38 protein-coding genes and 2 pseudogenes are annotated in these 57,427 nt (G+C 42.9%); 32 read left to right on the forward strand and 8 right to left on the reverse strand.

What is annotated here, in order from left to right; translation table 11 throughout:
- The 14 genes and pseudogenes from DXD04_RS12495 to DXD04_RS12555 form a co-directional block, all read left to right on the forward strand.
- Window positions 1-476: pseudogene (locus tag DXD04_RS12495) on the forward strand (hypothetical protein); the annotation flags it as partial.
- Between the two features lie 124 nt (window positions 477-600).
- Window positions 601-2,073 (forward strand): DUF4832 domain-containing protein, encoded by a 1,473-nt coding sequence (locus DXD04_RS12500; RefSeq protein WP_259299555.1) that lies wholly within the window; start codon window positions 601-603, stop codon window positions 2,071-2,073.
- A 7-nt stretch (window positions 2,074-2,080) separates the two neighbouring features.
- On the forward strand, window positions 2,081-3,715 hold the full coding sequence (locus DXD04_RS12505) for a DUF4832 domain-containing protein (RefSeq protein WP_117673638.1): 1,635 nt from the start codon (window positions 2,081-2,083) through the stop codon (window positions 3,713-3,715).
- Between the two features lies 1 nt (window position 3,716).
- The gene (locus DXD04_RS12510; protein WP_117673611.1) at window positions 3,717-5,585 is read left to right on the forward strand and encodes an FAD-dependent oxidoreductase; all 1,869 of its coding nucleotides are present in this window, start codon (window positions 3,717-3,719) and stop codon (window positions 5,583-5,585) included.
- A 62-nt stretch (window positions 5,586-5,647) separates the two neighbouring features.
- On the forward strand, window positions 5,648-7,729 hold the full coding sequence (locus DXD04_RS12515) for an alpha-galactosidase (protein ID WP_117673612.1): 2,082 nt from the start codon (window positions 5,648-5,650) through the stop codon (window positions 7,727-7,729).
- Window position 7,730: 1 nt separating this feature from the next.
- The gene (locus DXD04_RS12520) at window positions 7,731-9,029 is read left to right on the forward strand and encodes an acetylxylan esterase (RefSeq protein WP_117673613.1); all 1,299 of its coding nucleotides are present in this window, start codon (window positions 7,731-7,733) and stop codon (window positions 9,027-9,029) included.
- Between the two features lies 1 nt (window position 9,030).
- The gene (locus DXD04_RS12525; protein ID WP_117673614.1) at window positions 9,031-10,821 is read left to right on the forward strand and encodes a glycoside hydrolase family 2 protein; all 1,791 of its coding nucleotides are present in this window, start codon (window positions 9,031-9,033) and stop codon (window positions 10,819-10,821) included.
- Window positions 10,821-11,636: pseudogene (locus DXD04_RS16955) on the forward strand (DUF4886 domain-containing protein); the annotation flags it as partial. The gene DXD04_RS12525 and the pseudogene DXD04_RS16955, both read left to right, overlap by 1 nt.
- A gap of 30 nt (window positions 11,637-11,666) precedes the next feature.
- Window positions 11,667-13,826, forward strand: a complete 2,160-nt coding sequence (locus DXD04_RS12530) for a glycoside hydrolase family 3 N-terminal domain-containing protein (protein WP_259299556.1) — start codon at window positions 11,667-11,669, stop codon at window positions 13,824-13,826.
- Window positions 13,827-13,835: 9 nt separating this feature from the next.
- Window positions 13,836-16,271 (forward strand): glycoside hydrolase family 2 TIM barrel-domain containing protein, encoded by a 2,436-nt coding sequence (locus tag DXD04_RS12535; RefSeq protein WP_117673616.1) that lies wholly within the window; start codon window positions 13,836-13,838, stop codon window positions 16,269-16,271.
- Between the two features lie 243 nt (window positions 16,272-16,514).
- The gene (locus DXD04_RS12540; protein WP_117673617.1) at window positions 16,515-17,714 is read left to right on the forward strand and encodes a THUMP-like domain-containing protein; all 1,200 of its coding nucleotides are present in this window, start codon (window positions 16,515-16,517) and stop codon (window positions 17,712-17,714) included.
- Window positions 17,715-18,124: 410 nt separating this feature from the next.
- The gene (locus DXD04_RS12545; protein ID WP_007564268.1) at window positions 18,125-18,802 is read left to right on the forward strand and encodes an ABC transporter ATP-binding protein; all 678 of its coding nucleotides are present in this window, start codon (window positions 18,125-18,127) and stop codon (window positions 18,800-18,802) included.
- A 12-nt stretch (window positions 18,803-18,814) separates the two neighbouring features.
- Entirely contained in the window at window positions 18,815-21,190 is a 2,376-nt protein-coding gene (locus DXD04_RS12550) for an ABC transporter permease (RefSeq protein WP_117673618.1), read from the forward strand.
- A gap of 50 nt (window positions 21,191-21,240) precedes the next feature.
- Window positions 21,241-22,131 (forward strand): GIN domain-containing protein, encoded by an 891-nt coding sequence (locus tag DXD04_RS12555; RefSeq protein WP_181977484.1) that lies wholly within the window; start codon window positions 21,241-21,243, stop codon window positions 22,129-22,131.
- 88 nt (window positions 22,132-22,219) lie between these two features.
- On the opposite strand, the gene DXD04_RS12560 is transcribed toward DXD04_RS12555, so the two are convergent.
- The 3 genes from DXD04_RS12560 to DXD04_RS12570 are packed head-to-tail and all read right to left on the reverse strand — an operon-like array spanning window position 22,220 to window position 25,087.
- Window positions 22,220-23,137 carry a hypothetical protein gene (locus DXD04_RS12560; RefSeq protein ID WP_117747308.1) on the reverse strand — a complete coding sequence of 306 codons (918 nt, stop codon included), beginning with the start codon at window positions 23,135-23,137 and terminating at the stop codon, window positions 22,220-22,222.
- Between the two features lie 24 nt (window positions 23,138-23,161).
- The gene (locus DXD04_RS12565) at window positions 23,162-24,121 is read right to left on the reverse strand and encodes a calcium/sodium antiporter (protein ID WP_178270273.1); all 960 of its coding nucleotides are present in this window, start codon (window positions 24,119-24,121) and stop codon (window positions 23,162-23,164) included.
- 18 nt (window positions 24,122-24,139) lie between these two features.
- Window positions 24,140-25,087: a lipocalin family protein gene (locus DXD04_RS12570; RefSeq protein WP_259295960.1), complete on the reverse strand. Its 948-nt coding sequence runs from the start codon at window positions 25,085-25,087 to the stop codon at window positions 24,140-24,142.
- Between the two features lie 229 nt (window positions 25,088-25,316).
- On the opposite strand from DXD04_RS12570, the gene DXD04_RS12575 reads away from it, so the two are divergent.
- The 13 genes from DXD04_RS12575 to gpmI all read left to right on the forward strand — a co-directional run bounded on the left by DXD04_RS12575 (window position 25,317) and on the right by gpmI (window position 43,699).
- Complete coding sequence (locus DXD04_RS12575; protein ID WP_117673623.1) at window positions 25,317-27,239, forward strand: glycoside hydrolase family 43 protein; 1,923 nt, start codon at window positions 25,317-25,319, stop codon at window positions 27,237-27,239.
- A gap of 26 nt (window positions 27,240-27,265) precedes the next feature.
- Window positions 27,266-29,776: an alpha-L-arabinofuranosidase C-terminal domain-containing protein gene (locus DXD04_RS12580; RefSeq protein ID WP_117673624.1), complete on the forward strand. Its 2,511-nt coding sequence runs from the start codon at window positions 27,266-27,268 to the stop codon at window positions 29,774-29,776.
- Window positions 29,777-29,922: 146 nt separating this feature from the next.
- Window positions 29,923-32,217 (forward strand): beta-galactosidase, encoded by a 2,295-nt coding sequence (locus DXD04_RS12585; protein WP_259295968.1) that lies wholly within the window; start codon window positions 29,923-29,925, stop codon window positions 32,215-32,217.
- Between the two features lie 194 nt (window positions 32,218-32,411).
- Window positions 32,412-33,725, forward strand: coding sequence for an NAD(P)-dependent oxidoreductase (locus tag DXD04_RS12590; RefSeq protein WP_117673639.1), 1,314 nt, complete (start codon window positions 32,412-32,414; stop codon window positions 33,723-33,725).
- Window positions 33,726-33,848: 123 nt separating this feature from the next.
- Window positions 33,849-35,195: an adenylosuccinate lyase gene (gene purB, locus DXD04_RS12595; protein WP_117673640.1), complete on the forward strand. Its 1,347-nt coding sequence runs from the start codon at window positions 33,849-33,851 to the stop codon at window positions 35,193-35,195.
- A 65-nt stretch (window positions 35,196-35,260) separates the two neighbouring features.
- Window positions 35,261-36,568 (forward strand): pseudouridine synthase, encoded by a 1,308-nt coding sequence (locus DXD04_RS12600; RefSeq protein WP_117673626.1) that lies wholly within the window; start codon window positions 35,261-35,263, stop codon window positions 36,566-36,568.
- Between the two features lie 83 nt (window positions 36,569-36,651).
- On the forward strand, window positions 36,652-38,055 hold the full coding sequence (gene asnS, locus DXD04_RS12605; RefSeq protein WP_117673627.1) for an asparagine--tRNA ligase: 1,404 nt from the start codon (window positions 36,652-36,654) through the stop codon (window positions 38,053-38,055).
- A gap of 147 nt (window positions 38,056-38,202) precedes the next feature.
- Window positions 38,203-38,694, forward strand: coding sequence for a DUF4488 domain-containing protein (locus DXD04_RS12610; RefSeq protein WP_117673628.1), 492 nt, complete (start codon window positions 38,203-38,205; stop codon window positions 38,692-38,694).
- 284 nt (window positions 38,695-38,978) lie between these two features.
- Complete coding sequence (gene rplM / locus DXD04_RS12615; RefSeq protein WP_117673629.1) at window positions 38,979-39,440, forward strand: 50S ribosomal protein L13; 462 nt, start codon at window positions 38,979-38,981, stop codon at window positions 39,438-39,440.
- Window positions 39,441-39,446: 6 nt separating this feature from the next.
- Window positions 39,447-39,833, forward strand: a complete 387-nt coding sequence (rpsI, locus tag DXD04_RS12620; RefSeq protein ID WP_007564303.1) for a 30S ribosomal protein S9 — start codon at window positions 39,447-39,449, stop codon at window positions 39,831-39,833.
- A 209-nt stretch (window positions 39,834-40,042) separates the two neighbouring features.
- Window positions 40,043-40,882 carry a 30S ribosomal protein S2 gene (gene rpsB / locus DXD04_RS12625; protein WP_007564305.1) on the forward strand — a complete coding sequence of 280 codons (840 nt, stop codon included), beginning with the start codon at window positions 40,043-40,045 and terminating at the stop codon, window positions 40,880-40,882.
- A gap of 121 nt (window positions 40,883-41,003) precedes the next feature.
- Window positions 41,004-41,996: a translation elongation factor Ts gene (gene tsf / locus DXD04_RS12630; RefSeq protein ID WP_007564307.1), complete on the forward strand. Its 993-nt coding sequence runs from the start codon at window positions 41,004-41,006 to the stop codon at window positions 41,994-41,996.
- A 188-nt stretch (window positions 41,997-42,184) separates the two neighbouring features.
- Window positions 42,185-43,699, forward strand: a complete 1,515-nt coding sequence (gpmI, locus tag DXD04_RS12635) for a 2,3-bisphosphoglycerate-independent phosphoglycerate mutase (protein WP_117673630.1) — start codon at window positions 42,185-42,187, stop codon at window positions 43,697-43,699.
- Between the two features lie 195 nt (window positions 43,700-43,894).
- On the opposite strand, the gene rpmH is transcribed toward gpmI, so the two are convergent.
- A complete protein-coding gene (gene rpmH, locus DXD04_RS12640) occupies window positions 43,895-44,056 on the reverse strand; it encodes a 50S ribosomal protein L34 (RefSeq protein WP_007564314.1) in 162 nt (53 codons plus the stop codon).
- Between the two features lie 190 nt (window positions 44,057-44,246).
- Here rpmH and efp point away from each other — a divergent pair, with 190 nt between their 5' ends.
- Complete coding sequence (gene efp, locus DXD04_RS12645; protein WP_007564316.1) at window positions 44,247-44,813, forward strand: elongation factor P; 567 nt, start codon at window positions 44,247-44,249, stop codon at window positions 44,811-44,813.
- A gap of 76 nt (window positions 44,814-44,889) precedes the next feature.
- Here efp and DXD04_RS12650 read toward each other — a convergent pair whose 3' ends face one another.
- The 3 genes from DXD04_RS12650 to DXD04_RS12665 form a co-directional block, all read right to left on the reverse strand.
- Complete coding sequence (locus tag DXD04_RS12650; RefSeq protein ID WP_117673631.1) at window positions 44,890-46,491, reverse strand: glycoside hydrolase family 43 protein; 1,602 nt, start codon at window positions 46,489-46,491, stop codon at window positions 44,890-44,892.
- Window positions 46,488-48,917 carry a glycosyl hydrolase family 95 catalytic domain-containing protein gene (locus tag DXD04_RS12655; protein WP_117673632.1) on the reverse strand — a complete coding sequence of 810 codons (2,430 nt, stop codon included), beginning with the start codon at window positions 48,915-48,917 and terminating at the stop codon, window positions 46,488-46,490. Before DXD04_RS12655 ends, DXD04_RS12650 begins: the two co-directional genes overlap by 4 nt.
- 324 nt (window positions 48,918-49,241) lie before the next feature.
- Window positions 49,242-49,496: a type B 50S ribosomal protein L31 gene (locus DXD04_RS12665; RefSeq protein WP_007564320.1), complete on the reverse strand. Its 255-nt coding sequence runs from the start codon at window positions 49,494-49,496 to the stop codon at window positions 49,242-49,244.
- A 346-nt stretch (window positions 49,497-49,842) separates the two neighbouring features.
- Between DXD04_RS12665 and DXD04_RS12670 the strand changes: the two genes are divergently transcribed.
- Entirely contained in the window at window positions 49,843-50,850 is a 1,008-nt protein-coding gene (locus DXD04_RS12670) for a class II fructose-bisphosphate aldolase (RefSeq protein ID WP_117673634.1), read from the forward strand.
- A 79-nt stretch (window positions 50,851-50,929) separates the two neighbouring features.
- Here DXD04_RS12670 and DXD04_RS12675 read toward each other — a convergent pair whose 3' ends face one another.
- On the reverse strand, window positions 50,930-51,106 hold the full coding sequence (locus DXD04_RS12675) for a DUF4250 domain-containing protein (protein WP_007564324.1): 177 nt from the start codon (window positions 51,104-51,106) through the stop codon (window positions 50,930-50,932).
- A gap of 109 nt (window positions 51,107-51,215) precedes the next feature.
- Between DXD04_RS12675 and DXD04_RS12680 the strand changes: the two genes are divergently transcribed.
- From DXD04_RS12680 to DXD04_RS12690, 3 genes are all read left to right on the forward strand, one after another.
- Window positions 51,216-51,923, forward strand: coding sequence for a M48 family metallopeptidase (locus tag DXD04_RS12680; RefSeq protein WP_117673635.1), 708 nt, complete (start codon window positions 51,216-51,218; stop codon window positions 51,921-51,923).
- A gap of 88 nt (window positions 51,924-52,011) precedes the next feature.
- Entirely contained in the window at window positions 52,012-53,184 is a 1,173-nt protein-coding gene (gene araJ, locus DXD04_RS12685) for an MFS transporter AraJ (protein ID WP_117673636.1), read from the forward strand.
- 12 nt (window positions 53,185-53,196) lie between these two features.
- The gene (locus tag DXD04_RS12690) at window positions 53,197-57,348 is read left to right on the forward strand and encodes a hybrid sensor histidine kinase/response regulator transcription factor (protein ID WP_117673637.1); all 4,152 of its coding nucleotides are present in this window, start codon (window positions 53,197-53,199) and stop codon (window positions 57,346-57,348) included.
- Window positions 57,349-57,427 lie beyond the last annotated feature (79 nt).

Consider the following 57,427-nt stretch of genomic DNA (forward strand, 5'->3'; position numbering starts at 1 on the left):
AACCTAATCTATTGCTAAATAGATATTTATTACACCGCCTTATGGGCGCACTTTGGGGACCATATGATGGTTGGAAAACTGAAAATCCAAAACCAAGTACCCCTTGGGATACAGGTTTTAATTTAGCACATTCTATGACACCAAGTTTGGCTAATCCTTATTTATTTATTTACAAAGGTGAAAAACTTCCTCGTCAGAATTCTGTAAAGGATAAAGATGGAAATTCTCATCCTGGAGGATTAGTGTTTAAAATAGGAGTACAAAGTGCAGGATGTTATACATTTGGTTCAACAGCAGAAGCTTTAAGAGGCTCATATGATGGTTGTCTTGATCTTACCGAGGCTGATTTAGGAAAACAGCAAACTGTTGTTCAAGGACAAGAAAATAATAGGTATGCGTTCTTTAGTATTCCTACATCAGTAAATTATGTGGAACTTGATATTGAAAATTTGACGGTAATTTTTGATGCAAAATAATTAAATTAGCAATATACAAAAGCCGTATCAAACTTGTCTTTTGAGATTTAAGTTTAGATATGGCTTTTGTTTTAAAAATAAAAGTATGAATGTAAAGATAATAGTATGGTTAATATTGTTGGCCATGTGTAGCATGAGTCAAATTTATGCAAAAATAAAAAACGATACTACGGTGGTCGTTCAGCCTGATGTCAATCGTATCTTGCGCAATCCTTTATCAGGATGGGTTATTTATGCTTCAATGAGCAAGGATGCATCAGAATTTTGGAACGAATATGATCATATGTATGTACCTGATTTAAAAAAAGAAGTAAAACTTTCAGATTATGCCCATACATTATATATTCGTGCCAGTTGGACTGATTTTAATCCTAATGATGGTGAATATGGATGGATTACTAATTCTAATTTGAAAGCTTATATAGATGGGGCTTATAAAAGAAATATGCGTTTAGCTTTCCGCATTGTAGTAGATAGTCGTGATAAAGCTTCTGAGTTTACGCCTCAGTTTGTGAGAAATGCAGGAGCTAAAGGATTTATTGGTAGAGGTAAATGGTCTCCATATCCGGATGATCCTATTTTCCAGAAATACTATACAAAGTTTGTAAAAGCTTTGGGAAAAGAATTTAATGACCCTAAAAAAATGGAATTTATAGATGGTTTCGGATTAGGTAAATGGGGGGAATATCATACATTGTTATATTCTACAGGTGATGAAAATCCAAAGAAAGCAGTTTTCGATTGGGTAACTAATTTATATTCAAATACATTTGATAAAGTGCCAGTTATTATTAATTATCATCGTTGGATTGGTACTGGAAAAGATTGGGTTGATGATGAACATTATGATATTGATAGTGAATCAATGTTGGAAGAAGCAATTGCAAAAGGTTACTCTTTACGTCATGACGCATTTGGAATGACAACATATTATGGAAGTTGGGAGCGTAAATTTGCAGAAAAATATCGTTATGTCCGTCCTATAATAATGGAAGGAGGGTGGATTGTGAAAGCTCATCATAGCTTTTGGAAAGATCCTCGCGGTTATAAAAATCCTAGAGATGTGCGTCAAGGAGAATATGATGACAGTAAGGAAGCTCATGTTAATATGATGGATTTACGTTTTGGTGGAGAGACATCTTCCTGGATTAATGATGCGTTTGATTTAGTTCAGCAATTTTTAAAAGAAGGTGGGTATCGTTTATATCCAAGTTCGGTTTCATTACCACTAATAGTGAATTCTGATAGATATGTGAAAATTGAACATGTTTGGCAAAATGTTGGGTGGGGATACTGCCCTACAAACATTCCTCAATGGAATCAAAAATATAAAGTAGCTTTTGCTTTATTAGATTTGAAGGATAATGTAAAATATTCTTTTGTAGACAATAGTACTGATTTATCCAAGTGGATAAAAGAACTGCCTGTAAAATATGAATTTACTCCTGATTTGTCAAAAGTAAAGAAAGGTAATTATGTTTGGGCTGTAGGATTAATAGATAAGACAAATGATAATAAAATAGGTTTGGAACTCTCTGTTGATGAAGGGGTTCTTGTTAATGGATGGTTGAAATTGAACAATGTTGAATTTAAATAATAATATTATGAAATCTGATGTACAATTTTTTAGAATAGTAGCTAGTTCGTTTGTAGGTGGCGTATTTTTGACTCTATGTTTGGTTGGATGTGGAAAAAGTGATGTGGTATCATCATCAGAAGATGAACCAAATATAGATATAGAAGGCAATGAATTGGTTGAAATTGAACCTGATAGATCTTTAATATTACATAATCCTTTTACAGAGTGGGTCACTTATGCAAGTATTGGAGATGGAGCTTCAACAACATACTGGAGTGATTATGATAATATGCACACATCAGAAGGTAGTGTTGTAAAGGTATCAGACTATTCAAATACTTTATATTTACGTGGTGCCTGGGCTGATTTTAATCCTGAAGATGGGGTTTATGCTTGGGAGGATGAATGTACAACTCAAGCTTCAAAACGTTTAAAGGGGTTTATGGAAGAGGCTGAAAAAAGAGGTATGAAGTTGGCTTTTACGTTTGTTGTAGATAGTAGGGATAAACATGATAATTTTACGCCAGCGTTTGTTAAAGATGCGGGTGCAAAAGGATATGAAACTGTTACAGGGTCAGCTACAGTGTGGTCACCTTATCCAGATGATCCTATATTCCAAAAATATTATGAAAAATTTATCTATGCTTTAGGAGAAAGGTTTGATGATCCAGATAAAGTTCAATTTATCAGTGGTACTGGTTTAGGTAAATGGGGTGAATATCATACTGTATGGTATTATGGAACAAAAGTTGAAGGTAAAGAAGAATTGCCAATTCGTGAGTCTGTTTTTGATTGGGCTACATCTTTATATGCTGATGCATTTAAAAGAGTTCCATTATTAATTAATTTTCATCGCTGGATTGGTACTGGTAGAGATTGGGTAAATGAAAGTACATACGATGAAGATACTGAACGTCTGATAGGAAAAGCTGTAGAAAAGGGATATTCTTTAAGACATGATGCTTTTGGCATGCATCCTTATTACGGAAATTGGGAACGTGAATTTGCACAAAAATGGTTTTATAAACGCCCAATAATTATGGAAGGAGGATGGGTCGTTGGAACTCATAGGTATTGGACTGATTCTGAAGGAAAATACAGAGAAGGACATCCTGAAGATGTTCGTAATGGTGAGTTCAAAGATGCACAGGAAGCTCATGTTAATATGATGGATTTTCGTATAGGGAACGAGACAGAAACATGGTTTGGTAAGAGCTTTGATTTAGTAAAACGTTTCGTACAAGAAGGAGGCTATCGTTTATATCCAAGTAAAGTGTCTTTACCAACGACAATGGAAAATAATACTTCTGTTACTTTAGTACATTATTGGAAGAATATTGGATGGGGGTATTGTCCAACAAATATGCCACAGTGGAAGAATAAATATAAAGTAGCTTTTGCTTTATTAGATACAAAAACGGAGAATGTTAAATTTATGTTTGTTGATGATAAACCAGAAGCGTGTGATTGGATTTTAGGTAACGAAAAGGAATATATATTTAATACAAAAATAGAAAATATACCTACTGGAAATTATACATGGGCAATTGGTATTATTGATATGGAGAAAGAAGATCCTACAATTGGTATTAAACTTTCTGTATCTAAGAATGTGACATCTAAAGGATGGTTAAAATTAAGGGATGTTATAGTTAAATAGTATGTTACGGTATATTCTTTGTTTTTGGGTTGGATTTTATTTTCAATTAGCTTATTCAAATCCAATTTTACTTGAAGCTGAAAGTTTCAGCGAAAAAGGAGGATGGAAAGTTGATCAGCAGTTTATGGATCAGATGGGGTCTCCATATTTGCTGGCACATGGAATGGGAGTGCCCGTTGAGGATGCTAAGACAAAATTAAATTTCCGGGAAAAGGGAACTTATCATGTATATGTACGTACGTATAACTGGACATCTCCGTGGTATAAAGGAAAGGGACCGGGATGCTTTAAGATACAGGTAGCCGGTAAAACATTGCCTACAGTGTTGGGATGTGAAGGCGAAAAATGGACATGGCAGTATGCCGGAAAAGTTAATGTAAAAAGTGGTGAAGCAACTGTGGTACTGAAAGACATGACAGGTTTTGACGGACGTATTGATGCCGTTTTCTTTACTACACAGAAAGATCTTGTTCCACCTATGGAAGGAAATGAATTGGCAGATTTTAGAAAAAAAATGCTTGGTTTGCCTGCGTTTCCTAAAGAAACTTCTTCGTATGATCTGGTAGTTGTAGGTGGAGGAATTGCCGGAATGTGTGCGGTTGTTACAGCTGCACGTATGGGGTGCAAAGTCGCTTTGGTTAATGATCGTCCGGTTTTAGGCGGGAACAACAGTGCTGAGGTTCGTGTACATCTTGGTGGGTATGCAGAGATTGGACCTAATGAAGGATTGGGCAGAATGTTACGTGAGTTTGGTCATTCTAAAAGAGGAAATGCACAGCCGGCAGAGTATTATGAAGATGATAAAAAGAAGAATTTTATAGAAGCTGAGAAGAACGTTACGTTATATGCCAACTATAGGGCTGTGTCTGTACAGATGAATGGTACTGGGATTTCTTCTGTTGTAATCAAACATATAGAGACAGGGGAAGAAATTTGTTTAAAGGCCGCTTTGTTTTCAGACTGTACTGGAGACGGTACTATCGGTTATTTAGCTGGAGCTGATTTCCGCATGGGCAGGGAATCAAGAAGTGAATTCGGAGAATCATTGGCTCCTGAAAAGGCTGACAGTCTGACTATGGGTGCTTCAATACAGTGGTATTCAAAGGATAATGGTAAAAAAACGGTTTTCCCTAAATTCAAATACGGAATGGAGTTTAACGAGAATAATTGTGAGAAAGTAAAGATGGGTGAGTGGACTTGGGAAACAGGTATGAATAAAAACCAGATAGATGAAGCTGAACTTATAAGGGATTATGGCTTGTTGGTAGTTTATTCAAACTGGAGTTTCTTGAAGAATGAATGGAAAGAAAAGGAAAAATATCGCAATTTGTCTCTTGATTGGGTAGCTTATATAGCCGGAAAACGTGAATCACGCCGTCTTATGGGTGATTATATCTTGAAACAGGATGATATAGACAAGGGAGTGTTCCATGAGGATGCTTCATTTACAACTACCTGGAGTATAGACTTGCATTTCCCTGACCCTAAGAACTCGGAACTTTTCCCGGAACAGGAGTTCAAGGCTGCTACGAAGCATCTGTTTATTCATCCTTATGCAGTACCTTATCGCTGTCTGTATTCGCGTAATGTGAACAATTTATTTATGGCCGGACGTAATATCAGTACTACTCATGTAGGTTTGGGAACAGTTCGTGTAATGCGTACAACAGGTATGATGGGTGAAGTTGTAGGTATGGCGGCTGCATTGTGTCGTCAATATGGCGTTTTACCACGCGAAATCTATCAGCATCACTTACAGGAGTTGAAGAAAATGATGAAGGAAGGGGCAGGAGTTAAATCGGAACTGCCAGATAATCAACGTTTCAATTTACCAAACAAATTATTGGAAAAGCCAAGTGCATTAGAATAAAATTCATAGGTATTAAATAAATATAGAATATCGTTATTTATAAATATTAATATTGTTATATAATGAAACGAAAAAAATGCATAGTTTTTGTCGCTTTATTTTGCGGCTTTTTACATAATAATGTACTTGTTTATGCTTCTTCTGAAAATTGTTATGGTTTGTTAAAAAATGATACTCTATATATAGGAAACCAATGTGTTGAAAGAACTTTCCTTTGGAACGGTGGAAACCTGAAAACACTCAGATTGGAGAATAAACTGTCCGGATGGTGTGAAAATACTTATTCCAATCAGCCTGATTTGATTATTACCCGTAATACTGATGCGGCCAGCAATGGAAAACTTTCTACTGAATGGGTTAAGGAGACTATAATCAATCCGGCTTTTCTGAAAGTGACGGTTTCTTTCTCGTTAGGTGAGTTGGATGTGCAACGTGTGTACAGGGTTTATGATAATTGTCCGGTCATTGGGTGTGATACTTATCTGCGTGGAACTGTAAACAGCGTTTTCGGTGAAAAGCAAGGAAACGTTGCGGATAATAAGAATATTGAATCTACTAAAGATATGAAATCGTCTCAGGTGACCGCAATTCTTGATCGATTTGCATTCAAAGGACAGCATTGGCATACAAAGACAGTTGAGTTTACTGATGTGACAGACTGGAATAATAATTTAGTATGGACAAGAGACTTTATTCCTTATAGGAAATTATCATATCGTGGAAATATATTGTTTGCTGAAAACGGCGAGAGTAAATCGGGATTTTTTGTTTTGAAAGAAGCTCCTTGTTCGGGAGTTCAATTGGCATATAAAGGTGCTGATTTTATTGCGGAATTCGGCCATTTTATGGTAACAGGTATTGGAATAACAGAAAAAGATATTTCACCTGAAAAATGGACACGTACATACAGTTGTGTTTTAGGCGTTTATGACGGTACTGAATTGGATGCCTTGAAGGTGTTAAGGAAATATCAGAAGAATGTAAGGGTTTTGACGAAAGGACGTGATGAGATGGTGATGATGAATACATGGGGGGACAGAAGCCAGGACACCAAGGTGAACGAAGAGTTTTGTTTGTCAGAGATAGAAAAGGCTGCTCGTTTAGGCTTTACGCATTTTCAAATAGATGACGGATGGCAGGTTGGGAAAAGTCCTAATTCAGCTTTGGCAAAAGGTTCTTTCAAGAATATATGGGACAACCCTGATTATTGGAAACCGGACCCTAAAAAATATCCTCACGGATTAAAACCGATAGTTGAAAAGGGACGTAAGTTTGGAGTAGAAATTTGTTTGTGGTTTAATCCGAGTGTACAGAATGATTTTGCCGAATGGGAAAAAGATGCACAGGCCATAACCGAATTATACCGGAAATACGGGATAAGAGTTTTTAAAATTGACGGTGTGAATATTCCCACAAAGAGAGCAGAGGAAAATCTCCGGTGTTTGTTTGAGAAAGTATGGGAGGATACCAATCATGCTGTTGTATTCAATTTGGATGTTACAGCCGGAAGAAGAGGAGGATATCATTTATTTAATGAATACGGAAATATTTTCCTGGAAAACCGTTACACGGATTGGGGCAATTATTATCCGTATTGGACTTTGAGAAATTTATGGATGCTATCCAAATATGTTCCAACCGAAAAACTACAGATAGAATTCCTGAATAAATGGAGAAATTCTGATAAGTATGGTGATGATATATTTGCACCTTCTCATTATTCTTTTGATTATCTGTTTGCAATTTCTATGGCAGGACAGCCTTTGGCTTGGATGGAAGCAGCAAATCTTCCTGAAGAAGCCTATGGATTGAGTAGTCTTGTAGAGGCATATAAGGATATCAGTTATGATTTTCATTCCGGAATAATCCTACCAGTTGGTGAAGAACCTTCCGGAACGTCATGGACAGGATTTCAATCGTTGAAGGGAAATGGTGAGGGGTATTTTCTTTTATTTCGTGAGAATAATGAGGACAATATAGGTAAAATAGAAACATGGTTAAAAGAGGGCGAACATATTGAATGCACTCTTGTATTAGGGGATGGCAAAACACAAGATTCTCTTGTGAAACATAATGGCGTTTTAGAAATAGAACTGCCTAAAAAAAACTCTTTTGTAATGTATAAATATAAAATAAGGAAATAATATGATTAGTAAATTACGTGATGTATGGCTGTTTGTCTTATTGAGTCTGTTTATGACAGCTTTCGGACAGCCTGCGGAAAGAATGGTAAATATAAAGGTTGTTCCAAACCATGATTCTTGGGTATATAAAATAGGAGAAAAGGCTAAGGTTAAGATTATGGTGTTTGTGAACGGCTCTCTTTTGGATAAAACAGAAATAAGTTATTCTATTTCACCAGACATGATGCCTCCAATAGCCGAGGGAAAGAAAATCTTAAAGTCCGGTGAAACAGAATTGGAATTAGGTACTATGAAAACTTCAGGCTTCTTGCGTTGTAAGGTACAGGCCGAAGTTGAAGGACGTAAGTATGAAGGCATGGCTACTGTTGGGTTTGAACCTGAAAAAATAACTCCAACTGTAAATTATCCTGAAGACTTTTGGGAGTTCTGGGAGAAGGCTAAGATGGAAGCATCAAAAGAACCAATGAATCCGAAAATGACATTAATGCCTGAAAGGTGTACATCTAAAGTTAATGTATATCATGTAAGTTTCGGTAATTATTCTTATGCTTCAAGAATTTATGGAATATTGTGTATCCCAAAGGCGCAAGGCAGATATCCGGCGGTATTGAAACTTCCTGGGGCTGGCGTAAGGGCATATCTTGGAGAAGTAGAAAGGGCTGAAAAAGGAGTTATAATTTTGGAGATTGGGATACATGGTATTCCGGTAAATATGGAAGGTCCGGTATATACAAATCTTTATATGGGTGCTCTGAGAAATTATCATTCTTTTAATCTTGACGACAGAGACAGATATTATTATAAACGTGTCTATATGGGGTGTGTGAGAGCTATTGATTTCTTGTATTCATTGCCTGAATTTGATGGAGAGAATTTGGGAACATTCGGGGGAAGTCAAGGAGGTGCTTTGTCTATAATTACAGCAGCCTTGGATAATCGGGTCAAAGGACTTGTGTCTTATTATCCGGCATTGTGTGATATGGTCGGATATTTACATGGAAGAGCAGGGGGATGGCCTCATTTCCTGAAAGATGAAAAGAACCGTACTTCGGCACGAATATACACCGCAAGTTATTATGATGTGGTGAATTTTGCTCGTCAGATAAAAGTCCCAGGATTCTATACCTTTGGATATAATGATACAACTTGTCCTCCTACTTCAGTATATTCTGCGTACAACATTATAAAAGCTCCAAAAACATTGGTTTTAGCGCAAAATACGGGACATTATGCGTATCCTGAACAGACAAGTAAAGCATGGAAGTGGATGATGGATTTGTTGAAAGTAAATAATAAATGATATGGGAATGAAGAAAATATTCTTTAGCTTGTTTTTCATTACTTTTTCTATTTGCTTGGGAGCTTCAGAACAAGCTATGATAAATGTCTATGGGAGAGATTTCCATTTATTGAATGGAAAATGGAATGTCATAGTGGATTTATATGATCAGGGACGTCGTATGGAAGTTTATAAAAATAGAGTTCCTCAAACTAAAGAAGAATTTTATGAATATTCATTTGAAAACGGGATTAGGTTGAATGTGCCTGGAGACTGGAATTCACAATCATCAGAACTAAAATATTATGAAGGTACAGTTTGGTATGGACGTCATTTTGTGGCAAACCTTTCTCCTGATAAGAGACAGTTCTTGTATTTTGGTGCAGTAAGTTATCGATGTCGTGTCTATTTGAATGGAAAAGAAGTTGCTTCTCATGAGGGAGGATTTACTCCATTTCAGGTGGAGGTTACAGATGTATTATTAGAAGGTGATAATTTTTTGGTTGTGGAAGTGAACAATACCCGTTCGGTTGATGCTATTCCAGCGATGGCGTTTGATTGGTGGAATTACGGAGGAATAACACGTGACGTTATGCTGGTGACTACTCCACGTTTGTTTATCCGTGATTATTTTGTACGATTGGATAGTGTGCAAAAAGATTTGATACATGCTACTGTTACTTTATCTGCAAAAGGAGTTCGTGACGTACGGATTGAAATCCCAGAATTGAATATTGAACGTACACTCCAGACAAATGAGGAAGGTGTAGGTCGGGCCTCGTTAAAAGTACGCAAATTGGAATTATGGGAACCTGAAAAGGCACGACTATATAAGGTTGTGATAACTTCTGAAGAAAATAAAATAGAGGAAGAAATAGGATTTAGACAGATAACTGTGAATGGAACGAGTATTTTGGTTAATGGAAATCCTGTTTTTATGCGTAGTGTATCTTTTCATGAAGAGATACCACAACGTATGGGAAGAGCTTTCTCAGAGGCTGATGCTTCAATGCTTTTGAATGAGGCTAAGGCTTTGGGGGTAAATATGATTCGGTTGGCACATTATCCGCAAAATGAGTATATAGTACGAATGGCTGAAAAGATGGGGATTATCTTATGGCAGGAGATTCCTATTTGGCAGGGAATAGATTTTGAGGACAGAGGTACTTTGGATAAGGCTCGGACCATGCTTAGAGAGATGATAAATAGGGATAAGAATCGCTGTGCGGTATGTTTTTGGGGTGTGGCGAATGAAACTAAACCTTCAGATGCTAGAAACGCGTTTTTGTTATCATTACTGAAAATGGGGCGTTCGATGGATTGCAGTAGGCTTTATGTGGCGGCATTTGACCTTGTTTATTTCAATAAGAATACCCGTCATTTCGAGATGGATGACCCTTTTACAGCAAATCTAGACGTGGTGGCTGTGAATAAATATATGGGATGGTATCATCCGTGGCCTCTAAGCCCTGAAGAAGCAGTATGGGATGTTGTTCCAGACAAGCCGCTTATTATTTCGGAATTTGGTGGAGAAGCCTTGTATGGTCAACATGGAGATGAAGAAGTGGCTTCTTCATGGAGTGAAGAATATCAGGCTAAGTTGTATAAAGATAATATTGAGATGTTTAATCATATTCCGAATCTTTGTGGAGTTTCTCCATGGATATTGTTTGATTTTCGTTCTCCTTTCCGTTTTCATCCGACTAATCAGAGTGGATGGAATAGAAAAGGATTGCTTTCCGATCAGGGATTACGTAAAAAGGCATGGTACATCATGCATGATTATTATCAAAAGAAAAAATATATTAAATGATGAAAAGTATAAAAGTTTTATTAAGTACCGTTTTATGCTTTTGCATATTATTGGTAGAGAATGGTTATTCAAAAAATATTACAGAAAATTCTAAGATAATTAAGATTCTTTCAATAGGGAACAGTTTTTCACAAGATGCGGTAGAGCAGTATCTGCATGAATTGGGAGAGGCAGAAGGTTATGAACTTGTAATAGGAAACCTTTTTATTGGTGGCTGCTCTTTAGAACGTCATGTAGACAATATTAGGAAAGACGCGGCTGCGTATGATTATCGTAAAATTGGGCTTGATGGTAAGAAAGTTCATTATTGTAATATGAGTATTTCTAGGGCATTGGCCGATGAAAAATGGGATTACGTGAGTTTGCAACAGGCTAGTCCTTTCTCAGGAATGTACGAAACGTATGAAACATATCTTCCAGAATTGTATGAATATGTCAAGGAAAGGATAGATAAGCGTTGTAAGATTGTTTTTCATCAGACTTGGGCTTATGCTAAAGATTGCAGGAATACTGGGTTCAAGAAATATGATAACAATCAGATAACAATGTATAAAGCTATTGTGGAAACGGTAAAGAAAGCCGATAAGCTTGTGGATTTTTATCGGATAATTCCTTCCGGAACAGCTATACAAAATGCCCGTACCTCTTTTATAGGAGATCATTTGAATCGTGACGGATATCATTTGGATGTAAATGTCGGACGTTATATTGCTGCATGTACTTGGTTTGAAGTATTGACCGGAAAGAATGTAATAGGCAATAAGTTTGTACCTGAAAATGTTTCTGATGAGTATCGTGATATAGCACAACGGGCAGCACACGAAGCTGTCTGCCATCCTGATAAAATCACAGATCTGTCTTATATAAAAGATAGCTCGTTATATAAAAATCCTTCTATTCCTGTTGATATAAGAGTGAATGATTTATTATCGCGTATGACGTTAGAAGAGAAGATATATCAACTAAATCAATATACATTGGGAAGGAATAATAATGTAAACAATATTGGAGAGGCTGTAAAGAACATTCCTGCAGAGATTGGTTCACTGATTTATTTTGAAACGACCTCGGATTTGAGAAATTCAGTACAAAAAAAGGCTGTAAAAGAGTCTCGCTTGGGAATTCCTATTTTGTTTGGTTATGATGTAATTCATGGGTTCCGTACCATTTATCCAATTTCGCTTGGACAGGCTGCCTCTTGGAATCCAGAACTCGTAGAGGATGCATGTGGGGTAGCGGCTCAGGAAGCGTTTACATCTGGAGTAAACTGGACATTCTCTCCCATGGTGGATGTAGCACGTGATGGACGCTGGGGAAGAGTCTCTGAAGGTTATGGAGAAGACCCTTATGTGAATGGAGTTTTCGCGGCAGCCTCAGTAAGAGGGTATCAGGGAGATACATTGTCTGCTAAAAACAAAGTAGCAGCTTGTTTAAAGCATTATGTAGGTTATGGGGCTTCTGAAGCTGGGCGTGATTATGTTCCAACAGAAATTTCAAAACAGACTCTTTGGGATACTTATTTGCCTCCTTTTGAGGTAGGCATAAAAGCTGGTGCTGCAACTGTGATGAGTGCGTTTAATAATATTAGTGGAATTCCTGCATCAGCCAACTATTATACTTTGACAGAAATTTTAAAGAAACGTTGGAAACATCGTGGATTTGTGGTGTCAGACTGGGATGCAGTAAAACAGTTGATTACACAAGGACTTGCGGCAAATGAAAAAGAAGCTGCATGGTATGCTTTTTCTGCTGGACTAGAGATGGATATGACAGACAATTGTTATCAAAAACATTTGGGTAAACTGGTAAAGGAAGGAAAAGTCTCTATGGAGGCAATTGATGATGCTGTTGGGAGAATATTACGGTTGAAATTTGAGTTAGGGCTGTTCGAAAATCCATATACCGAGATATTGCCGGATGACAAGCGTTTCTTATTGCCGTCAAGTTTGAATGTGGCTGAACAGCTTGCTCAAGAGTCGATGGTACTATTGAAGAATGATAAAGGTGTACTCCCTTTGAAAAAAGAACAGAAGATTGCTTTTATTGGACCAATGGCTAATAATCGTTTGCATCTGTTGGGCTCATGGTCTGCACATGGAGATGAGAAAGATGTGATATCTATCCTTGATGGCGTGAAGAAAGAAAAAGGATTTCTAGCAAAGAATATATTGTTTGCCGAGGGATGTGGCTTCGATGGTAATGAACAGAGAGGTTTTGCTGAAGCTATTAGAGTCGCGGAACAGGCAGATATAATAATAGCTTGTTTGGGTGAAAAGAAAACTTGGAGTGGAGAAAATGCATCCCGTTCTGTTATAGCACTTCCACGGATACAAGAGGAGTTGCTTGAGAACTTGAAAAAAACGGGAAAACCATTGGTCGTATTACTTTCAAGCGGACGTCCTTTGGATTTGTCACGTATAGAGCCTTTGGCTGATGCTATGTTGGAAATATGGCAACCAGGTATTACGGCTGGAATTGCTGTTGCAGGTATTCTTTCCGGCAGATATAACCCATCAGGGAAATTACCTATAACTTTCCCCTATACAACAGGTCAAATTCCTATTTATTATAATCATCGTAAAAGTGGAAGAACACATCAAGGTAAATATCAGAATATTACAAGCGAACCATTATATTCATTCGGACATGGATTAAGCTATACTAAATTTGAATATGGAACTTTGAAGTTGTCGTCTAGTAAAATACGACGTGGAGATACATTGAGGGCAGAAATCGAAGTGAAAAATGTGGGGAATTATGATGGGAAAGAGACCCTGTTATGGTTTGTTGCTGATCCTTTTTCTTCGATAACTCGTCCGGTAAAGGAGTTGAAATATTTTGAGAAAAAAGAAATCCCTGCGGGGGAAAGTAGAATCTTTACGTTCGATATAAATCTGGAACGAGATTTAGGATTTGTGAATGAAGATGGGAAACGTTTGCTGGAGAATGGTATCTTCTATATTATGGTCAAAGATCAAAAAGTAAAGATTGAATTAATTGATTAAATTGTGAGTATGAGGTTAAAATGGATGGCCATGATATTGGCCTGTGCTAATTGGATATTTGGGTATGCTCAGCGTACTGAATGTTTATTGGAAGAGCACTGGAAGTTTATAAAAGAAGATGTCGTTGGAGCTCAGTTGGTTACGTATGATGATACAAAATGGGAGACAGTTTCCGTCCCTCATGATTGGGCTATTTATGGTCCGTTTGATAGAAACAATGATTTGCAAAATGTGACTGTCGTACAGAATCTGGAAAAAAAAACTTCGTTAAAAACCGGACGTACCGGAGGGCTGCCTTATGTGGGAACCGGCTGGTATCGGACTACATTCAAGGCTCCCCAAGGAAAGCATACCACCTTGGTCTTCGACGGGGCAATGAGCGAAGCACGTGTATATGTCAATGGAAAAGAAGTCTGCTTCTGGCCTTACGGTTACAACTCATTTTATTGTGATGTGACCGATGTGGTCCATGCGGACGGTAAGGAAAACATGCTGGCCGTAAGACTGGAGAACAAGCCCCAGTCTTCACGCTGGTATCCGGGAGCCGGACTGTACCGGAACGTGCACGTGTTATCCACCGAAAAGATACATGTGCCTGTCTGGGGTACGCAGATTACGACTCCCCACGTAGGCAAGGATTTTGCCTCTGTATGCCTGCGCACTCAGATTGAAGGAGCCGGCACAAAAGAACTGACCGTAGTTACGGACATTCTTTCCCCGGAAGGGAAAGTGGTCGCATCCAAGGAAAATAAAGGCCACATCAACCACGGACAGCCTTTCACACAAAATTTCCTTGTAGCGAATCCGTCCTTATGGTCGCCTGAATCTCCGGCATTGTATCAGGCCGTATCCAAAATCTATTGTGAAGGGAAACTGACGGATACCTATACAACCCGCTTCGGCATCCGTTCCATCGAGTTTGTGGCCGATAAAGGTTTTTACCTGAACGGACAGCACCGGAAGTTTCAAGGGGTATGCAACCATCATGACCTGGGCCCCTTGGGAGCTGCAGTCAACAAATCAGCTCTCCGCCACCAGCTTTCACTCCTGAAGGATATGGGCTGCGACGCTATCCGGACTGCCCATAACATGCCTGCTCCGGAACTGGTGGAACTGTGCGATGAAATGGGTTTCATGATGATGATTGAACCTTTTGACGAATGGGATATAGCCAAATGTAAAAACGGCTATCACCGCTATTTCCAAGAATGGGCCGAAAAAGACATGGTCAATATGCTCCGGCACTACCGCAACCATCCCAGCGTGATTATGTGGAGCATCGGTAACGAAGTGCCCACCCAATGTAGCCCTGAAGGGTATCGGGTGGCTAAGTTCCTGCAGGATATATGCCACAGAGAAGATCCTACCCGGCCGGTCACCTGCGGAATGGACCAGGTGAGCTGTGTTTTAGATAATGGATTTGCTGCAATGATTGATATTCCTGGGTTGAATTATCGTACTTCTCGTTATGAGGAAGCATATCAGCGTTTGCCGCAAAATCTTATTTTGGGATCTGAAACGTCTTCCACTGTGAGTTCGAGAGGAGTATATAAATTACCCGTACAAAAGGGATTTAGTGTACTTTATGATGATCATCAATGTTCTTCTTATGATTTGGAAGCTTGTGTATGGTCTAATATCCCCGATATTGACCTGGCACTGGCAGAAGACCACGACTGGACACTGGGACAATTTGTTTGGACTGGTTTTGATTATTTAGGAGAACCTAGTCCGTATGATAAAGATTCATGGCCCAACCACAGTTCCATGTTCGGCATCATCGACCTGGCTTCCATTCCCAAAGACCGCTATTATCTGTATCGCAGTGTATGGAACAAAAAAGCGGAGACCTTACATATTCTTCCCCATTGGAACTGGGAAGGGCATGAAGGAACCGAAGTGCCTGTGTTTGTATATACCAGCTATCCTTCCGCTGAGTTATTCATAAACGGAAAAAGTTTCGGCAAACAAACCAAACACGGAGAAACTCCGGAGAACCGTTTCCGCTTGATGTGGCCTCATGCCATCTATGAACCCGGAGAAGTCAAAGTGGTCGCTTACAATCAAGCCGGAGAGCCCGTAGCAGAAAAAATGATACATACGGCAGGAAGACCTCATCATATAGAATTGTCTACAAAGCGAGAGTCTTTGGTGTCGGACGGGAAAGATTTGGCTTATGTGACTCTTAAAATAGTTGATAAGGATGGTCGTTTATGTCCGCAGGATGGGCGACTCGTGTATTTTCAAGTAGATGGTGAAGGACGATTTCGTGCAGCCGCTAATGGAGATCCTACTTGTTTGGATTTATTCCATTTACCCCAGATGCATGTTTTTAATGGAATGTTGACATTAATAGTGCAGTCTGGCAAAAAGGAAGGATATATTAAGGTGAAAGCTACATCTCCAGGCATTAATGCTGGGATGTTGCAATTAAAGGTTAAATGACGAAGTGAAATGTTTTAGATTGATCAAAAAAGTTTATTTATTCCTTAATCTATGTTATAAAACATGTGTAAACGTGCACAATACTTGCATAATTCCAGAAAGTCTGTACCTTTGCATCGTGTTTTTCATAGTATTAGATTTAAGGTTAACAAAGGTTGGAGTTCAGCGGAACTCCTTTTTTTATGTCTTTATCTAAGCAAAAGAAAAATACCCCCTTGTTTACAGATAGTAAAGAATAGAGAAATGGCAATACTTTCACCCGAAACGCTCCAGTTTATCCGTGCGCACCGTACGGACGATGTGCGTATGCTGGCTTTGCAGGCCCGCAAATATCCGCAAGTGGATATGGCAGCGGCTGTAGTGCAGATTGCCGGCTGGCAGATTGCCGAGAAAAAGGTTCCCCTTTGGGCACAGACGGAAGGAGTGCAATATCCGGCCCACTTGTCCATGGAGCAGTGCTCTTCGGAAATCACGGCCCGCTACAAGGCCTCGTGGCTGCAAGGTGATACGATGACCGATTTGACGGGAGGTTTGGGAGTGGACTGTTCTTTCCTGGCACGAAATTTCCGGAAGGTGGATTACGTGGAACGTCAGGAAGTGCTGTGTGAACTGGCCCGCCATAATTTTCCGTTGCTTGGTTTGCCACAGGTAACAGTGCATTGTGCCGACGGAGTGGAATACCTGCAAAAGATGGAACCGGTGGATTGCCTGTTCTTGGACCCTGCCCGTCGCGACAGTCAGGGAGGAAAAACAGTGGCTATTGCCGACTGCGAACCCGATGTGCAGAAACTGGAGCCGCTGTTAGTAGAAAAAGGCCGGACCGTAGTGGTGAAACTTTCGCCCATGCTGGATATTTTTTCTTCTTTACGGGAGCTGAAATACATCCGTCAGATTCATGTAGTAGCTGTGAATAACGAGTGCAAAGAGTTGTTGGTTGTGCTACAAAAAGAGGCGAAATCCCCTTCAGAAGGCTCTAGAGAGGTGTGGATAAGTTGTGAACAGGCTGTTAATAACTTTTTGGCAGAACCGTTTGTTTTCACTTATTCACAGGAGAAAGAAGCACAATGCCCGTTGGCTGACGAGGTAGAAAATTATCTTTATGAACCGGGTGCTTCCTTGCTGAAGGCGGGGCCTTACCGGTTGTTGGGCGCACGATTCGGTGTCAAAAAATTACATGCAAACAGTCATCTTTATACTTCCGATACATTAGTCGATTTTCCGGGACGTCGTTTCCGCGTGCTGGAAGTGTCAGGTTTCGGGAAAAAAGAACTGAAACAGTTGTTGCAGGGGGTAGATAAGGCCAATCTCACGGTACGTAACTTTCCGGCTTCGGTGGCAGAACTCCGAAAGAAGTGGAAACTGAAAGAAGGAGGAGACGTGTATTTGTTTGCCACGACACTGGAAGGCGACCGTCATGTGGTGATAAAGTGTGTCAAGGCATGATATTTTTCAATATCCTTTAAAATATTTCCTGAAACGCTTCAAAGAATTCTCTGTTTCACAGTGCGGGATTTGTATTCCACAGTGTGAAATATGTATCCCACACTGTGGTTTTTGTATTTCACAGTGTGAAACAGAGAATTTACCCTGATGTTTTTCGTTTTATGCAAGAGCGTACAGAAGAATTCTTACTGCTTAATCATGATTATTATTTCTCATTTTCGTGTATACACGTTTGACTATTGTCAAAAAATCATACAGCAGGTGTCTAATTTTTAGACACCTGCTTTTTTATGTAAATCCGATTTGTATTGATAATCAGGTATTTAAAGCGCTGGCATGGACTTTGTATAGAATTTGATGGAAATGAAAATCCGAAATGTAAAATACAAACTCTATAAAACAATACGATTATGATTAAGATTGAAAACCTGACAAAAACTTTTCGCACCACGGAAGTAGAGACACTGGCACTGAATAAAGTAAGCTTGGAGGTAAGAGACAAGGAATTTGTAGCAATTATGGGACCTTCCGGTTGTGGAAAGTCTACCTTATTAAATATTATGGGGCTGTTGGATAATCCGACTTCCGGAAGTTACTTTTTGGATGGAAAGGAAGTAGGCAGTCTGAAAGAAAAAGACCGTACGAATGTGCGCAAGGGAAACATCGGTTTCGTGTTCCAAAGTTTCAACTTGATTGACGAGTTGAACGTGTTTGAGAACATTGAACTCCCGTTGACTTATTTGAAGATTCCGGCTGACGAACGGAAGCGTCGGGTGAATGAAATTATGCAGCGAATGAATATCAGCCATCGTGCAAAGCATTATCCGCAGCAGTTGTCGGGTGGTCAGCAGCAACGTGTGGCCATTGCACGTGCCGTGGTTTCCGGACCGAAGATTATTCTGGCCGACGAGCCGACTGGTAACCTGGATTCCAAGAACGGACAGGAAGTGATGGAACTGTTGACCGAACTGAATAAGGAAGGAACCACCATTGTGATGGTGACACACAGCCAGCGCGATGCAGGTTTTGCCAGTCGTGTGATTAATTTGTTCGACGGACAGATTGTAGCTTCTATTGCGGAAATGTAAAAACAACTTGTGATGAAACGTGCATTGAAAGGATTGTTTCGGAAAGGCGAGGCCAATGTGGTCAAGATTGTCTGCCTGAGCGTGGGACTGGCCATCGGCCTGGTCATGCTGGCGGAGGTCATTTTCGAACGGTCGTACGATAACTTCCTGCCGGGGTTGAAAGAAACCTACCGGGTGGAAGAACGCTACAAACAGAAAGGAACTGACTGGAGGGAGCATGCGCAGACTCCCGGTGCTATTGGGCCAGGGTTGCAGCGCTATTGTCCGGCGGTGGAAGTGGCCACCCGTTTTACGGGAATTGGGTCGATGACGCTGACGACGGAAGACCATAAAGAACTGGAGGGGCAGGCTTGGTTTTGCGACAGTACTTTCTTTCGGGTCTTTCCGCGGAAATTGCTGATGGGCGAGGAGCCTTATACGGGGTTGGAAAAGGCCAACAATGCCTATATCTCTTCCAAACTGCTGGAGGTGGCAGGCGAACAGATTATCGGGAAAACATTGTCGTGGAAACAATATCCCGAATTTCATGTGACCGTAGTCGGGGTGTTCGAGGCTTTTCCTGAGAATACCCACCTTCCGCAGATGGATGTACTCATTGCCCTGCCGACCATCGGGCAGGTGGCTTATGATGGAACGAACAACTGGTTCGGAAATGACCGCTACAAGACCTATGTCCGCCTGCGGAAAGGAAGTACTCCGGATGACTTGAAGGAAGGCATGGAGCGTATGCTGGAAGTGAATCATGTGACGGAAGAGATGGCTCAGTCTGGTACGGGTTTTGAACTCTCTCTCCGTCCGGTAGCCGAAATATTTACCTCGTCTGATTATAACCGCATCATGAACATCGTCTTTCTGAGTTTTGCGATTATCATGTTGCTGGTGGCTGTGTTGAACTATATCCTGCTGGTTGTTTCGTCCATGGTGAGCCGTGCCAAGGGAATTGCCACTTACCGTTGCTATGGCGCCGGAAGTGGCGACATTTACCGGATGATTCTTTCGGAATCTTTGTTGCACGGACTGATTAGTCTGGCGCTTGCTGTATTGATTATTTTCGGCTTGCAGGATTTCTTGCAGGAACAGATAGGACACAGCTTGGAGTCGCTTTTTCCCTTGTCTACTGTATGGGTTTGTCTGGCAGTGACGGCCGGAGTAATTCTGCTTTGCGGAGTGATGCCGGGTTATCTTTACACCCGTATTCCGGTGACTTATGCGTATCGTCGTTACACGGAAAACAAACGGAGGTGGAAACTGGGATTGCTGTGCTTGCAGTTTGCGTTGACCACATTCTTTGTCTGCCTGCTGACGGTCATAGGCTTGGAGTATAACACTTTGATGAATTTCAACCCCGGATTTGAATACCGGAACACTTTGTATACCAAATTGTCGGGCACCGAGATGGTGGAGCGGGAACGCTGTGTGCAGGAGTTGAAAAAACTGCCGGAGGTAAAGGCGGTTACCTGGGGTTACCAGCTCCTGTCGGATCATTGCAGTGGAAACAATGTGTACAATCCCGACACAGGAGAAGAATACATGAACATTGCTGATATGTATTATGTAGGTCCCGATTATCACAAGGCTTTCCAAATTCCGGTTATCGAAGGAAATGTGTTTACCCCTACGCTGACAGATTCCTTGTCGCAGCAGGTGATGGTGAGTCGTCGGTTCGTGGAGCGTATGAAAACACTGGCCGGATGGACAGGCTCTCCCATTGGGAAGACGGTATATATTACCGAACACGCGGATCATGGAACCATTGCTATTGTTTGTGGGGTGTATGAAGATATTCATTTAGGCTCTCAAGTGATGGAAGAGTATGACGAGCGTCCTACGGTGATGTTCTATCGAAATAAACCTTCGAGCAATTTATATGTAGCCTTGAACCGGATGTCACCTGAAGCGATGAAAGAAGTACAGCAAGTAATCGACCGTACTATTTCCTCCCAGCAGTTGAAGGTATATAGCTTGTCGCTCGAGATGGGAAATCTTTATAATGCCGTGTTGCATGTACGCAACAGTGTACTCTTTGCGGGCTTGTGTATCCTGATTATTGCTCTGACAGGACTGGTGGCGTATGTGCGTGATGAAGTGTCACGCCGCCGTTCGGAGATTGCCATCCGTCTTATTCATGGAGCTTCCATGGCCGACGTGCAGAAAATCTTCCTGCTTGATTTATTGAAGATAGCTCTTCCGGCTGTAGTGATAGGTGCTTTGTGCGCCTGGAAGGTAGGCGAACAGCTTTTGCAATTATTTGCTGTCAAGATAGACCTCACGTGGTACCTGTTTGCCGGATGTATCCTTATCGTATGTCTGGTAGTGTGGTTGGTAGCCTTCGGGATGGTATGGAAAGCGGCACGGGCCAATCCGACTGAAAATCTGAAAACAGAATAAATAGAATGTATAACTATAAAAATAAAGGAGATAGAATAATGAAAACCAGAATGAACATACTCACATTGGCTTGTGCCTTGACCTGTTTCAGCTGTGTAGGAACTGCTCATACTATTCAGCCAAGTAAAAACTACCAGACGGAAAAACGTTCCCTGGGAGATATACGGGAAGTGTCTACACTTTCTTCCATTGATGTGGTGTATCACCAGACCTCCGGCAGTCCGTATGCAGAAATTTATGCTTCAGACAATGTCATGCCCTATGTGGTACTGAAGGAGTCAAAAGGTGAACTGAGGGTTTATTATCAGGACGGTACCAGCATCCAGGGCGAGAACCGTTGCCGGGTAGATGTATATGCGCCCTCTGTCAGTCGCTTTACCACGATGGCTTCCGGTGATATATCTATTCCCAAAGGATTGAAAACACAGGGAGACATACGTTTCCAGACGAATGCCAGCGGTGATATTGAATGCCCTACGGTGCAGTGCAATAGCTTGCAGGCTGAAATCAATGCCAGTGGTGATATTGATGTACAGCAGGTCAACTGCCAGAAGTTACAGGCCAGTATCAATGCCAGCGGAGATATGACAGTTCACAAAGCTGTGTGTCAGCATGCGTCTTTGACCATCAATGCATCCGGCGATTTGGTGGTGCCTAATCTGCAATGTCAGGGCATCGTAAATGCTACGGTCAATGCCAGTGGCGATATGGTCATAAAAGGCAGCTGCCAGGAAGCCGTACTTCGTGACAATGCGTCCGGTGATTTGTCGGCAGATAACCTGAAAGCCGTTAAAGTCGATGCGGCTGTATATGGTTCGGGCGATTTGTCTTGCCGAGCCTCTCGTTCCATTACAGCGAAAACGTATGGTAGCGGAAGTATTAGCTATACCGGTAACCCCTCTCAGGTAGTAACCGAAGGAAAACACATTTATAAAAAATAAAATCTCTCTTTTTAATAGGCAGGGTGAAAAGGCTGTGAAGTCTTTTCACCTTTTTTGTGTAAAAGACTGTTTCTTGTCAAGAGAAGTATTATTCTCTCACTTCCTTAATTTCCATTACTTCCATTACGCCTGCATACTCAGCTGCAAAACCCTCGGAAGAAGGGCCCTGGATGCGGACTTTTAGTTTGGCTGGTATGGCTGTATAGGGTTTTGCATCGGAAGGAAGAGCTGCTTCATAGCGTTTCTTCAGTTCACCCGACTTGTCAACAATCCAATAGGCCGTAGTGTCTGCATCGGGAGTGAAGCTGTAGGCTTCGTGTCCCATGATAAGTTGTCCGTGGAGTACCTGAATGGAATCGAATAGCTGGATGCTCTGCTCATCAAACAAAGGCATATCTTGTCCCACCTCAACGAAGACTGCTTTCTGGGGATGGGTGTGGAATACCTCGAAATAACGTGTTCCGCTGTTGCCTACTCCCCATCCATAGCAAGTAAAGGGTACAGGTTCGTGCTGGCCGCGGTCAGCCAGTTTTTTCGCTGACTTCCCGGTGGGCTCCAGAATGTAGCGGGTTACTCCAGCACGGTTGGATTTTACTTCACGGAAATCGCAGGTCAGGCTGTCCGCCCAGTTTTTATCCATGAAAATACGTGGGTGAGACTGCAGGAACGGGATAAGTGAATGGATGTCCTTGCCCGGTATATCCAATATCTGAATAACCGGGTCCGAAGTTTGTTTGTGGCCATTTTCCATACGTTCTATGCGTGCACCCGGAATAGAAGCGTCGGTGACGATACGTAGGTTTTCGTTGCATTGTGCCCACAGCCGTAAACCGGCTCCCGTGACAGTCTGCCATTGGAAGCCTTCATAGCCTTCTCTGGAGGGATTCTCGGGGAATACTTCACTTAGTTCCGTCTGAATGTCGGAATCTCCGGCTTGCTTTTTAGACGACGGATTGCAGGCTGTCAATAAGCAAAGGCCTGCCAAAGGGATAAGAATTCTTTTCATGATTAATATTTATAACAAGGTTCTTTATTGTTGTGAAATAAGAAAGGCCGTGTAAGCAATGTAACATACTACTAACAGTCCTCCTTCTATGCGGGTGATGGTCCGCTTCTTAAAGAACCAACCCACCAGCCAGAACAGAATGGAAGAGCCTACCAGTACAGCCATGTCGATGTTGTTGATATTTCCCATAGGGAGAGGAGACAGGCTTGCACTACATCCTAATACAAAGAATACATTGAACAGGTTGCTGCCGATGACGTTACCAATGGCAATACCCGGATTCTTTTTCAAGGCCGCCGTGACGGAAGTTGCCAGTTCCGGCAGAGAGGTACCTCCGGCCACCAGTGTAAGTCCGATGATAGAGTCGCTGACACCTAATGAACGGGCAATACCGCAGGCACCGTCTACAAAAAATTGTCCGCCAAAAATTAATCCGGCCAGTCCTCCTATAATATATAGGGCTGATTTCCATGCCGGCAGTTCCTTCACCTTCTGCTCTTCGCCACCATCTTCGTTTCCGTTGCGGGCGATGGCAAAAGTATAACGCATAAAAATCAGGAAGAAGCCTAATAGTACCAGTCCGTCTATCCGGCTGATGATGTCCCGGCTTCCTCCATCGAGTATGCAGTCGTTGGCAAAGCAGGTGAGTACCAGTGCAGAAAGAATGACCAGCGGAATTTCCTTACTCATAGTGCCCTGCCCCACTTGTATGGGGAGGACCAGAGCGGTGCATCCGATAATCATCAACACATTGAAGATATTACTTCCTACCACGTTACCGATAGCCATTTCAGCACTTCCTTGTAGTGAGGAGAGTACGCTGATAACCAGTTCTGGAGCAGAGGTCCCGAAGGCTACAATGGTCAATCCGATAACCAGGTCGGAGATACGAAAGCGTTTGGCTACAGAGGCTGCTCCGTCGGTCAGTCCGTTGGCTCCTATTAAAATCAAAGCTAATCCGCCGATTAATAAAAGTAGATTCATCCACATACGATACTGTTTTTAGTCCTTTTCTGTTAGCTGGAAGGTTTTTCCGTCTGTACTACGTGTCAGTGTAGCTTCTTTTCCTTTGCCACGCAAATCGAGAATGGTATTCTTGTAACCGTAACCTGAGGCTGTGCGGTACTGCGAGAGTAACATGTATTGTCCGTCCAGACAGACTTCAGCGAGGGCTTCATGCGGATAGAATGCCACAGGGATTTCTGTCTTTTCCTCGGTGAGGAAGGAGGTTTCTATTTTTTTATCGGTTCCGTGCGTGTTATAAAGTAGCCGTCCTCTTCTGGATACAATCCAGGAGTCTGCACAGGCTTGCACCTGATAGGTGTCGTCGTCTTCTACGTTCCAGACTGCAATGCCGTCAGGACGCACACGGCGGTCGAGTATGACTTTGGTATCAGGTAAGAACACTTCTACCTTTGAAGAATCAGTTGCAAACACTAAGAAGCCGGCTTGGGTTGCCTGGCTGTCGGTGGAAGAGAGTACTTTTTGTCCTGTCTCAAAAATCCGGATGTCTTTTTGTAATACGTCCGACCAGGTGTATCCCGTAGAAGCCTTGTCTGTTCCGACTAAAGGTGCTGATTCCGGCTGGCGTACATATTTTATCTGATAATCGGCCCCTTTCCGAAGGGTGAGAGTGTCTTGTTGTAAAGACAGGATGGCCAGTGTATCTGAGAATGAAATTGTCTGTCCGTTTCCGATGCTTTTTCCGTTCAGAATGAGCTGTCCGTCCGGCAGAAGTTGCCAGCTTTCATATTGCAGAGTGGCCATGCCGATGGAGGAGGCTTTTCCTTCCTTTGCCAGTGTCATTCCTTGTACGAAGTTGGATGAAGTAGGAAGTATTTCTGTCCAGTTGCCCAACAAGTCAGTTTCGTTTACGGCAGTCTTAGGACTGCATGCTATCAAACCTCCCAGAAAGAGAGGTAAGGCAATTTGTTTCATTTGTTTTTTCATGGTGATATGTTTTTGTTTATAATGCAGTGATATAGGCTTATACTGCATATATTACAACTCTTTTTACGGTTACAGTAAGTGCAAATATACAAATTACTTTAAGTTTCCAAGGTAATAACGGTTTATAGGTTATAAAAATGCACGATTCTCCTCCTTTTTTGCATGATTAATAGTTGTATGTGATACACTAATTCCCTATCTTTGCATCAAACGTTAACATATAAAGTATATGAGAAACAGAATCCTGTCTTTGTTATTCTTACTTCCGTTTATTTCGGAATCAGTGTCTGCCGCCTTGGTGGAAGAAAAAGATTATGTAGCTTATTTGTTTACTTATTTTACGGGGAATCATATCAGTGAAGAAGCCGTATGTTATGGGGTAAGTATGGATGGATATACCTATTATGCCCTGAATAATAACAAACCGGTGCTTGATTCAAAAGTAATCAGTTCTACCGGTGGCGTGCGCGACCCTCATATCCTGAGAGGAGAAGACGGTCAGACTTTTTATATGGTACTGACCGATATGGTGTCGGATAATGGTTGGGATTCTAACCGGGCAATGGTGCTGTTGAAATCTACTGACCTGGTAAACTGGTCGCACTCTGTCATTAATATACAGAAACGTTATCCGGGGCAGGAAAAGCTGAAACGTGTATGGGCTCCTCAGACTATTTATAATAAGGAAGTAGGGAAGTACATGGTCTACTGGTCTATGCAGTATGCCGGTGGGGTAGACGTAATTTATTATGCGTATGCCAATGAAGATTTTACGGACTTGGAAGGAGAACCGAAACCTCTTTTTATCCCGAAGGACAAAAAGTCTTGTATAGACGGTGATATCGTGTATAAAGACGGGGTATACCATCTTTTCTATAAAACGGAAGGACACGGTAACGGTATTAAAGTGGCAACCACTCGTTCGCTGACTTCCGGAGAATGGGAAGAACAACCGGACTATAAACAGCAGACAAAGGAAGCGGTGGAAGGAGCCGGTACGTTCAAACTGATTGGACAGGACAAGTACATTCTGATGTACGATGTATACATGAAGGGAGCTTATCAGTTCACGGAAACAACCGACTTGAAAAACTTCAAAGTGATAGATCATGCGGTGCAGATGAATTTCCATCCTCGTCATGGTACCATCATTCCTATTACCCGTGCAGAATTGAAGCGCATTACAGACAAATGGGGAAAACCGGCTGAACTGGGTGAACTGCCGGTAAATCCGGTATTGCCGGGATTCCATGCAGACCCTGAAGTGCTGTATTCACAGAAAACTCAACGTTATTACATTTATTCTACTACAGACGGACAACCGGGATGGGGAGGATGGTATTTTACCGTATTCTCTTCGGCTGACTTGAAAGACTGGACTTACGAAGGAGTGATGCTGGATTTACGTTCTCCGCAGGTTCCATGGGCGAATGGAAATGCCTGGGCACCGGCTATTGAAGAGAAACTGATTGATGGAAAATATAAATATTTCTTCTATTATAGCGGTAACCCGAACGATGATTCGGGCAAGAAGATTGGAGTCGCTGTGGCAGACTCTCCTATAGGACCTTTCAAGGATATGGGTAAACCGATTATTACAGATTCTCCGGTCGGACACGGACAGCAGATTGATGTGGATGTGTTTACCGATCCGGTTTCCGGTAAATCTTACTTGTACTGGGGTAATGGCTATATGGCCGGCGCTGAACTGAACGATGACATGGTGTCTATCAAAAAGGAAACATTGAAGGTGATGACTCCGAAAGGAGGTACATTGAAAGATTATGCGTATCGTGAAGCGCCATACGTGTTCTATCGTCAGGGATTGTACTATTTCTTGTGGTCGGTAGATGATACGGGTTCAGCGAACTATCATGTGGCATACGGTACATCGGATTCTCCATTAGGCTCGATTAAGGTAGCTAAGGACCCGGTTGTAATGATACAAGACCCGTCGAAAGAAATTTACGGTACGGCACATAATTCAGTAGTCCGTAAACCGGGTACAGATGAATGGTATATCGTGTACCATCGTATCAATAAAAATTACCTGGATAAAGACAAAGCTCCTGGTGTACACCGCGAAGTTTGTATCGACCGAATGGAATTTAATGCGGACGGCACGATTCAGCGGGTGAAAGTTTCCAAATAATAATCTTAAATAAAACCTTCTTACCTATGAAACACCTGACACATTTGGCAGCCTTATGTGCGTGCCTTACCAGTTTTCCTGTATCAGCGCATGTGCAGGAAGTGATGAATGAACCGGATTCAGTATATCTGTTTTCGTATGCTACCGTGAACGATGCGGGGCGTAGTGGCCTGAAATTAGCCTGGAGTACAGATGCAACACGCTGGTTCAGTATCGGCAACGGATATGGATACGTGAGATGTGATTATGGCGCCTGGGGAGCCGAGAAACGTATGTTTAATCCTCATCTGGTGCGTGATGAAAAGGGAGTATGGCACTGCTTCTGGCAGTTGAACGAAAGTGGAAAAGAATGGGGACATGCCACTTCGCCGGATTTAATGAAGTGGAATCCGCAGACTTATTATATGCAGCCTGCTCGGGATGGTGAACAGGTCCCGACCGTAAAACGAGGAAGTGAAACGCGTAAGAAAGCTGTAGTGGAAGGTGTATTGGAACAAGGATATGTGCAGAAAGTGGCCTGGGAAGACGTGGATCGTCTGTTGAAGTTCGTGGACTATCGGGCTTACAGAGACCAGTTGCACAATGAGCGTACAGAACAGGATGCACAACGTTTTGCCGGACTGGCTCCTGTATCCCTGCAATTGACGGTACGTCCGGAAGAGGCGAAGCCTATCAGTGATAAATTGATTGGTATTTTCTTTGAAGATATTAATTACGGAGCAGATGGTGGACTTTATGCGGAACTGGTACAGAATCGTGACTTTGAGTATTCTCCGAAGGACAATGCACATCAGGGATTTGACAGTGGCTATGCCTGGAGTGTATGGGAGAACGGGCAGTCGTCGGCTGTGAAGGTGTCAACTGAAAATCCTTTGCATGAGAACAATCCGCATTATGTTGTATTGCAGGCTAAGCCTGGAATGGCCCTCCGTAATTCAGGCTTTGATGGAATTACGTTGAAGAAAGGAGAAAAGTATGATTTCTCTGTCTTCTCTCGTATGCCTGAAGGAAGCAAAGGTGGAAAGGTAATCGTACGCTTGCTGGATAATGAGGGAAAGGAAGTGGCGAAATCTTCTGTACGGGTAGCAGCCGGAAAATGGAAAAAGCAGTCGGCTGTGCTGACGGCTCAGACTGATGTGGATGCAGCTGTGCTTTCAGTGGAACCGGAAGTGACGGGAGAATTGCATCTGGATATGGTTTCCTTGTTCCCTCAAGAGACTTTTAAGGGGCGTAAAAATGGATTGAGAGCCGATCTGGCACAGACTTTGGCCGATTTGCATCCGCGCTTTGTACGTTTCCCGGGCGGTTGTGTGGCACATGGAAACGGAATTGATAATATTTATCGCTGGAAAAACTCAGTGGGTCCGCTGGAAGCCCGTAAACCGATGGGGAACTTGTGGGGGTATCATCAGACATTAGGTTTGGGATACTTTGAGTATTTCCAGTTCTGTGAAGATATAGGAGCAGAGCCTCTTCCAGTGCTGGCGGCCGGTGTTCCATGTCAGAATTCAGCTTGTATTCCGGGAAAACCTTTGAGCGGCGGACAGCAGGGAGGTATTCCCATGGAAGAGATGGATGCATACGTGCAGGATATTCTGGACCTGATAGAATATGCCAATGGTGACCCGAAAAAGAATAAATGGGCAAAGATGCGTGCAGAAGCAGGCCATCCGAAACCTTTCAACTTGAAGTACATCGGCATTGGAAACGAGGATTTGATTACGCCTATTTTTGAGGAGCGTTTTGAAATGATTTTCAAGGCGGTAAAAGAAAAGTATCCGGAAATCACGGTGATTGGTACGGTCGGTCCTTTCTATGAAGGTACGGATTATGAAGCCGGATGGAAGTTTGCTACGCGCCTGAATGTGCCGATGGTGGATGAACATTATTATAATACACCGGGCTGGTTTATAAATAATCAGGATTATTACGACCGTTATGACCGTACAAAACCTAAAGTGTATTTAGGAGAGTACGCCGCACATTTGCCGGGACGTCCCAATAACATTGAAACAGCTTTGGCTGAGGCGCTGTATCTGACTTCGGTAGAACGTAATGGTGACATCGTGTCAATGACTTCTTATGCGCCTTTGTTGGCCAAGGAAGGACACACTCAGTGGAACCCCGATTTGATTTATTTCAATAACCGTGAGGTGAAACCTACCGTAGGTTATTACACCCAGCAGCTTTACGGACAGAATTCCGGAGATACTTACTTGCCTGCCGACCGGAAAATAGACAATCCTCGTCAGGATGTGCAGAAACGTATCGGTACTTCTGTGGTACGTGACAGTAAGACGGGAGATTGGATTGTGAAGCTGGTGAACTTGTTGCCAGTTCCGGTAAAGACGAAAGTGGAAGGCTTGACGCAAACTGAAAATGGAAAAGCAGTTTTGCAGGTCTTGAGTGGAAAACCTACCGACAAAAATGCACGACCGGTGAAGAAAGATGTATCCGTGACAGAATTGTCGCAGTATGAAATGCCGGCTTATTCTTTGAGCGTGATTCGTATAAAGTCGGACGAAATGACAAAATAACACTGCTTTTGAATGATTTTTAGGTTATAATTGATTGATTTCTATTTCTACGGTTTGGTGGTAAGTCTCTATTTTTGTAAAAGAGAAAAATGAATACCATGAATAAATTATTGAGAAAATTGTCATTAGGGGTGGTTTGTCTTTTGATGACGGCTTTTATCTGCTCGTGTCAAAGTGCGCAAACCGGTGGAACGTTTGAAGTGGGGAAAAATACGTTCCTGTTAAATGGAAAGCCTTTTGTGGTGAAAGCTGCGGAGGTGCATTATCCGCGTATTCCGGAACCTTATTGGGAACAGCGTATCCTTTCTTGTAAGGCTTTGGGCATGAATACCCTTTGTCTGTATGTGTTCTGGAACTTGCATGAACAGCAGCCGGGTAAGTTTGATTTTTCCGGAAATAAAGATATTGCCAAATTCTGCCGCTTGGCACAGAAGCATGGAATGTACGTTATTGTACGTCCGGGTCCGTATGTATGTGCAGAATGGGAAATGGGTGGATTGCCCTGGTGGCTGTTGAAGAAAGACGATGTGCAGTTGCGTACGCTGGATCCTTATTATATGGAACGTGTTGGTATTTTCATGAATGAAGTAGGCAAGCAGTTGGCTGACTTGCAGATTTCTCGTGGTGGAAATATTATTATGGTGCAGGTAGAGAACGAATATGGCTCGTATGGAATAGACAAACCGTATGTATCGGCCATTCGTGATTTGGTGAAAAAAGCCGGCTTTACAGATGTACCTTTGTTCCAGTGCGACTGGAGTTCTAACTTCACCAACAACGCACTGGATGATTTGCTTTGGACCGTAAACTTTGGTACGGGAGCCAACATTGACGAGCAGTTCAAGAAACTGAAATCACTGCGTCCGGAAACTCCGATAATGTGTAGTGAATTCTGGAGCGGCTGGTTCGACCACTGGGGACGGAAGCACGAGACTCGTGATGCGGCTACAATGGTGAGCGGTATCAAAGATATGCTGGACCGTAATATCTCTTTCAGTCTTTATATGACACACGGAGGAACAACCTTTGGCTGGTGGGGCGGTGCCAACAATCCGGCTTACTCGGCTATGTGCAGCTCATACGATTATGATGCGCCTATCAGTGAAGCTGGATGGACTACACCGAAATACTTCCAGTTGCGTGACTTGCTGAAACAGTATCTTCCGGAGGGAGAAACCTTGCCGGAACCTCCGGCTCAGTATCCGGTGATTTCCGTACCGGCCATTACAGAATGGGAAGTCGCGCCCTTGTTCGATAATCTGCCTCAGGCTAAACAGTCGGAAGATACTAAGCCTATGGAGCAGTTTGACCAGGGCTGGGGAAGTATCTTGTATCGTACGACATTGAAAGAAGATGTAAAAGGTATTTTGCATATTGATGAAGTACACGACTGGGCACAGGTCTTTGCTGATGGAAAATTGCTGGGCCGCTTAGACCGTCGTCGTGGTGAGTTCACTTTACCGCTGAAAGAAACCTTGAAAAAAGGTACACGTCTGGATATTCTGGTAGAAGCGATGGGACGTGTGAACTTTGATAAGTCAATTCATGACCGGAAAGGTATTACGAACAAGGTGGAAGTGGTAAGCGGCGAACAGGTGAAGGAACTGAAAGGCTGGGAAGTATACAACTTGCCTCCGTTCTATGAATTTGTCAGCCAGAAGAACTATCAGGCAGGCAAGCCGGTTGACGGACCTGCATATTATAAAGCTACCTTCCGTTTGGATAAGACAGGTGATACTTTCCTGGATATGCAGACTTGGGGAAAAGGTATGGTTTGGGTAAACGGACATGCTATGGGACGTTTCTGGGAAATCGGTCCGCAGCAGACTTTGTATATGCCGGGTTGCTGGTTGAAAGAAGGAGAGAATGAAATTATTGTGCTCGACCTGAAGGGACCGGCTGAAGCAAAAGTGGCTGGCGTAGAAAAACCGATTTTGGATATGCTGCGTGAAAAAGCACCGGAAACTCATCGTAAAGACGGACAGAACCTGAACTTGAAAGCTGAAAAAGTAGTAAATGCAGGTACTTTCAAAGCTGGAAACGGCTGGCAGGAAGTACGTTTTGCGCAGCCTGCAGCAGGACGCTATTTCTGTCTGGAAGGTACTTCTAACTATGAAGGAAACAATATCGCAGCCATTGCAGAGTTAGATGTGCTGGATAATAACGGAAAGCCTGTTTCTCGTGAGAACTGGAAGATTGTGTATGCCGACAGTGAAGAAACACGTAGTGGAAACCGCACGGCAGATAAAGTCTTCGACTTGCAGGAAAGTACTTTCTGGCAGACGGTAGACAATACCGCTTATCCTCATCAGATTGTCATAGATTTAGGTAAGGAATATAATGTGACCGGTTTCCGGATGTTGCCTCGTGCAGAAGCCGGTGCACCAGGTTTGATAAAGGATTACAAAGTATATGTAAAGAAATCTGACTTTACGTATTGACTTTCAGTTCGTATTAAGACTTAAGGTATTAAAAGGTGGAAATATCCCATGGACGGTGAGTCTGTGGGATATTTTTTGTCCGTAGAAATAAAAATAAACTCATTCTGCTTTCTTTATGGCATTTTTTTACGAACTTTGCCGTCCAATATGAAACAGGTATGCAGGGAATACTTGCATGTGACAAATTTGATAAGATGAATAAGCCAAAAGCTGTATTTAGAGAAATAAACGAGAGCTATACGCTACAGGAGGCCATAGCTGAAGCAAAACGTTGCTTGAATTGTAAGAATCCTTCTTGCAAGAAAGGATGTCCGATAGAAAATCATATCCCGGAGTTCATTCATGAATTGTCAAAAGGCAATATGGGAAATGCCATGGCAATCATTAATGAGAAGAGTAACCTGCCGGCTATTTGTGGTCGTGTCTGTCCGCATGAAAAGCAGTGTCAGGGGCATTGTGTATTGTACCCGAAAGGGAAGGGAATAGAAATCGGTAAGCTGGAACGCTTTGTGGCCGATTTTGATACGGAAATGAAACTGATTCGCGAAAAACTACCTCAGAAGACACGGGGAAAGGTTGCCGTGATTGGTTCGGGACCTGCCGGACTGACCGTAGCCGGAGACTTGGCTCGTCAGGGTTTTAACGTGACAATTTTTGAGAGCCAGGCAGAACCGGGTGGGGTGTTGATGTATGGCATTCCGGAATATCGCCTTCCCAAACAGGTGGTTCGTCAGGAAATTGAGAAGATTGAAGCACTGGGGGTGACTTTTCTGTTGAACTGTGTGGTAGGAAAGCAGCTGAACATCGATGATATTTTTGCGCAGGGATACGATGCTATTTTTATTGGTTCAGGTACGGCTCTGCCCAAATCATTGGATATTCCGGGGGCCGGATTGCGTGGAGTGATTCAGGCGACTTATCTGTTGCATATGGCCAATATCTATAATGAAGGCACTGTTGGCCGTGATAAGGTGCCGGTTATCGAAGGAGAGCACGTGGCAGTGATGGGATGCGGAAATGTAGCCATGGATGCGGCCCGTACGGCCGTACGTATGGGAGCGGCCAGTGTGACCATTGTGTATCGACGTACGGAAGCCGATATGCCCGCTATACAGGCAGAATATCAGGCTGCCTTGCAGGAAGGTGTGAAATTCTTATGGCAGACTTCCACGACAGAGTTCCTTGGAAATGAAGACGGGAAGGTTGTCGGACTACGTGCCAATACGCCGGAGGGAGTCAAGGAGTATGCTTTCGATCGCATTTGCCTGGCTGTGGGTTCACGTCCGGCCAGTCGGATTGTGTCGACTACGGAAGGCATAGAAACCGATGATAACGGGTATGTACTGGTGAAAGAACGTCCTTTCGGTATGACAAGCCGTAAAGGAGTATTTGCCGGAGGTGATGTGGTGCATCGTCCGCAAACGGTAGTGATGGCTATGAAAGCAGCAAAGAGCGTGGCAGTGGGTATCGCACAGTATGTCGATGCTGTAAAATTGCTGAGTGAATAACCTAATTATAAAATAAATACTAAAGTTTAAGGACTATGCCCTGATAACTCAGGAAAAAGCATTAATTTCGCGAATTCAAATGAAACTTTAGAATTTAGATACCAAAAAAACTTTACGATAATGATGGAACTTGATTTACTCACGGCTGTATCACCGATTGACGGTCGCTACAGAAGCAAAGCAGGAACTTTGGCTGCTTATTTTTCAGAATATGCGCTCATGAAGTATCGTGTGCGGGTGGAAATTGAATATTTCATCACTTTGTGTGAATTGCCTTTGCCGCAGCTGGCGTCATTTGATATGACTCGTTTTGAGTCTCTTCGTGATATCTACCGTAATTTCTCTGAAGGAGATGCTGCACGTATCAAGGAAATTGAAAGTGTGACAAATCACGATGTGAAAGCTGTTGAGTATTTCATCAAGGAACAGTTTGATAAACTGGGTGGACTGGAACCTTATAAAGAGTTCATTCACTTCGGACTGACTTCACAGGATATCAATAACACTTCAGTTCCTTTGTCTATCAAGGATGCGTTGGAAGAAGTCTATTATCCGCAGATTCAGAAACTGATTGACCAGTTGACTGCCTACGCAGAAGAATGGAAAAATATTCCGATGCTGGCAAAGACTCACGGGCAGCCTGCTTCTCCTACTCGTCTGGGCAAGGAAATCATGGTTTTTGCTTATCGTCTGAACCGTCAGCTGGCTGTATTGAAGGCTTGTCCGTTGACTGCGAAATTTGGTGGAGCAACCGGAAATTACAATGCACATCACGTGGCTTATCCGGATTTTGACTGGAAGGCTTTCGGTAATAAGTTCGTTGCTGAAAAATTAGGTTTGGAACGTGAAGAATATACTACACAGATTTCAAATTACGACGGACTGGGTGCCATCTTCGATGCAATGAAGCGTATCAATACCATCATGATTGACATGAACCGTGACTTCTGGCAGTATATTTCCATGGAGTATTTCAAGCAGAAAATCAAAGCGGGTGAGGTCGGCTCAAGTGCCATGCCGCATAAGGTGAACCCGATTGACTTTGAGAATGCAGAAGGTAACCTGGGAATGGCCAATGCAATATTGGAGCATCTTTCTTCCAAATTGCCGGTCTCTCGTTTGCAGCGTGACTTGACGGACTCTACAGTGTTGCGTAATATCGGTGTTCCTTTCGGACATACGGTGATTGCCATCCAGAGCTCACTGAAAGGTCTTGGAAAATTGCTGTTGAATGAACATAAAATCTATGAAGATCTCGATAATTGCTGGAGCGTAGTGGCTGAAGCTATTCAGACGATTTTGCGCCGTGAAGCTTATCCACATCCGTATGAAGCGTTGAAAGCGCTGACTCGTACGAACCAGGCTATTACAGAAGCTTCAATCAAAGATTTTATTGAAACACTGAACGTCAGCGAGGATATTAAAAAGGAATTGCGTGCGATTACTCCGCACAACTATACTGGAGTCTAACTTTAAAAAATAAATATCGCCCGAGAGGGTGTTGAGTATTAATATTAGCATTAAACAAAAAAATTATGGCAGAAAAAGAATTCAGACAAGATGGCGAAAACAGCCAGTCTGGCCGCGATGGTTACAAGTCTTACAACAGAGAAGGATATAACAAATATGGTAGAGGCGAGAAAAGCAACAGCTACGGTCGCCGTCCGTATAACAACAATAGAGAAGGGGGAGAAGGTTATCGTTCTTCTTATAATCCTCGCTTTAATAATGGAGAGGACCGTCCGCAGAGAGGTGGTTACGGTAATCGCCCGCAGCGTTCATACGGAAACCGCTCCTACAATAATGAAGGAGGAGAGCAGCGTTCTTCTTACAATCCTCGTTTTAACAACAATAATGGTGGACGTCCGCAGCGTGCATACACTCCTCGTTTCAACAACAACCAGGAAGGAGGAGAACAGCGTTCATATCGCCCGCGCTTTAATAATGCACAACAGGGTGGAGAACAGCGTCCGTATCGTCCTCGTTTTAACAACAATGGCGGACAGCAGGGTGGATATGGTCGTCCACAGGGAGGTTACCGTCCGCGTACTGCCGACTACAACCCGAATGCAAAATATAGTATGAAGAAGCAGATCGAGTACAAAGAACTGCTGACTGATCCGGATGAGCCGATTCGTTTGAACAAGTTCCTTGCGAATGCAGGTATCTGCTCTCGTCGTGAAGCGGATGAGTTTATCACTGCAGGAGTAGTATCTGTAAATGGTGAAATCGTAACGGAACTGGGTACAAAGGTGAAGCGTTCGGATGAGGTGAAGTTCCACGATCAGCCGGTAAATATTGAGCGTAAGGTATATGTACTGCTTAATAAACCGAAAGATTGCGTAACGACTTCGGATGACCCGCAGGAACGTAAGACGGTGATGGATTTCGTGAAAGGTGCTTGCAAGGAGCGTATCTATCCGGTAGGACGTCTGGACCGTAATACCACAGGTGTACTGCTGTTGACAAATGACGGTGACTTGGCATCGAAACTGACTCATCCTAAGTTCTTGAAGAAGAAAATTTATCATGTATACTGCGACAAGAATGTGACAAAGGCAGACTTGGATCAGATTGTACAGGGTATTACACTGGATGATGGTGAAATCCATGCTGATGCTATCAGCTACGCGTCGGATACAGACAAGTCGCAGGTGGGTATTGAAATTCACTCTGGAAAGAACCGTATCGTACGTCGTATTTTCGAATCGCTGGGCTATCGTGTGATTAAGCTGGACCGTGTGTACTTTGCGGGATTGACCAAGAAGGGATTGCGTCGCGGTGACTGGCGTTACCTCACAGAACAGGAAGTGGCCATGCTTCGTATGGGATCTTTTGAATAATGATAAATATAGCAGAACACAGGGATACACGGAAACGGAGCATCCCTGTGTTTTTAGATTAATTGATAAAACATAGAATCAAAATGGAAACAATTCGTAGAACAAAAATTGTTGACCTGCTGAAGCGTGAAGATTTTGGCGCGATGGTCAATGTGAAAGGTTGGGTGCGTACTCGCCGTGGTAGCAAACAGGTAAACTTTATTGCATTGAATGATGGTTCTACTATAAATAATGTGCAGATTGTAGTCGACTTAGCTAATTTTGATGAAGAGTTGCTGAAGTTGATTACAACGGGTGCATGTCTGAGCGTGAATGGAGAACTGGTAAAATCGGTAGGCTCCGGACAGGCAGCAGAAATTCAGGCACGTGAGATTGAAGTATTGGGTACTTGTGACAATACTTATCCATTGCAGAAAAAAGGACATTCAATGGAGTTCTTGCGTGAGATTGCTCACTTGCGTCCTCGTACGAATACGTTTGGTGCAGTGTTCCGTATCCGTCATAACATGGCTATTGCGATTCATAAGTTCTTCCATGAAAGAGGTTTCTTCTATTTCCACACTCCTCTGATTACAGCATCAGACTGTGAAGGTGCCGGACAGATGTTCCAGGTTACTACCATGAACCTCTATGATTTGAAGAAAGATGAAAACGGTTCTATTATTTATGATAATGACTTCTTCGGAAAGCAGGCAAGTCTGACAGTTTCCGGACAGTTGGAAGGTGAATTGGCTGCTACTGCTTTGGGAGCAATTTATACATTCGGACCGACATTCCGTGCGGAAAATTCAAATACACCGCGTCATTTGGCTGAGTTCTGGATGATTGAACCGGAAGTAGCTTTCAATGACATCAATGACAACATGGATTTGGCAGAAGAATTCATCAAATACTGTGTACAGTGGGCATTGGACAACTGTTATGACGATGTGAAGTTCTTGAACGATATGTTTGATAAGGGCTTGATTGAACGTCTGCAGGGGGTATTGAAGGAATCATTTGTACGTCTGCCTTATACAGAAGGTATCAAGATTCTGGAAGAAGCAGTAGCTAATGGACATAAGTTTGAATTCCCGGTTTACTGGGGCGTGGATTTGGCTTCAGAACACGAACGTTTCCTGGTGGAGGAACATTTCAAGCGCCCGGTTATCTTGACGGATTATCCGAAAGAAATCAAGGCTTTCTATATGAAGCAGAATGAAGACGGAAAGACGGTTCGTGCCATGGACGTGTTGTTCCCGAAAATTGGTGAAATTATTGGTGGGTCAGAGCGTGAAGCAGATTACGACAAACTGTTGACTCGTATTCAGGAACTGAATATTCCGATGAAGGATATGTGGTGGTATCTGGATACTCGTAAATATGGTTCATGTCCGCATTCCGGCTTCGGATTAGGCTTTGAACGTCTGCTGTTGTTTGTAACGGGCATGGCCAATATCCGCGACGTGATACCGTTCCCGCGTACACCGCGTAATGCTGAATTCTAAAAGAGAATTGTATACAGGAAAAAGTCATTCCATGCGGGGTGACTTTTTTTGTGTGTTTGCGATAGAAAAATGTACATAAAATGCGTGATTCTCAAATTATTTTATAATTTTGTAGGTACCTGATAGGTAATTCTAATACTTTTAGTTATGAAAATACGTTATTTTTTTCTGGTAGCATTTCTAATGCTCTTAGCTGTCGGCAATTCGATGGCCCAGGCTGTGCAGGAGAAGACTCCCGTCAATTTGCAGGGAGTTTGGCAGATGTGTTTCTATCGTTCTAATTCTCCGGATATACCGGGTGAACTTAAGACAAGTAATTCCTTGAAGATTCTTTCTGACGACGGACGCTTTATCAATTTGTTGATGATGCAGACGGGAGCCGTTATTTTGGGATATGGAACTTATGAGATGAATAGTGAAGGAGTATATACGGAATGTGTGGAGAAAAATGTGCATCTTCCTCAATTGAATGGAAAGAAAAATGAAATGCACTTTGATTTGAAAGAAAACGGTACGTTGATGTATGTGAAGTATTTCCTGGAGAGCGATGCCAACGGGAATAAGATTGATTCCTGGTGTCATGAAATCTGGAAGAAAGTAGAGATGTCACCGGTTTATCCGGGCGATGAGTTACGTTGACGGAAATGAGATAATAAACCGGGAAAAGGCCGTTGCGACAGGATGTCCGTAACGGCCTTTCCTTGTTTTATGGCATTAAAGTGTGATTCATAATCAATCGGTTATCCCGCGAAAAAAAGCTTAAAATTTTTGTCGGTTAAAAGAAAAACCGTACCTTTGCAAGCCGATTATTATCAACTAGTGATAAATTTTTAATTCTGAGTGCTTTATCCTTCTTTGTCCGGGAAGAATAGGGAGGTAGGAATTTGTTTTTTAGTAGTTAACATTTTAAAAAAGATTTAAGAGTGGATACTTTAAGTTACAAGACCATTTCTGCAAACAAGGAAACAGCAACTAAAGAATGGGTTGTTGTGGATGCTACCGATCAGGTTGTAGGCCGTCTCGGTGCGAAAGTTGCAAAGTTGTTGAGAGGTAAGTACAAACCTAACTTCACCCCTCACGTAGACTGCGGTGATAACGTAATTATCATCAATGCAGACAAAGTGAAATTTACAGGTAAGAAAATGACCGACAAGGTTTACCTGAGCTATACCGGCTATCCTGGTGGCCAGCGTGAGATTACTCCGGCTCGTCTGTTGGCGAAACCGAATGGCGCTGAAAAATTGATGAAAAGAGTAGTAAAAGGTATGCTTCCTAAGAATCGTCTGGGAGCTAAGTTGCTGGGTAACTTGTATGTTTACGAAGGAAGTGAACACAAACACGAAGCCCAGACCCCGAAAGTAATTGATATTAATTCACTTAAATAATAAAGAATGGAAGTAGTAAATGCATTAGGCAGACGTAAAAGCGCAGTAGCTCGCGTTTTCGTAAGCGAAGGTACAGGAAAGATTACTATTAACAAGAGAGACCTTGCACAGTACTTTCCATCAACTATTCTTCAGTATGTAGTTAAACAGCCGTTGAACAAATTGGAAGTGGCTGAAAAATATGATATCAAAGTTAACTTGTGCGGTGGTGGTTTCACTGGTCAGTCTCAGGCTTTGCGTCTGGCTATCGCTCGTGCACTGGTTAAAATCAATCCGGAAGATAAGAAGGCTCTTCGTTCTGAAGGTTTCATGACTCGCGATTCTCGTTCTGTTGAACGTAAGAAACCGGGACGTCCGAAAGCACGTCGTAGATTCCAGTTCAGTAAACGTTAACGAGGGGACAAGTTGGATAAGGGACAAGTTAGCAAGGTGGTTCACTCGGTGGGTCTGTCCTTGTTGCCTCGTCAACTGATACCTCGTCACCTAAAGAAGCGTTTAGTATCTAAACTGTCAGGATTCTTCCTGCAAGCTCTTGTCGGAAAGACTACCGGGCAGTTGGTTCAATAAACAAAAAAGAAAGTAAACGATTAAAATTAAAAACAATGTCAAGAGTAAATTTTGATACATTATTGGAGGCTGGTTGCCACTTCGGACACCTTAAAAGAAAGTGGAACCCTGCAATGGCTCCTTATATTTTCATGGAACGCAACGGTATTCATATCATCGATTTGAACAAAACTGTTGCTAAAGTTGAAGAAGCTGCTGAAGCTTTGAAACAAATCGCAAAATCAGGAAAGAAAATCCTGTTCGTTGCTACTAAGAAACAAGCTAAACAAGTTGTAGCTGAGAAAGCTGCTTCTGTAAATATGCCGTACGTAATCGAACGTTGGCCGGGTGGTATGTTGACTAACTTCCCGACAATCCGTAAGGCTGTGAAGAAAATGGCTACTATCGACAAATTGACAAACGATGGTACTTACTCAAACTTGTCAAAGAGAGAAGTTCTTCAGATTTCTCGTCAGCGTGCTAAGTTGGAAAAGAACTTGGGTTCTATCGCTGATTTGACTCGTCTGCCGTCTGCATTGTTCGTAGTAGACGTATTGAAAGAAAACATCGCAGTTCGTGAAGCTAACCGTCTGGGTATTCCTGTATTTGCTATCGTAGATACTAACTCAGATCCTTCAAACATCGATTTCGTAATTCCGGCAAACGATGACGCTACTAAATCAGTAGAAGTTATCTTGGATGCTTGCTGCGCTGCAATGGCAGAAGGCTTGGAAGAAAGAAAAGCTGAAAAGGTAGATATGGAAGCTGCTGGTGAAAATGCACCGAAAGCTGCTAAGAAAAAAGCTACCAAAGCTCGCATGGATAAAGCTGAAGAAGATGCAATCAACGCATCTAAGGCTGCTGCGTTCATGAGCAAGGATGAAGAAGAAGCTTAATCAATAAAGTAAGTTGAGAATTGAAAATTGAAAATTGGGAAAACTGTATTCTCAATTCTCAATTCTCAATTCTCAACTTTGTTTTTAAGAACATTACTAACTCAAAATAAAAGATATTATTATGGCTGTAAGTATGGCTGATATCACCAAGCTTCGTAAAATGACTGGAGCTGGTATGATGGACTGTAAGAACGCTTTGGCAGAATCAGAAGGCGATTTCGACAAAGCAATGGAAATTATCCGTAAAAAAGGACAGGCTGTAGCTGCAAAACGTTCTGACCGTGAAACTTCAGAAGGTTGCGTGTTGGCAAAATCAACTGGTGACTACGCTGCAATGATTGCTTTGAAGTGTGAAACTGACTTCGTTGCAAAGAACGCAGATTTCGTAGCATTGACTCAGGCTATCCTGGATGCTGCTATCGCTAATAAGTGCCAGACTTTGGATGAAATCAAGGCTTTGCCTATGGGTAACGGTACTATTGCTGATGCAATTGTAGAACGTAGTGGTATCACTGGTGAAAAGACTGAATTGGATGGTTTCAATTTCGTATCAGGTGCTTGCACTGCTGTTTACAACCACATGAATAAGAATCAGCTTTGTACAATCGTTGCATTCAACAAAGAATGCGATGCTCAGGTAGCTCATGAAATCTGTATGCAGATTGCTGCCATGAACCCGATTGCAATTGATGAAGCTGGTGTTCCTGAATCTGTAAAACAGGAAGAAATCAATGTAGCTATTGAAAAGACTAAGGCTGAACAGGTACAGAAAGCTGTTGAAGCTGCTTTGAAGAAAGCTGGTATCAATCCTTCTCACGTAGATAGCGAAGAGCACATGGAAAGCAACATGGCTAAGGGATGGATTACTGCTGAAGATGTAGCTAAAGCTAAAGAAATCAAGGAAAAAGTAGCTGCAGAAAAAGCTGCTAACTTGCCTGAGGCTATGATTGAAAATATCGCAAAAGGCCGTCTGGGTAAATTCTTGAAAGAAGTTTGCTTGCTGAAACAGGAAAGCATCATGGATCCGAAGAAGACTGTTGCTGATGTATTGAAAGCTGCTGATCCGGAACTGGCTGTTGCAGACTTCAAACGTTTCACTTTGCGTGCTGAATAATTTATTAGGATGCAATATTCTTTCGGGCGTGCCTTTTGGTACGCCCGATTTGTTTTACGGTTACTTGGTTCAAGTAGCCGTTTTTTATTGATTATTATCAGGAAAAGTAATCTTCCAAGCAGGATTATTTTGTATTTTTGCTGTCGGAAAACATAGAATGGAATTCTAACTTTTAAACAAAATAGATTATGGCAAAGAAAGCGCTTTTAATGATTCTGGACGGTTGGGGTTGTGGCGACCGTCAAAAAGATGATGTAATCTTCAATACTCCGACTCCTTACTGGGACAGTCTGTTGGCTAACTATCCTCATTCACAGCTGCAGGCCAGCGGTGAAAATGTAGGTTTGCCTGACGGCCAGATGGGTAACTCGGAAGTAGGTCACTTGAACATCGGTGCAGGCCGTATCGTATATCAGGATTTGGTGAAGATTAACCGTGCATGTGCCGACAACAGCATTATGCAGAACAAGGAAGTAGTAGCTGCTTTCTCATACGCAAAAGAACATGGAAAAAACATCCACTTCATGGGATTGACTTCCAATGGTGGTGTACACTCTTCTTTGGAACACTTGTTCAAATTGTGTGACATTGCAAAGGAATACGGACTGGAAAATACTTTCATCCACTGCTTCATGGACGGTCGTGATACAGACCCGAAGAGCGGTAAGGGATTCATTGAACAGCTGACTGCTCATTGCGAAAAATCAGCTGGAAAGATTGCTTCTATCGTAGGACGTTTCTATGCAATGGACCGTGACAAACGTTGGGCACGTGTGAAAGAAGCATACGATTTGCTGGTAAATGGTATAGGTAAGAAAGCTACCGACATGGTACAGGCTATGCAGGAATCATACGATGAAGGTGTAACAGACGAATTCATCAAACCGATTTCTACTGCAAACTTCGACGGTACTATCAAGGAAGGTGATGTAGTTATCTTCTTCAACTACCGTAACGACCGTGCAAAAGAATTGACTATCGTATTGACTCAGCAGGATATGCCGGAAGAAGGCATGAAGACCATCCCGGGATTGCAGTACTACTGTATGACTCCGTATGATGCTTCATTCAAAGGTGTACATATCTTGTTCGACAAGGAAAACGTACAGAATACATTGGGCGAATACCTTGCAAGCAATGGCAAGACTCAGCTGCACATCGCAGAAACTGAAAAATATGCCCATGTAACCTTCTTCTTCAACGGTGGACGTGAAACTCCGTATGACAACGAAGACCGTATCCTGGTTCCTTCACCGAAGGTAGCTACTTACGACTTGAAGCCGGAAATGAGCGCATACGAAGTAAAAGATAAACTGGTAGAAGCTATCGGTACACAGAAATATGACTTCATCGTAGTGAACTATGCAAACGGTGACATGGTAGGTCATACAGGTATCTATGAAGCAATTGAAAAGGCTGTAGTAGCTATCGACAATTGTGTGAAAGATACAGTAGAAGCTGCTAAGGCTAACGGTTATGAAGTCATCATCATTGCTGACCACGGAAATGCAGATCATGCATTGAATGAAGACGGTACACCGAACACAGCTCACTCTTTGAATCCGGTTCCGTTTGTATATGTAACTGAAAACAAAGACGCCAAAGTAGAAAATGGTGTATTGGCCGATGTTGCTCCTTCTATCCTGCACATTTTGGGTATGGCACAGCCGTCTGAAATGACAGGTCGCGACCTGATTAAATAAGAATCCACAGTGATTTAGAATATAGAGCCGGGGTTCGTTATCGGAAGATAATGGACTCCGGTTTTTTTATGCGTTATGCCAGTACAATGATACTTCAGATAGTAGGAACGCTGGTAATGCAGTCTTGGACAAAATAAAAAGCCGCAAAGTAAATAAAAGGAATTACTTTGCGGCTTTCTGTCAAAACAGAGTTTATTATGCTTTTACTCCGTTGTATTCATCAGATACAGTTAATTTTTTGCGGCCTTTAGCGCGACGTGCTGCCAATACTCGGCGACCGTTTGCGGTAGCCATTCTTTCACGGAAACCGTGTTTGTTTCTTCTCTTTCTGTTAGAGGGTTGGAATGTTCTTTTCATTTTCGTATATACTATTTTATGTTATTATTCCATGCGTTCGGGCTGCAAAATTAGTGACTTTTTTTTAATAATCAAAGTGCTAAATCATTTTTAGACAAATCTTTTTGCGTTTTTTCGCGATTTAGATTAATTTTGCAACCGTATTCAGAGAATAAATCAAACTATTACATAATAATAAAGGATTTAAGTTATGATTAATGCTCAAGACATTAAAATCGGAACCGCTATCCGTATGGATGGCAAATTGTATTTCTGCATTGACTTCCTGCATGTAAAACCGGGTAAAGGAAACACTTTCATGCGTACAAAACTGAAAGATGTGGTAGACGGATATGTATTGGAACGTCGTTTCAACATCGGTGAAAAACTGGAAGATGTACGTGTAGAACGTCGTCCTTATCAGTTCTTGTACAAAGAAGGTGATGATTATATTTTCATGAACCAGGAAACTTTCGAACAGGTGCCTATCGCTCATGACCTGATTGAAGGTGTAGACTTCCTGAAAGAAGAAATGATTGTAGAAGTTGTTTCTGATGCTTCTACTGAAACTATCTTGTTCGCAGAATTGCCGGTAAAAGTTCAGCTGAAGGTTACTTACACTGAACCGGGTCTGAAAGGTGATACTGCTACTAACGCTACTAAGCCTGCTACTGTAGAAACTGGAGCTACAGTACGTGTTCCGTTGTTCATCAACCAGGATGAAACTATCGAAGTAGATACTCGCGACGGTTCTTACGTAGGTCGTGTAAAAGCTTAATGCTGACAGACACTGAATTTCAGATAAAAAAAGAAAGCCGTACTGGATGATTCCGGTGCGGCTTTCTTTTTGTCGTTTATCGATAATGTAAGTAGTCTATATCTACATATCCAGATTCACTTTTGTCGTTGAAGCAATAGATGCCGATGCGGTCTCCCCGATAGTTTCCCCATACCATTTGATACGGTTCTCCAAACTGAATGAAATTATCTCCGTCCAGGCTGTAATAATATTGTGATTTCCCATCCATTCCCCAACAAGTTTTGAACCAGACAAACGAAGTAGAAATTTCGTTTCCTTTTAGGATGTGGCCATTATTCCGATACTCGATAAAATACTGCGTTCCTTCTTTTACCACACCAAGAGCCGAATGATGAGAGGAAAAGTGGCAAATTCCATTTCTTTGTCCGTCGGCCATCTGTGAAATGTCCATTTTCACAATCACTTCGTTATCTTGTTTCCGGAATGTACGCTGTGTAAGCGTGTTTCCCGCTTTTAGGAGTTGATTACTTTCTATCGGGCGGAAAGCTTTCAGACGCATCCATCCGGGACGTTCTGTCAGAGAAAAGAAATCTTTTCGAGGCTGGTAGTTCCATTGCCATTGTGGACCTAGTATTTCGCTGTCAAAGTCATCACTTCTTAAAAGTGTCAGTTTCGGTGATGAGAAGGCTGGCATGGGAGCTTCCCATTGCATGGTGCCGATTTGCTGTGGCAGAACTTTTCCGATGAGCGGCCAGCCGTCTATCCATATAACGGGGAGCAGACTGACAATTCGCCCGCTCCAGTCGCCTGTACCGTGATGAGTCAGAAAATACCATTTCCCGTCTTTTCCTTGTATGATGCCTCCCTGATTGGGCTCCATGGCTTCTCTGCTGGCTAGTGCAAGCTGTTTTTCTTCTTTATAAGGTCCAAATAGCTTTTTGGAGCGCCTTGCCATCACGTATCGTCCTGTTCCCGGTTTGTGCTCACTGAAAACCAGATAATACCATTCTCCAACTTTTATCAGTTTATTGGCTTCCCTTCCGTTTCCTGAATGAATAAGCTTGGCCGATTTTCTGTTGATACTTTTTCCGTCTTTTGCCATGGGGAAGAGATAAGTCTTGTATCCGTCCGCGAAATGAGTCCCTACGAAACAAGCTTTCCCGTCTTCATCCCAGATGGCCGTGCAGTCATCCCAGCCTGCTTCCAGCAAGAGAGGGGTAAGTGGTTCCCAAGGTCCTTCGGGTTTGGAAGAGGAAGTCATAAAGTATCCTTCATCCGGTGTGCCGAAGAACAGGTAAAAGCGTCCATTATGGTGACGCAAGGTACCCGCCCATACTCCCCGTGCATAGCGGTCCATCTGGTCCCAGTTCAATTTGGTTCCTATTTGTGTCAGGTCACTGATAATATTCCCACAGAACTCCCAGTTTACGAGGTCTTTGGAGTGTAGCAGGGTCATACCTGGAGAAAATTGGAAAGTAGAAGAAATGGCATAGTAATCGTCTCCTACCTGAATGCAGTCTATGTCACTGTAATCAGCCGGAATGATGGGATTGCGATAGGTGCCATCATTTTGTTCTCCCCATTTTTCCCAGTTTCCCCATACGGGATTGGATTCATTAGAGGTGTTTTGAGCAGTAACGTCACCTAGAATACAAAAACCGGTTATCAGGCCGACATATAAAATCCGTTGTATCATAAAAGTTTAATTCCTTTTCCTCCTTTTAATGTAATGTTTTTTACCTTTCCGTTGAAGCAGACTTTCGTCTTTCCGCCTTTGCGTGACTGGATGTACAAGGATGTGACTTTATTGTCTTTCCATTCCATGTCGACGATGAATCCTCCACGGGCACAGATACCTTTCACGCTGCCGTCCTTCCATTCCTCCGGAAGAGCCGGAAGCAGAGTGATACTGTTCTCGGAAGATTGCATCAGCATTTCAATGACGCCGGCGCAACCGCCAAAGTTACCGTCAATCTGGAAAGGCGAGTGTGCATCGAGCAGGTTGGGGTAGGTACCTCCTCCGCGTCGTGCATCCTTTCCTTTGTATCCGTCCGGACTGACATAACGCAGCAGGCGACGGTAAATGTGGTACGCATTTTTGCTGTCTTGCAGGCGTGCATAAAGGTTGACACGCCAGCCGGTGCTCCAGCCCGTAGTATTGTCGCCTTTGATTTCCAGCGTACAGGCACAGGCCTTTGCCAGTTCCGGAGTTTCTTTTACAGACAGATGATGTCCCGGATACAAACCGAACAGATGCGACTGATGACGGTGTTGCGGTTCCTGGTCTTCCCAGTCGTGGAACCATTCCTGTAGGTTACCTTTCTTGCCAACCTGGTAAGGCAGCAGGCGGGGAAGCGTCTTCTCTATCTGCTTCCGGAAGGTTTTGTCTGTACCTAATGCTTCGGCAGCCTTGGCCGCATCTATCAGGCATTCACGTGTCATAGCCAGGTCGGAAGTACAGCCGTAGGAAGTAGCTCCTGCGTAGCCGTCGGGAGTCAGGAACTTGTTTTCGGGCGATGTACCCGGTGAAGTAATCAGCTTGCCGTCTTTTTCTATCAGCCAGTTCAGGCAGAATTCGGCTGCACCTTTCAATACCGGATAATATTGCTGTAGAAATTCCTTGTCCTGCGTGAAGGTGTAGCGTTCCCAGATATGAGTAGACAGCCAGGCGCCTCCCATGGTCCAGCATGCCCACGACGGGTCACCCACGTTCAATCCTACCGGACAGGTCATGGCCCAGATGTCCGTATTCTGTCCCAGACACCATACTTTCTGTACGCCGTAATAAGCCTTGGCACTCTCTTCTCCCGTGTGTTGCAGGTTGGCGATGAAGTCCATCAGTGGGCGGTGCATTTCACTCAGATTGGCCGTTTCAGCTGCCCAGTAGTTCTCCTCCAGGTTGATGTTGCTGGTATAGTTGCAGCTCCAGGGCGGGAGCAGGCGTTCGTTCCACAGACCTTGCAGGTTGGCGGGTACTCCCGGTGTACGTGAACTGGAAATGAGCAGGTAGCGGCCATATTGAAAATACAATGCTTCCAGTTCCGGATTCCTTTGTGACTTGTCTGTATATTGCAATAGCTGTTCGTCGGTAGGCAGGGCTGCAATGGCCTGGTCTGTCTTACCTAGGCAAAGTCCCACGCGGTCGAAGAAAGACTTGTAGTCTGTCACGTGTGCATTCTCCAATTCCTCGAACGTTTTCTGTGCTGCCCGTTCCATGCGTCGTGTTACCAGGTTCCGGTAGTCGCGTCCTTCTTTCATGGGGTCCTTGTCGAAGCCGTTGAAGCTGGTGACGTTGGCTATCAGAATCAAGGCTTCTTTTCCGCCTTTCACCTTCAGCTCGCCCGATGGAAAGCTTTTGACCTCACTCTGAGGAGCTATGACCCGAATCAGTGTGCGGAAATGCGTTCCCCGTTCCGGATCATACAAATGCTTGTTGTTTACTCCGTCAAAATATACGGGATAGGAGTGATAGGCAGCATATCCTTCGGCTGAAATCTCATTGCCGTTGGCCGTAGTGGCATGAGGCAGGAGCGAGTTGAATGAAAGAGTGGCTTGCAGCCCTTGTGCGCTTTCCGTCTGCAGGCGCAGTACAATCACTGAGTCGGGGGCTGAAGCAAAATAATCACAGGCAAAATCTGCACCGTTTCTCTGGTAGGCGGTTCGTGCCATGGCCCGGCTGATGTCCAGTGTCCGTTGATAGTGGCTTATCTTAGCCGGTTCGGCAGAATAAGTGATGGAAAGTTGGCCCAGCGGCTGATAGTTTTCGCTGTAGTGTCCTTGAACCTTTCGTTGGGCACGGTCGGCTCCCCGGTAATCTTCCTTGTCGAGCAAGGCACGGATTTCCGGAATAGCCTTGTAGGCATCGGGAGTTGTGACTTTCCGGTCGGGTTCTCCGGTCCATAGGGTGATGTCGTTCAGATAGAGTACGTCTTTGTCGGTGCCTCCGTAAAGAATAGCTCCCATCGTACCGTTTCCGATGACGAGAGCTTCTTCAAAGAATTCAGCAGGACGGTTGTAGTGCAGCACTAAGTTTTCTTGTGCTGTAAGATAAGAGGTCGGTAAGGAAAGGATATAAGCTGTAATCATGGCACCTTTCCACCTTCTTGCAAAGTTACTTTTCATAGTCTATGTGTGAATAAAGAAATCAGTTGCAAGTTATCAAGAAATCTTTATATGGGCAAAGTTCAAGCATGAAAAGTAAGGTGAAAAATGCCGATGAAAAAACGCCCTTGCGTTTTATCTCAAACGCAAGTACATTTGAGATGAAACGCAAGGACGTTTGCATTAAAACGTAAAGGCGTTTTGTCTTAAACTCTTTGGCGTTTTGAACGGAACGCAAAAGAGTTTTGTGGAGAGTTTTTAATTTCTTCCGAAACCCCATAAAAAAAGCCTTTCCATCATCGCGATGAAAAGGCTTCTTTTTATTCTTTCCAGAAAAATAATCAATTATTTTTTCTTGTGGTTTGCATAACGGCTCATGAACTTGTCCACACGTCCTGCAGTATCCACCAGCTTAGACTTACCAGTGTAGAACGGGTGAGATGAGCTAGAGATTTCCAGCTTAACCAACGGATAAGTTTCTCCTTCGAATTCAATTGTGTCTTTAGTAGCACAAGTTGAACGAGACAGGAACATGTCGCCGTTTGACATGTCTTTAAATACTACCGGACGGTAGTTTTCAGGATGAATGCCTTTTTTCATTTTAGTATATACTTTTTATTGTTATTATTGACAAATAAATATGTGGTAACACTGGTAAAGTGTGTAATGGTCTATTTCGGGTTGCAAAGATACGCTATTTCTTTGAAACTAAAAAGAAATACCCGAAAAAAATATTCTGTCACTCAAAGGCTTTTATATAATAGGTAAATCAGTTTTTGTCATATCTACTTTGCATCCTTGCCGCATGTTATGGTAAATATTCCGCTTAAAATTGATTTGCCTCAAGAAAAGACAGAAAATCTCCGATTTAGTATATTGCTAATTCTTTTTATATTGTTACTTTTGCAGATGGAATTAATTACTAACAATTATAAAACTTACAAAAATGGTTAATTACAAAGAGTTAGGCTTGGTGAACACAAGAGATATGTTTGCCAGAGCAATCAAAGGTGGATATGCTATCCCTGCTTTCAACTTCAACAATATGGAACAGCTGCAGGCCATCGTGAAGGCTGCTGTAGAAACAAAATCTCCGGTTATCTTGCAGGTATCTAAAGGTGCTCGTAACTATGCTAACCAGACTTTGTTGCGTTACATGGCAGAAGGTGCTGTAGAATATGCAAAAGAATTGGGTTGCGCACATCCTGAAATCGTGCTTCACCTTGACCACGGAGATTCATTCGAATTGTGCAAATCTTGCATCGACATGGGATTCTCTTCAGTAATGATCGACGGTTCTCACTTGCCATACGAAGAAAACGTAGCTTTGACCAAGAAAGTGGTTGACTACGCTCATCAGTTCGATGTAACTGTAGAAGGTGAACTGGGTGTGCTGGCTGGTGTGGAAGATGAAGTTTCTGCAGAACACCACACTTATACTAACCCTGAAGAAGTAATCGACTTCGCTACCCGTACAGGCTGCGATTCACTGGCTATCTCAATCGGTACTTCTCACGGTGCTTACAAGTTCAAACCCGAACAGTGCCACGTTGATCCGGCTACAGGCCGTCTGGTTCCTCCTCCATTGGAATTTGCCGTACTGGATGCTGTAATGGAAAAACTGCCGGGATTCCCTATCGTTCTTCACGGTTCTTCTTCAGTTCCTCAGGAAGAAGTGGATACTATCAACAAGTTCGGTGGCAAGCTGGAAGCTGCTATCGGTATTCCTGAAGACCAGTTGCGCAAGGCTGCCAAGTCTGCAGTTTGCAAGATTAACATCGACTCAGACTCTCGTCTGGCCATGACAGCTGCCATCCGTAAGGTGTTCGCTGAAAAACCGGCTGAATTCGACCCGCGTAAATACCTGGGTCCGGCTCGTGACAACATGGAAAAACTTTACAAGCACAAAATCATCAACGTATTGGGTTCTGACAACAAGTTGGCTCAGTGCTAATTGCGCTTGATACTTATTACACCTGAATAAAATGAATGAAGGCTGCTTTCCTTTCGGAAGGCAGCCTTTTTTTGAGTTCTTACCAGAATTTGTTCTGAGAAGGGTTATATTCAAATCCTGCTTCTTTCAAACGGTTCAGAATATCTTCCTTGCTCACGTTCATGTCTGCACAAAGGGCATCGAGCGAAGGATAATAGTCTCTTAACTTCATGTTGATGAAGCTGAAAAGCATCATCGGGTCTTTAGGTAATTCCATATTGATAAATAATTTTCGATGTATTCTTTTTTCGGGGTGCAAAGTTACGACTTTTATTGCTTCATTAATCCTATTTAATTGATAATTTATTTGTTATCTTTGTCCCGTTATGTCAACTAAACGAATTATAGAAGATAAAGATTTCCACCGTATTGTGATTGCCACACGCCGGGGAGCAAGAAACATTACGATGCGTGTCAAGCCCGACGGCCTGTATCTCACGGTGCCGCCTTACAGCAAGACGGACAAAGTGCTTTCTACCCTGGAGCAGTTTCGTGCCGATTTACGGGAACGCTTTCGGCAGGTGGCGGTACGGCCAATCGATTTCAGTTTTCGGATTGAGGCCGACTGTTTTCGTTTGTCATTGTCTTCCAGTCACCTGAAATGTTTCACGGTGCGGCAGATGCCTTCGGGTGAGGTGACCGTGTTCTGTCCGGAACATACCGACTTTTCGGATGAAGCGGTTCAGAAACTGGTGCGTGGGGCTATTTTGCGTGCCATGAAAAAAGTGGCGGCTGAGTTTCTGCCACCCTTGCTGAGTGTGTGGGCAGAACGCTTCGGGTTGACTTACCGAAAAGTACGGATTACCGCTGCCCGTTCACGATGGGGAAGTTGTACTTCAGCTAAAACCATCAGTTTGTCCTGTTACCTGATGTTAGTTCCCTCTCACCTGATTGATTATGTTATTTTGCATGAGCTGGCTCACACACGTGAAATGAACCATGGCCCTCGTTTTTGGGAACTGCTTGACAGCATGACGGCAGGGCAGGCCTTACGTTTGCGGGGAGAACTTCGGAGGTTCCGGCCATCTTTTTAAAAAGAATTTCAAACATGTGTATAATGTACACTTTTTGATGTAATTTTGTACCGTAGAAGATAGGTAACAGGTAAAAAAGATTGTTTGCATGAAAAAAAGTTTACTGGCACTTGCCTCCGGTACACTCGGGTTAGGTATTGCTGAGTTTGTGATGATGGGAATACTGCCCAATGTGGCTCGTGATTTGAGTATCAGCATACCGGAAGCCGGACATTTTATTTCGGCGTATGCCATAGGAGTTTGTGTGGGAGCACCCTTGACGGTGTTTGTGGCTCGTACGCGTCCGTTGAAACAGATATTGTTAGGACTTGCTGCCATTTATGTGATTGGTAATTTGTGTGCGGCGCTTGCTCCGGAATATTGGACATTGCTGCTTATGCGGTTTGTGTCGGGACTGCCTCACGGAGCATTTTTCGGAGTCGGTTCTATTGTAGCCGAGAGGGTGGCCGATAAAGGGAAAACCTCGCAAGCTGTAGCCCTGATGATTGCCGGTATGACCATTGCCAATTTGTTTGGAGTGCCCTTGGGTACATTGTTGAGCAATCTGTTCTCCTGGCGGTTCCCCTTCCTGTTCAATGGATGCTGGGGAATGCTGGTATTCTTCCTCGTCTGGAAATGGATACCTGTTTTACCCGCCTTGCCGGATGTGGGCTGGAAAGGACAGTTCCGCTTTTTGCGCAAGTTAGCTCCGTGGCTGATTATCCTGACCACGATGTTTGGCAACGGGGGAGTATTTTGCTGGTTCAGCTACGTCACTCCGCAGATGCTGCATGAAGCGGGTTTCCAACCGGAAAGTCTGACATGGATTATGATGCTGGCCGGATTGGGGATGACTATCGGTAACCTGGTAGGAGGACGATGTGGCGATTTGTACGGACTGGCACCGGTGATTCAGTTTACGCAGGTATTTATGATGCTAGCTTTGCTGGGCACGTTTCTGTTTGCAGGAGTACCTTGGCTTTCCGTATTGCTGATGTTTATTTGTGCGGCAGCCTTGTTTGCGGTGTCTCCTCCTCAGCAATTGTTGTTGCTGCAGAACTCCAGAAGAAGCGAAATGATGGGAGCGGCTTGTGTGCAGATTGCTTTCAATTTGGGAAATGCGGTAGGAGCATATGCCGGAGGACTTCCGATTGATGCAGGATTAGGTTATCGCTATCCGGCACTGGTAGGAGTCTTTGTGGTGGCTTTAGGATGGGTCTGCGTTACCTGGTATATCCGGAGAGAACGCAGGCATTTTATAAATGAACCGATACGATTGTAACATAAATATGCTATGAGACTACTTTTGTTGACTTTATGTATTATTTTATTTGGGGGGAATACGCTACGCCTGGAAGCGAAGAAATATTTCTTCTCAAATTATAATTTCTGTCATATAACGGAGGAAGCCGGGTTGCCTAATAACTCGGTGACTGCCGTAATGAAAGATTCATTCGGATATATCTGGGTGGCCACTCAGGACGGGCTGGCGCGTTACGACGGCTATCGTTTCCTGAGTTATGGGGTGAAGGAACCTCTTTACCGCTTGAAAGGAAACTATGTCTACACATTGTGCGAGGATCGCCAGAAAAGGCTCTGGGTAGGTTCGGATGCCGGACTTGACCTGATTGACCTACAGACAGGTCTTTCTTTGCCCGCGTCTGATTTAGGAGCAGTATCGGAATTATCATCTTTGTTTAATTCGTTTGTCCGTTCGGTGGTACAGACTACCGATGGAAATATATGGGTAGTAACCGACAAGATGCTGTGGTGTCTGGAACTGGACTCTTCAGGAGTCGTGACGGCTTTTTATCGGATGCAAGCTGAAGCCGATGAGAGTGTATCGGCCATTGCGGAGATTGAAGGAGGACTTTGTGCCGGAGTAGGTAACTGTATTTACCGGATTGTGAAAGAAGGAGGAAATAAGTTGCGTAAACAGCAGCTTTCGGATGCCATTGTACCTTTTAGTGATGACTGGCGTATCTCTTGTCTGCAAGCCGACGGCGATTTCTTGTGGATAGGCAGTAATCGTGGACTTTTCCGCTATTACCGGCAAACCAAGACGATGAAGCGTTACCGTTACTCTTCGCATCGGGAAGGGATGCTCAGTCAGGCTTATATCACGGACATGAAGCTGACTTCCGACGGCAGTCTGGTGGTTTCCACTTTCAACGGTCTGAATGTATATGACCGTGAATCCGATACATTTTCTTTTATCCGTCGGGTGGAAGATTCCGAAGAACGAGGATTGAATTCCAATATCATAGTCTGTCTGTTTACCGACGGGCAGGACATCTGGGCCGGTACACAGGATGGAGGAGTCAATCTGTTGTACTTGTCGCGCAGGTTAGAGGTTGCCAGATTAGGGGATATTCCCTGGAAACTTTCGGCAGGGCGCACACCGCAAATCAGTGCTGTGACGGAAGATAAAAAGGGAAATTTGTGGATTGGTACGATTGAGGGAGGACTTTATCAGATGAACCCAGAAACGGAAGCAGTGCAGCATTACGCTTTCACCCCTCATAGCTCGACATCTATTCTTTCCAATAATGTGAATGGCATATTGATAGACAGTGATAATCATCTGTGGGTTTATACTTGGGGGGCTGGAATTAGTGAGCTGGATTTGAATAAACCTCATTCTGTCTTTCGTCAGCATTCCAATGGAGAAGTGCCAGGGCTGGAGGATGATTTTATTATGAGTGCGGTGGAAGATTCTGTCAACAGGGGTATTTGGTTTGGAACGACACATGGATTATTGTTTTATGATAAAAAGCAGGAGCTATTTAGCCGGGTGGATTTTGATTCCAGTGTGAGTGAGTTCGAATCAGTAGGTTCTTTGTGTGTAGATCGGAAAGGACGATTGTGGGTGGGTACTTCTGAGGGGGTATTTATTGTTGATCTGTTTTCTTTCGCCCGTTCGCGTCGGCATTTTAATTATATTTATTTACGCTATAAGTTGAATGATGAGAAATCTACGCAGGTAGAGCGAGTCAATGTGGTTTTTCAAGATCGTCGTGGCGAAATCTGGTTAGGAGGAAAAGCCACAGGACTTTATCATTTAATATCGGATAAAGCAAACCGTTTTCAGTTTAAGCATTATGGAAAAGAAGAAGGCTTTTATGAAAATACGGTTTATGGCTTATCCGAAGATGGAACAGGTAATTTATGGATTGCTACAGAGAATGGATTATTCCGTTTGCTGGTAGATAGTGATACTTTTGTCTTATACGGAAAGTCTGATGGTATTTTGGACAAAGATTATGATTCACATACATTGCATTTCTCATCACGTTATAAACGCTTGTATTGCGGGAAAGATCATGGATTGTGTGAAGTGATTTTGAAGAAAATACCAAAATCGGTCAAGGAACGTACAGTTGTTATTTCTTCTTGCCGTGTGAATGGTGAAAACTGGACTTATGAGACTTCGAAAAGGCTGTCTGATTTGGGGGAAGGGAATAAACTGGAACTTGCTTTGACCACTTTGGAGTATGGATACAACGAGGCGGTTCGGATTCGTTACAGAGAAAAACAGAATGGAGAGGAATGGGTGGAACTTCCTGCAGATAATCCGGTGATTGCTTTGCCTTCACTTCCGGGAGGACAATTCCAATTGGAAATACAAGCTACAGATCAGGAGGGAAGATGGCAAGATGACATATTGGATATAAATATTCAGGTACGTCCTTATTATTATAAGTCGTGGTGGTTCTGGTCGTTACTTTTGCTTGTTGCAGGATGTTTGTCCGTAGCCTTTTATCGTTATAAAGTACGGCAGTTAAAACATCGTCAGGTATTATTGAAACAATTAGTAGCCCAGCGCACACACGAACTGGAAATACAGAACCGTAGTCTGGAAGTAATGGCTCATCATGTAGAGGAAGTTGCAGAAGAAAAAATACGTTTTTTTACGCATATTACCCATGAGTTCCGTACACCGGTTACATTGATTCACGGACCTATTCAGCAGGCATTGGCACTGACTTCAGATAAGGAGGTAAAGGAGCAGCTTCACATAGCCGAACGTAATGTAGAAGATTTATTGTCATTGGTGAATGAATTAATGGATTTCCGTAAACTTGATATGGAAAAGGTGCAATTGAACATCCGGCCATTTAACTTGATTTCTATGGTTGAAGACTTATTGGCACCTTTTGTCTCCTTTGTGAAAGAACGTCATATTGTATTACGCACGTATTATCGTCTTCAGGGACTTTCTGTAAATGCTGACCCTAAATATCTTCATCGTGTGCTGACAAATCTATTGGCTAATGCTGTGAAATTTACGCCTGATGGGGGTGTTATAAGCCTTTATGTGGCCAGAGTAGTAGATTATGAGAGAAAGGTGCAGCTTTATCTGTCGGTATCGGATACTGGATGTGGAATTCCGGAAAAAGATTTACCTAAAATTTTTGATAGTTTTTTTCAAGCACAGAACACTGTGGCTTATCCTGTTTTCGGACAGACGGGCACAGGTATAGGACTGAATATTTGTAAGCGGATTATCACGCTTCATGGGGGAGTGATATCTGCTCGGAACAACCATTCTGGAGGTACCTCTTTTAGAATATTGCTACCGATGAAAGACATGCCGGTAAAGGAGCATGAAACTGTTGTAGAAAGGCATTTGGATGAAGAAAACATGTCATTGGTGAAACCAGCTTCATCGGCACATGAAACCCTACTGATAGTGGATGACAACTCTGATATGCGCCGTTATATCTGTTCTTTACTGAAACAAGAATATAAGCTTTTAGAGGCAGAAAATGGGAAAAAAGCTATAGACATAATAAAAAATGAGCATGTAGACTTGATTATTAGTGATTTGCTTATGCCTGAAATGGATGGGCTGGAACTATCGAAAAGAGTAAAGGCAAATTTAGAGACCAGTCACATTCCTTTTCTAATTCTTACGGCAGTGTGCTCGGAGGAGAATGAGAAAATCTGCTATTCAGTAGGGGTTGATGAATATTTGTGTAAACCTTTTGATGCAGAAGTTCTTAAATATCGTATTCGTAACATTCTGGCTTTGCGTCGTGGTTATCAGGAGAAACTTTCAAAACCTGCTGCTCTGGCATTGACAGATGTGAGTGATCTTGGATTGATAGAAGAGTCCAGAGATAAGGCCTTTATGGATCGGGCTATCGCCTTGATGAAAGAGCACTATGCAGAGTCTGAATATGGGCTGGATGCTTTTATTCGTGACATGGGATATAGTAAGACATTGGTTAACCAGAAGATGCAGAATCTGGCAGGAATTCCTATCGGACAGTTTATGAAGAACTTTAGGTTGGATATGGGCTATCAGTTGCTGAAACAGAAAAAAGGAGATACCAATGTGTCTGAAGTTGCTTATGCAGTAGGTTTCAATGACCCAAAGTATTTCACAAAATGTTTTAAGCAACGTTTTGGCTGCTTGCCAAGTTCTGTGGGGCATTCGTAGGGCAAAAAAGAGAGGCCATCTCAAACTGAAGTGACCCCAAAAAGTTGGACAAGTTAAACATTATCCCGTAATAGAAAGA

This window comes from Phocaeicola plebeius (genome assembly GCF_003437535.1).
GTDB classification, from domain to species: Bacteria; Bacteroidota; Bacteroidia; order Bacteroidales; family Bacteroidaceae; genus Phocaeicola; species Phocaeicola plebeius_A.

What these genes read in the sequence shown, in the direction of transcription:
- DXD04_RS12670 (WP_117673634.1), top strand. Translation starts at nt 49,843, where the DNA reads ATGGTTAATTACAAAGAGTTAGGCTTGGTGAACACAAGAGATATGTTT.
- DXD04_RS12515 (WP_117673612.1), top strand. Translation starts at nt 5,648, where the DNA reads ATGAAACGAAAAAAATGCATAGTTTTTGTCGCTTTATTTTGCGGCTTT.
- DXD04_RS12590 (WP_117673639.1), top strand. Translation starts at nt 32,412, where the DNA reads ATGAATAAGCCAAAAGCTGTATTTAGAGAAATAAACGAGAGCTATACG.
- DXD04_RS12610 (WP_117673628.1), top strand. Translation starts at nt 38,203, where the DNA reads ATGAAAATACGTTATTTTTTTCTGGTAGCATTTCTAATGCTCTTAGCT.
- DXD04_RS12650 (WP_117673631.1), bottom strand. Translation starts at nt 46,491, where the DNA reads ATGATACAACGGATTTTATATGTCGGCCTGATAACCGGTTTTTGTATT.
- rpsI (WP_007564303.1), top strand. Translation starts at nt 39,447, where the DNA reads ATGGAAGTAGTAAATGCATTAGGCAGACGTAAAAGCGCAGTAGCTCGC.
- DXD04_RS12510 (WP_117673611.1), top strand. Translation starts at nt 3,717, where the DNA reads ATGTTACGGTATATTCTTTGTTTTTGGGTTGGATTTTATTTTCAATTA.
- DXD04_RS12520 (WP_117673613.1), top strand. Translation starts at nt 7,731, where the DNA reads ATGATTAGTAAATTACGTGATGTATGGCTGTTTGTCTTATTGAGTCTG.
- rpsB (WP_007564305.1), top strand. Translation starts at nt 40,043, where the DNA reads ATGTCAAGAGTAAATTTTGATACATTATTGGAGGCTGGTTGCCACTTC.
- DXD04_RS12575 (WP_117673623.1), top strand. Translation starts at nt 25,317, where the DNA reads ATGAGAAACAGAATCCTGTCTTTGTTATTCTTACTTCCGTTTATTTCG.
- araJ (WP_117673636.1), top strand. Translation starts at nt 52,012, where the DNA reads ATGAAAAAAAGTTTACTGGCACTTGCCTCCGGTACACTCGGGTTAGGT.
- gpmI (WP_117673630.1), top strand. Translation starts at nt 42,185, where the DNA reads ATGGCAAAGAAAGCGCTTTTAATGATTCTGGACGGTTGGGGTTGTGGC.
- DXD04_RS12560 (WP_117747308.1), bottom strand. Translation starts at nt 23,137, where the DNA reads ATGAAAAGAATTCTTATCCCTTTGGCAGGCCTTTGCTTATTGACAGCC.
- rpmH (WP_007564314.1), bottom strand. Translation starts at nt 44,056, where the DNA reads ATGAAAAGAACATTCCAACCCTCTAACAGAAAGAGAAGAAACAAACAC.
- DXD04_RS12525 (WP_117673614.1), top strand. Translation starts at nt 9,031, where the DNA reads ATGGGAATGAAGAAAATATTCTTTAGCTTGTTTTTCATTACTTTTTCT.
- DXD04_RS12585 (WP_259295968.1), top strand. Translation starts at nt 29,923, where the DNA reads ATGACGGCTTTTATCTGCTCGTGTCAAAGTGCGCAAACCGGTGGAACG.
- DXD04_RS12535 (WP_117673616.1), top strand. Translation starts at nt 13,836, where the DNA reads ATGAGGTTAAAATGGATGGCCATGATATTGGCCTGTGCTAATTGGATA.
- DXD04_RS12555 (WP_181977484.1), top strand. Translation starts at nt 21,241, where the DNA reads ATGAACATACTCACATTGGCTTGTGCCTTGACCTGTTTCAGCTGTGTA.
- asnS (WP_117673627.1), top strand. Translation starts at nt 36,652, where the DNA reads ATGGAAACAATTCGTAGAACAAAAATTGTTGACCTGCTGAAGCGTGAA.
- DXD04_RS12675 (WP_007564324.1), bottom strand. Translation starts at nt 51,106, where the DNA reads ATGGAATTACCTAAAGACCCGATGATGCTTTTCAGCTTCATCAACATG.
- DXD04_RS12690 (WP_117673637.1), top strand. Translation starts at nt 53,197, where the DNA reads ATGAGACTACTTTTGTTGACTTTATGTATTATTTTATTTGGGGGGAAT.
- DXD04_RS12550 (WP_117673618.1), top strand. Translation starts at nt 18,815, where the DNA reads ATGAAACGTGCATTGAAAGGATTGTTTCGGAAAGGCGAGGCCAATGTG.
- DXD04_RS12665 (WP_007564320.1), bottom strand. Translation starts at nt 49,496, where the DNA reads ATGAAAAAAGGCATTCATCCTGAAAACTACCGTCCGGTAGTATTTAAA.
- purB (WP_117673640.1), top strand. Translation starts at nt 33,849, where the DNA reads ATGGAACTTGATTTACTCACGGCTGTATCACCGATTGACGGTCGCTAC.
- DXD04_RS12540 (WP_117673617.1), top strand. Translation starts at nt 16,515, where the DNA reads ATGGCAATACTTTCACCCGAAACGCTCCAGTTTATCCGTGCGCACCGT.
- DXD04_RS12500 (WP_259299555.1), top strand. Translation starts at nt 601, where the DNA reads ATGTGTAGCATGAGTCAAATTTATGCAAAAATAAAAAACGATACTACG.
- efp (WP_007564316.1), top strand. Translation starts at nt 44,247, where the DNA reads ATGATTAATGCTCAAGACATTAAAATCGGAACCGCTATCCGTATGGAT.
- DXD04_RS12680 (WP_117673635.1), top strand. Translation starts at nt 51,216, where the DNA reads ATGTCAACTAAACGAATTATAGAAGATAAAGATTTCCACCGTATTGTG.
- DXD04_RS12565 (WP_178270273.1), bottom strand. Translation starts at nt 24,121, where the DNA reads ATGAATCTACTTTTATTAATCGGCGGATTAGCTTTGATTTTAATAGGA.
- DXD04_RS12570 (WP_259295960.1), bottom strand. Translation starts at nt 25,087, where the DNA reads ATGAAAAAACAAATGAAACAAATTGCCTTACCTCTCTTTCTGGGAGGT.
- DXD04_RS12505 (WP_117673638.1), top strand. Translation starts at nt 2,081, where the DNA reads ATGAAATCTGATGTACAATTTTTTAGAATAGTAGCTAGTTCGTTTGTA.
- tsf (WP_007564307.1), top strand. Translation starts at nt 41,004, where the DNA reads ATGGCTGTAAGTATGGCTGATATCACCAAGCTTCGTAAAATGACTGGA.
- DXD04_RS12655 (WP_117673632.1), bottom strand. Translation starts at nt 48,917, where the DNA reads ATGAAAAGTAACTTTGCAAGAAGGTGGAAAGGTGCCATGATTACAGCT.
- DXD04_RS12580 (WP_117673624.1), top strand. Translation starts at nt 27,266, where the DNA reads ATGAAACACCTGACACATTTGGCAGCCTTATGTGCGTGCCTTACCAGT.
- DXD04_RS12545 (WP_007564268.1), top strand. Translation starts at nt 18,125, where the DNA reads ATGATTAAGATTGAAAACCTGACAAAAACTTTTCGCACCACGGAAGTA.
- DXD04_RS12600 (WP_117673626.1), top strand. Translation starts at nt 35,261, where the DNA reads ATGGCAGAAAAAGAATTCAGACAAGATGGCGAAAACAGCCAGTCTGGC.